The organism is Centipeda periodontii DSM 2778 (assembly GCF_000213975.1).
Classification (GTDB): Bacteria; Bacillota; Negativicutes; order Selenomonadales; family Selenomonadaceae; genus Centipeda; species Centipeda periodontii.
Genome location: NZ_GL892076.1, coordinates 1,713,196 through 1,766,070, shown reverse-complemented (window position 1 = coordinate 1,766,070; position 52,875 = coordinate 1,713,196). Strand labels below are relative to the sequence as shown.

The 52,875-nt window shown below is 54.4% G+C and carries 48 protein-coding genes; 44 read left to right on the top strand and 4 right to left on the bottom strand.

Translation table 11 applies throughout. From position 1 onward, the window contains the following. A partial coding sequence (locus HMPREF9081_RS07895) for a transposase (protein WP_245529864.1) occupies window positions 1-364 on the bottom strand: 364 nt, incomplete at its 3' end. A 249-nt stretch (window positions 365-613) separates the two neighbouring features. Between HMPREF9081_RS07895 and HMPREF9081_RS13290 the strand changes: the two genes are divergently transcribed. From HMPREF9081_RS13290 to HMPREF9081_RS07880, 4 genes are all read left to right on the top strand, one after another. After that, window positions 614-931, top strand: coding sequence for an ArsR/SmtB family transcription factor (locus tag HMPREF9081_RS13290; protein ID WP_009440323.1), 318 nt, complete (start codon window positions 614-616; stop codon window positions 929-931). An 81-nt stretch (window positions 932-1,012) separates the two neighbouring features. Continuing rightward, entirely contained in the window at window positions 1,013-2,026 is a 1,014-nt protein-coding gene (locus HMPREF9081_RS07890; RefSeq protein ID WP_006306615.1) for a permease, read from the top strand. Between the two features lie 224 nt (window positions 2,027-2,250). Then, window positions 2,251-2,622, top strand: a complete 372-nt coding sequence (locus tag HMPREF9081_RS13280) for a thioredoxin family protein (RefSeq protein WP_071530378.1) — start codon at window positions 2,251-2,253, stop codon at window positions 2,620-2,622. 143 nt (window positions 2,623-2,765) lie between these two features. Further along, window positions 2,766-3,089 carry a hypothetical protein gene (locus tag HMPREF9081_RS07880; protein WP_006306613.1) on the top strand — a complete coding sequence of 108 codons (324 nt, stop codon included), beginning with the start codon at window positions 2,766-2,768 and terminating at the stop codon, window positions 3,087-3,089. Between the two features lie 198 nt (window positions 3,090-3,287). Here HMPREF9081_RS07880 and HMPREF9081_RS07875 read toward each other — a convergent pair whose 3' ends face one another. Beyond that, a complete protein-coding gene (locus tag HMPREF9081_RS07875; RefSeq protein ID WP_006306612.1) occupies window positions 3,288-4,223 on the bottom strand; it encodes a LysR family transcriptional regulator in 936 nt (311 codons plus the stop codon). Window positions 4,224-4,345: 122 nt separating this feature from the next. On the opposite strand from HMPREF9081_RS07875, the gene HMPREF9081_RS07870 reads away from it, so the two are divergent. From HMPREF9081_RS07870 to HMPREF9081_RS07725, 30 genes are all read left to right on the top strand, one after another. After that, a complete protein-coding gene (locus HMPREF9081_RS07870) occupies window positions 4,346-5,158 on the top strand; it encodes an MBL fold metallo-hydrolase (protein WP_006306611.1) in 813 nt (270 codons plus the stop codon). A 152-nt stretch (window positions 5,159-5,310) separates the two neighbouring features. Further along, window positions 5,311-6,840 carry a YifB family Mg chelatase-like AAA ATPase gene (locus HMPREF9081_RS07865; RefSeq protein ID WP_006306610.1) on the top strand — a complete coding sequence of 510 codons (1,530 nt, stop codon included), beginning with the start codon at window positions 5,311-5,313 and terminating at the stop codon, window positions 6,838-6,840. A gap of 23 nt (window positions 6,841-6,863) precedes the next feature. Continuing rightward, complete coding sequence (cutA, locus tag HMPREF9081_RS07860) at window positions 6,864-7,190, top strand: divalent cation tolerance protein CutA (protein ID WP_040394830.1); 327 nt, start codon at window positions 6,864-6,866, stop codon at window positions 7,188-7,190. Between the two features lie 99 nt (window positions 7,191-7,289). Then, entirely contained in the window at window positions 7,290-8,225 is a 936-nt protein-coding gene (locus tag HMPREF9081_RS07855; RefSeq protein ID WP_006306608.1) for a hypothetical protein, read from the top strand. Between the two features lie 7 nt (window positions 8,226-8,232). Then, entirely contained in the window at window positions 8,233-8,919 is a 687-nt protein-coding gene (locus tag HMPREF9081_RS07850) for a glycosyltransferase family protein (protein ID WP_006306607.1), read from the top strand. A gap of 32 nt (window positions 8,920-8,951) precedes the next feature. Next, complete coding sequence (locus tag HMPREF9081_RS07845) at window positions 8,952-10,715, top strand: O-linked N-acetylglucosamine transferase, SPINDLY family protein (RefSeq protein ID WP_006306606.1); 1,764 nt, start codon at window positions 8,952-8,954, stop codon at window positions 10,713-10,715. Between the two features lie 32 nt (window positions 10,716-10,747). Continuing rightward, window positions 10,748-14,140 carry a DNA polymerase III subunit alpha gene (locus tag HMPREF9081_RS07840; RefSeq protein ID WP_006306605.1) on the top strand — a complete coding sequence of 1,131 codons (3,393 nt, stop codon included), beginning with the start codon at window positions 10,748-10,750 and terminating at the stop codon, window positions 14,138-14,140. Window positions 14,141-14,148: 8 nt separating this feature from the next. Continuing rightward, complete coding sequence (locus HMPREF9081_RS07835; RefSeq protein WP_006306604.1) at window positions 14,149-14,967, top strand: pseudouridine synthase; 819 nt, start codon at window positions 14,149-14,151, stop codon at window positions 14,965-14,967. Further along, the gene (locus tag HMPREF9081_RS07830; protein WP_040394827.1) at window positions 14,876-16,129 is read left to right on the top strand and encodes a BaiN/RdsA family NAD(P)/FAD-dependent oxidoreductase; all 1,254 of its coding nucleotides are present in this window, start codon (window positions 14,876-14,878) and stop codon (window positions 16,127-16,129) included. Before HMPREF9081_RS07835 ends, HMPREF9081_RS07830 begins: the two co-directional genes overlap by 92 nt. 5 nt (window positions 16,130-16,134) lie before the next feature. Next, a complete protein-coding gene (aroA, locus tag HMPREF9081_RS07825; protein WP_040394826.1) occupies window positions 16,135-17,442 on the top strand; it encodes a 3-phosphoshikimate 1-carboxyvinyltransferase in 1,308 nt (435 codons plus the stop codon). Window positions 17,443-17,454: 12 nt separating this feature from the next. Then, complete coding sequence (gene cmk, locus HMPREF9081_RS07820) at window positions 17,455-18,108, top strand: (d)CMP kinase (protein WP_006306601.1); 654 nt, start codon at window positions 17,455-17,457, stop codon at window positions 18,106-18,108. 12 nt (window positions 18,109-18,120) lie between these two features. Continuing rightward, window positions 18,121-18,723: a lysophospholipid acyltransferase family protein gene (locus HMPREF9081_RS07815; protein ID WP_006306600.1), complete on the top strand. Its 603-nt coding sequence runs from the start codon at window positions 18,121-18,123 to the stop codon at window positions 18,721-18,723. Between the two features lie 17 nt (window positions 18,724-18,740). Further along, window positions 18,741-20,159: a Wadjet anti-phage system protein JetA family protein gene (locus HMPREF9081_RS07810; protein ID WP_006306599.1), complete on the top strand. Its 1,419-nt coding sequence runs from the start codon at window positions 18,741-18,743 to the stop codon at window positions 20,157-20,159. Further along, complete coding sequence (locus HMPREF9081_RS07805; RefSeq protein WP_006306598.1) at window positions 20,156-20,755, top strand: DUF4194 domain-containing protein; 600 nt, start codon at window positions 20,156-20,158, stop codon at window positions 20,753-20,755. Before HMPREF9081_RS07810 ends, HMPREF9081_RS07805 begins: the two co-directional genes overlap by 4 nt. Further along, a complete protein-coding gene (locus HMPREF9081_RS07800) occupies window positions 20,724-24,044 on the top strand; it encodes an ATP-binding protein (protein WP_006306597.1) in 3,321 nt (1,106 codons plus the stop codon). Before HMPREF9081_RS07805 ends, HMPREF9081_RS07800 begins: the two co-directional genes overlap by 32 nt. After that, entirely contained in the window at window positions 24,013-25,239 is a 1,227-nt protein-coding gene (locus HMPREF9081_RS07795) for a Wadjet anti-phage system protein JetD domain-containing protein (RefSeq protein WP_006306596.1), read from the top strand. Before HMPREF9081_RS07800 ends, HMPREF9081_RS07795 begins: the two co-directional genes overlap by 32 nt. Before the next feature lie 75 nt (window positions 25,240-25,314). Continuing rightward, window positions 25,315-26,070: an MBL fold metallo-hydrolase gene (locus tag HMPREF9081_RS07790; protein WP_040394825.1), complete on the top strand. Its 756-nt coding sequence runs from the start codon at window positions 25,315-25,317 to the stop codon at window positions 26,068-26,070. A gap of 16 nt (window positions 26,071-26,086) precedes the next feature. Next, the gene (locus HMPREF9081_RS07785) at window positions 26,087-27,190 is read left to right on the top strand and encodes a S1C family serine protease (protein WP_006306594.1); all 1,104 of its coding nucleotides are present in this window, start codon (window positions 26,087-26,089) and stop codon (window positions 27,188-27,190) included. Then, entirely contained in the window at window positions 27,187-27,666 is a 480-nt protein-coding gene (rlmH, locus tag HMPREF9081_RS07780; protein WP_006306593.1) for a 23S rRNA (pseudouridine(1915)-N(3))-methyltransferase RlmH, read from the top strand. The genes HMPREF9081_RS07785 and rlmH overlap by 4 nt, the downstream gene beginning before the upstream one ends. Before the next feature lie 157 nt (window positions 27,667-27,823). Then, window positions 27,824-29,173 carry an NADP-specific glutamate dehydrogenase gene (gene gdhA, locus HMPREF9081_RS07775; protein WP_006306592.1) on the top strand — a complete coding sequence of 450 codons (1,350 nt, stop codon included), beginning with the start codon at window positions 27,824-27,826 and terminating at the stop codon, window positions 29,171-29,173. 136 nt (window positions 29,174-29,309) lie between these two features. After that, window positions 29,310-30,140, top strand: coding sequence for an undecaprenyl-diphosphate phosphatase (locus HMPREF9081_RS07770; protein WP_040394824.1), 831 nt, complete (start codon window positions 29,310-29,312; stop codon window positions 30,138-30,140). A 3-nt stretch (window positions 30,141-30,143) separates the two neighbouring features. Then, the gene (gene pth / locus HMPREF9081_RS07765) at window positions 30,144-30,782 is read left to right on the top strand and encodes an aminoacyl-tRNA hydrolase (RefSeq protein WP_006306590.1); all 639 of its coding nucleotides are present in this window, start codon (window positions 30,144-30,146) and stop codon (window positions 30,780-30,782) included. Continuing rightward, window positions 30,736-32,013 (top strand): radical SAM family protein, encoded by a 1,278-nt coding sequence (locus tag HMPREF9081_RS07760; protein WP_006306589.1) that lies wholly within the window; start codon window positions 30,736-30,738, stop codon window positions 32,011-32,013. Before pth ends, HMPREF9081_RS07760 begins: the two co-directional genes overlap by 47 nt. 275 nt (window positions 32,014-32,288) lie before the next feature. After that, a complete protein-coding gene (glmS, locus tag HMPREF9081_RS07755) occupies window positions 32,289-34,118 on the top strand; it encodes a glutamine--fructose-6-phosphate transaminase (isomerizing) (RefSeq protein WP_006306588.1) in 1,830 nt (609 codons plus the stop codon). A 148-nt stretch (window positions 34,119-34,266) separates the two neighbouring features. Then, a complete protein-coding gene (locus HMPREF9081_RS07750; protein ID WP_006306587.1) occupies window positions 34,267-35,547 on the top strand; it encodes a threonine/serine exporter family protein in 1,281 nt (426 codons plus the stop codon). 16 nt (window positions 35,548-35,563) lie between these two features. Beyond that, on the top strand, window positions 35,564-36,757 hold the full coding sequence (locus tag HMPREF9081_RS07745; protein WP_006306586.1) for a multidrug effflux MFS transporter: 1,194 nt from the start codon (window positions 35,564-35,566) through the stop codon (window positions 36,755-36,757). A 120-nt stretch (window positions 36,758-36,877) separates the two neighbouring features. Next, entirely contained in the window at window positions 36,878-37,555 is a 678-nt protein-coding gene (locus tag HMPREF9081_RS07740) for a response regulator transcription factor (protein WP_006306585.1), read from the top strand. Further along, complete coding sequence (locus tag HMPREF9081_RS07735) at window positions 37,552-38,853, top strand: sensor histidine kinase (RefSeq protein ID WP_040394822.1); 1,302 nt, start codon at window positions 37,552-37,554, stop codon at window positions 38,851-38,853. The genes HMPREF9081_RS07740 and HMPREF9081_RS07735 overlap by 4 nt, the downstream gene beginning before the upstream one ends. Window positions 38,854-38,857: 4 nt before the next feature. Then, window positions 38,858-39,709: an energy-coupling factor transporter ATPase gene (locus tag HMPREF9081_RS07730; protein ID WP_006306583.1), complete on the top strand. Its 852-nt coding sequence runs from the start codon at window positions 38,858-38,860 to the stop codon at window positions 39,707-39,709. Continuing rightward, entirely contained in the window at window positions 39,694-40,545 is an 852-nt protein-coding gene (locus tag HMPREF9081_RS07725) for an energy-coupling factor transporter ATPase (protein WP_006306582.1), read from the top strand. The genes HMPREF9081_RS07730 and HMPREF9081_RS07725 overlap by 16 nt, the downstream gene beginning before the upstream one ends. On the opposite strand, the gene HMPREF9081_RS14520 is transcribed toward HMPREF9081_RS07725, so the two are convergent. Further along, window positions 40,531-40,644 (bottom strand): secretion protein HlyD, encoded by a 114-nt coding sequence (locus HMPREF9081_RS14520; protein WP_071778226.1) that lies wholly within the window; start codon window positions 40,642-40,644, stop codon window positions 40,531-40,533. The two genes, HMPREF9081_RS07725 and HMPREF9081_RS14520, sit on opposite strands and share 15 nt — an antisense overlap. A gap of 119 nt (window positions 40,645-40,763) precedes the next feature. Beyond that, window positions 40,764-41,975, bottom strand: coding sequence for an HD-GYP domain-containing protein (locus HMPREF9081_RS07720; RefSeq protein WP_006306581.1), 1,212 nt, complete (start codon window positions 41,973-41,975; stop codon window positions 40,764-40,766). Window positions 41,976-42,247: 272 nt separating this feature from the next. On the opposite strand from HMPREF9081_RS07720, the gene HMPREF9081_RS07715 reads away from it, so the two are divergent. The 10 genes from HMPREF9081_RS07715 to HMPREF9081_RS14105 all read left to right on the top strand — a co-directional run. Next, complete coding sequence (locus HMPREF9081_RS07715; RefSeq protein WP_006306580.1) at window positions 42,248-43,690, top strand: LCP family protein; 1,443 nt, start codon at window positions 42,248-42,250, stop codon at window positions 43,688-43,690. Between the two features lies 1 nt (window position 43,691). After that, a complete protein-coding gene (locus HMPREF9081_RS07710; RefSeq protein WP_040394818.1) occupies window positions 43,692-45,614 on the top strand; it encodes an ABC-F family ATP-binding cassette domain-containing protein in 1,923 nt (640 codons plus the stop codon). A gap of 1 nt (window position 45,615) precedes the next feature. Continuing rightward, window positions 45,616-47,784: an SF1B family DNA helicase RecD2 gene (gene recD2, locus HMPREF9081_RS07705; protein WP_006306578.1), complete on the top strand. Its 2,169-nt coding sequence runs from the start codon at window positions 45,616-45,618 to the stop codon at window positions 47,782-47,784. A gap of 175 nt (window positions 47,785-47,959) precedes the next feature. After that, window positions 47,960-48,571, top strand: coding sequence for an Rpn family recombination-promoting nuclease/putative transposase (locus HMPREF9081_RS07700; RefSeq protein WP_280956283.1), 612 nt, complete (start codon window positions 47,960-47,962; stop codon window positions 48,569-48,571). 347 nt (window positions 48,572-48,918) lie between these two features. After that, on the top strand, window positions 48,919-49,233 hold the full coding sequence (locus HMPREF9081_RS12790; protein ID WP_006306576.1) for a hypothetical protein: 315 nt from the start codon (window positions 48,919-48,921) through the stop codon (window positions 49,231-49,233). Between the two features lie 13 nt (window positions 49,234-49,246). Then, entirely contained in the window at window positions 49,247-50,200 is a 954-nt protein-coding gene (locus tag HMPREF9081_RS07690; protein ID WP_006306575.1) for an Rpn family recombination-promoting nuclease/putative transposase, read from the top strand. 69 nt (window positions 50,201-50,269) lie between these two features. Next, entirely contained in the window at window positions 50,270-50,392 is a 123-nt protein-coding gene (locus tag HMPREF9081_RS14725; protein WP_280956276.1) for a hypothetical protein, read from the top strand. 63 nt (window positions 50,393-50,455) lie between these two features. Next, complete coding sequence (locus HMPREF9081_RS07685) at window positions 50,456-51,400, top strand: Rpn family recombination-promoting nuclease/putative transposase (RefSeq protein WP_006306573.1); 945 nt, start codon at window positions 50,456-50,458, stop codon at window positions 51,398-51,400. A gap of 103 nt (window positions 51,401-51,503) precedes the next feature. Then, the gene (locus HMPREF9081_RS07680) at window positions 51,504-52,424 is read left to right on the top strand and encodes an Rpn family recombination-promoting nuclease/putative transposase (protein ID WP_245529862.1); all 921 of its coding nucleotides are present in this window, start codon (window positions 51,504-51,506) and stop codon (window positions 52,422-52,424) included. A gap of 172 nt (window positions 52,425-52,596) precedes the next feature. Next, window positions 52,597-52,875: hypothetical protein (locus tag HMPREF9081_RS14105; protein ID WP_006306571.1), on the top strand; the 279-nt coding region annotated here is incomplete at its 3' end.

Sequence of the window (52,875 nt, the reverse complement as noted above, 5' to 3'; positions counted from 1 at the left end):
GAATGATGGTGGCGTCAACGATTGTACCGCCGTGCATGATGAGTCCTGCGGCGTCCAGCCGCTCTTTCACGTCATCGAACATCTTGCGGGTGATGTCATGCTTTTCCAGCAGGTGTCGAAACTGCAGGAGTGTCGTAGCATCCGGTGTCCGTTCGATGGAGAAGTCGATCTTCAGGAAGCGCTTCATGGCATAGCTGTCATAGATTGCATCCTCGATTCCCTCGTCCGAGAGACCGAACCAGTTCTGCATGAGATACATGCGCAGCATCGTTTCGAGCGGGATTAACTTTCTGCCACGCTCTTTCTGGACGTAGAACGGCGCAATGAGTTCCATCCATTCTTTCCAAGGGATGATGGATTCCATGGCATCCAGGAAGGCTTCACGCTTTGTTGTTCTGTTACGGTTTGCGTATTCCATGTCTGTAAATGTTTGCTGCACCATTTTTGTCTCTCCCTCATCGTTTATTGTCTTTCTCTATTGTAATCTTTCGAGGTAAAGTTGCGCAACATAAGAATTTATCAGTGTTTCCTTAGAAAAACTATAATTTCATATTGACTTTTTTCGATTTGAAGCATATGCTTAAATCAAGAAATTTGGATTTGAGGTGAGAGCATGGCAACTATTTATGAGGAAAGAGCAAAAATCTTTAAAGCTTTAAGTGATGAGCGTAGATTACGCATTTTAGAACTTTTGCGGAATGGAGAAAAGTGTACTTGCACTTTAACCGATGAAGTGAATATGCCTCAATCTTCGCTTTCCTATCACATGAAAATCCTATGTGAAGCAGGTATTGTGACAGGTCGTGAGGACGGTAAATGGACACATTACCAAATCAGCAAGCAAGGCAGTGAAAAGGTACTGGCTTTATTGAAAGATACGATTGCTATTGACGAAACAAATATGAGTTGTAATAAATGTTCAAACACCTAAAAGCCGTTCCAATATGGCAACGGTTTTTTTAGGAATATCAAATCGAAAATTCTTGATTTATTAAGAAAGAGAGGTTAGGATATGCAGGCACTAAAAAGTGTTTGGGATTTCTTTCAGAATGAAATCCTCGGTATGAAATGGCTAAACCAACTGATAGGAAATCTGTTAGAAGCGTGTGGTCTATCTACTGAAACTCGGTTCGGGGGAAGCGTTCAGTTTTTCATCTACGACACCATAAAAATTATGCTATTGCTGGGTGTTTTAATTTTGATAATTTTGTATATTCAAAGTTATTTCCCGCCGGAGAGAACCAAAAAGATATTAGGGAGATTTCGAGGAATAGGGGCAAATATGATAGCTGCCCTTTTGGGAACAGTTACGCCGTTTTGTTCTTGTTCGTCCATTCCAATATTTATCGGTTTTACCAGTGCCGGGCTGCCGCTGGGTGTTACGTTTTCTTTTTTAATTTCTTCTCCTATGGTAGACCTCGGCTCTCTTTTACTCCTTATGAGCATATTCGGCTGGAAAGTGGCAATCGTGTATGTTCTGCTCGGACTTATAATTGCTGTTGCAGGAGGGAGTTTAATCGAAAAACTACACCTTGAAAATGAAGTAGAGGAATACATTAAAAATGGAAAATCCGTTGATATTCCGCAGGAAGAATTGCACTTTAAGGATAGACTTCATTTTGCATGGGAACAGGATGTATCTACTGCGAAAAAGGTTGCACCTTATGTCTTGATCGGTGTAGGTATCGGGGCTATTATTCATAACTGGATACCGGAAGAAATCATTGTTAATATACTCGGAGCTAATAACCCATTTGGTGTAATTATCGCAACTATTGCCGGAGTACCCATGTATGCAGATATTTTTGGAACAATTCCGATTGCAGAAGCACTACTGGCAAAGGGAGCATTGTTGGGCGTTGTTTTATCTTTTATGATGGGCGTTACCACTTTGTCCCTGCCTTCAATGATTATGCTTCGTAAAGCTGTAAAACCTAAACTTTTATGGATTTTTATCGCAATCTGTACTGTCGGAATTATACTGGTTGGCTATTTCTTTAACGCCGTTCAGCCAATGCTAATTTGAAATGAGGTAGAAAAATACACTGCGAAAATGTAAAAGAATGTATTTGTCCTAAAATATCGTGCCAAAATCATGGGAGGTGTTGTGCTTGCGTCATAAAGCACCGTACAACGGATAGTTTGCCTTATTGCTTGTTCCCGGATAATGGCGGGGATAAAAGCAATCGAAATCATTATGAGGTTTTGAAAAAACGCTTTGAAAGCGAAAAATAAATGGAGGTATTCATTATGTCATTATTTAACAGAAAAAACAAAGAAGAAAAAACGCCTGCGTGTGCTTGTAATGCCGGCTGCCCGACAAGCGAGGCAACAGAAATCAAGCTGGAAAAAGAGTGTTACGGAAAAACAGTGGACGGAATTTGCTGTATTAAGGTTTTAGGTTCTGGTTGCAAAAGCTGTCGTGCACTGTTAGAAGCAACTCAGGAAGCGGTTCATTCAATGGGACTTACTATTGAGATTGAATATGTTACAGACATGGAAAAAATCATGCAGTATGGAGTAATGAGTATGCCAGCTCTTGTTGTAAATGAGCAGGTTGCTTCTATGGGAAAGGTGTTGAAATCAAAAGAAGTAGAAACACTTTTGAAAAAATTGATTTAGCAAATCCAGCCGAGCCGGTCAACGGCGAGTGAATGGACTGCGCCCACCGTTGACAGCCCCGTCTGTCCTTGCTGGTGGGTAATCAAGGGGCGACAGCAAAAAGTGCTGCCGCCCTTTCCCATAATCGAAGAAAAAGGGGGGTCATGACTGAACAGGAAGCCTATCAAGAGCATATCCACTATACCCATGATACCTACTGCCGGATTGTTATTAGCCATGCGTCCTTTGACGCTGCCCGTATGCTGGCGGCGAGGTGGAAACGGGAAATCTCCCTTGAATACTTGACCGAAGAAAAATTTGTCCCGTTAAGCACCGCAGACGAATATTTTCAAGTGCCGGACTATGGCGAAACTTATCCGTTCTCTGTCCGGGGGCAGACGATACTTTTAGATAGCTGCTCCCTTGCGGCGGCTCTTGCTCAACTGCTGGAACAGATGCAGGAGGAAATCTTTTTGTATTACTTCTAGCACTTGACGCAGAAAGAAATCGGAGAACAATGCTGCTGGACACGCGGCACAATCGGGCGGCATATCCAGCTTGCCTTGAAACTGCTGAAAGAGGAAATGGAGGTGTTGCCCCATGAGTGACCGACTTCTCCCCTATGAAACCATTGTAAAGGCACATGAGGGCGACCCCCATAGCAATAGAATGGTTCTGTTCATCAGTTACCATATGATACGATCCTTTCTCGTTTTTTTCAGCCAATCCAAGAGGAATTGACGGAATGTACGCGCCGCTTCGGTGAGGATGACGGTCTTGTTCTGTATGAGGCATACCTCCTGCCCCATATCTTTTCCGTCGCCAAGTTCTCGCATGACAATGTCTGGCTGTCTGTTCATGACGGCTGCGTAGTCGTAGCCGAGATTGATCGCAGGATTATGACGCAGCAGATCAACAATGAGGGATTCATCGGCAGTTTCGGCTAGAATCTCGATTTTGAGACCTAGCAGGAGGATGTGTTTGTCGATATTATGACGGAAACAGTGATAGGCGCGTCCTTTACTGATGATCATTTGTCCGTCGAGATCTGTGTAGGTGATACGGCTCTTTTCTGCCAAGGGATGATGCGCAGAGAGACGAGCACAGTAGCGGGAGAAAAAGAGTACGTCCCCTTGAAAGCGTGTCTGATCAAAAGGCGCGGTGACGATGGCAAAATGACATCGCTTTGTCAGAAGTCCCTCCATTGCATCGTCGTCCGTTGTATCGACAATGCTCAAAATAATGCTCGGATGGGCGGCATGAAAATCCTGTAGAAATTGCGCTCCGAGATAAGAAAAGACGTGATCCAGTGCAAAAATGGTAACGACACTTTTTGAATGAGTGGCGAGGGATTTCATGCTTTCGATGGATTGATATTCATCCAGCATACGTTGAACGTGGGGCAGTAGCGCTGCTGCATAATCGGTCGGAATAATTCCGCGTGGGGTACGGGTGAAAAGCGGCTGCCCAAGCTCCTCCTCGAGTGACCGCATCGCTCTGCTGAGACCTTGTCTTGCAACATAAAGATGATCTGCTGCCGTCTGGATATTGCCGCAGCGATAGACCTCAATAAAATACTCCATCTGTTTTCGATTCATCTTCATACCTCCCAGCTTTTTCATCGTTATCTATTTTACCGCAACAATATTGTTGCGGCAAGCACCGTTGTTTTTCTTGTTATCATTTGGGAAGTTCGATATACTGCTGAAACAGATCAACCAAATGATGAACAGGAGGAACACTTATGAAACTCACACAGATTCGCAATGCAACGAACCGTTTGGACTATGCAGGGAAAGTTTTTCTGATTGACCCGTGGCTTGCACCGAAACACCAGATGTCATTTGTCGATATTCCGGACATGCCGTTCCATGTCCCCGATCCGATGAAGGAGCATCTTCCGATGCCGTTCTATGATTTGCCGATGGATATGGGGCAGATTTTGAGCGGTGTCGACTACTACATCGTTACGCATCTGCATCCCGATCATATTGATATGACACCGGACGGGACGGTCGGTGCGCCGCTTGATAAGGCGGTTCCAGTCATCTGTCAGTCGGAGGAGGATGCCTCTGTTCTGCGGAGTTCCGGGTTTTCAGAGGTAATCGTCCTGCCGACAAGCGGTATGGAGTTCGGTGCGGCGAGACTGACCCGCGTCCCTGCCCTGCACGGTACCGTTGTTCCGTGCGGTGACGCGATGGGGATTGTGTTTGAGGCACCGGAGGAGAACACCTTCTATTTGGCAGGGGATACGGTCTGGTATTCCGGCATAGCTGAGACACTGCGGAACTATCAGCCTGAGGTGATTGCCTTGAACTGTTGTGCCGCAGAGACCGTGGAAAACGGACGCCTCATCATGAACGATGAAGATGTTCACTGCGTTGCAATGACTGCGCCTAACGCCCGTCTTTATCTAACGCACTTGGACAATGTCGCACATGCTGCGCTTACGAGGCATACACTGCGAGGTTGTTTGGCACGTCGCGGCGTGGTGAATTATGATATGCCGTCCGATGGTGCGTCGGTTGAATATAAAGCCGCAACAGCCAGAGCTTAATTCCTGTCATACGGTAAATTCCGCACACAAAAGAGATTCCATTCGCCCCACTTAGCGCCTGGAATCTCTTTTTTGTTGCAAAGAATCATTAGGCAACATACCCTATCCTGTGTTATAATTTTCTTATATTTGAAACGTAGGAGGGAAGGCCGTTGTTTGCAAAGACTTATGGTGCGACGACCCTCGGGATTGATGGACGGATTATCGACGTTGAGGTGGATGTGTCACCGGGGCTGCCGGGCTTTGAGTTGGTCGGGCTTCCCGATACGTCGGTGAAGGAGTCAAAGGAGCGGGTACGCACGGCGATTCGGAACTCCGGCATTCAGCTGCGGCAGGAGCGGGTGACGGTCAATCTTGCCCCCGCTGATGTACGAAAGGACAGCTCGGGACTTGATCTACCGATTGCCGTCGGACTCCTTGCGTCCTACGGTATGGTTCCCGAGACGGCAGTGCAGAATGCACTCTTCTCTGCGGAACTTTCTCTCGATGGAAACTGCCGTCCGATCAGCGGCATTCTCCCGATGGCGATTACGGCGCGGGAGCGCGGGCTAACGGAGTTCTACGTTGCACCGTCGAATGCAGACGAGGCACTCCTTATTGATGGACTGAAGGTCTATGCGGTTGAGAATTTGGCACAACTTGTGCGTCATTTGATGGGCACGGAGACGCTGACTCCTGCAACACCGAATCATATCGAAACACAAAAAGACGCCGCTTTCACCGATGACTTTGCGGACGTACAGGGGCAGTACCAGGCGAAACGTGCGCTTGAGATTGCAGCGGCAGGCGGGCATAATGTCCTGATGGTCGGTGTACCCGGTTCGGGCAAGACGATGTTGGCACGTCGGATGCCTTCAATCCTGCCGGAGCTGACGAAGGAAGAAGCCATTGAGATCACAAAGATCTACAGCATCTCGGGGCTGCTCGGCAAGGATACGGGGCTTGTGACGACGCGTCCATTTCGCAGTCCGCATCATACCTCCTCGACGGTGGCGATGATCGGAGGCGGGAGCATCCCGCGTCCGGGCGAGGTGACGCTTGCCCATCACGGCGTGCTATTTCTCGATGAGCTGTCGGAGTTCAGCAAGAAGACGCTTGAGGTGCTACGTGAGCCAATTGAGGATCGCCAGATTACGGTGTCGCGTGCGAACGCAACACTGACCTTTCCCTCTAGTATCATTTTGGTAGCGGCAATGAATCCATGCCCCTGTGGATTTTTTGGAGATAAGAGCCACGCCTGTGAATGTTCTGCGGGCGAGATCAAGAGATATACGCGCAAGCTGTCGGGGCCCTTGCTGGATCGCATCGATCTCCATATACGTGTATCGCGTGTGGAGTATTCAGATCTCCACGCAACGCGCAGGGCAGAGTCCTCAGCCTCGATTCGCCAGCGTGTGGTGGCGGCACGTACGATCGAATGGGAGCGACTGCATCGGCATGGGCTCTTTTGTAATGCTCAGATGAATCACAGCATGATCAAGAAGTATTGCCGGCTCGAGAGGGAGGCGGAGAGTTTGCTTGAGGCTGCGTTTCACAGAATCAATTTATCGGCACGCTCCCATGACCGCATTATCAAGGTGGCGCGAACGATTGCCGATTTGGCGCAAAGCCCTGCCATCACGGCAATACACATCGCGGAGGCGATACAGCTGCGCTCTGATGTTGGGCTGAACATTGAGTGAGATGACAAATGGGGGAACATATCATGTCTGAACAAACGAAGTCTGTAAAACTCGAAATCTTTATTCCGGAGACGCATCTCGCGCAGCTGCGGAATGCGCTGCGATCAGTGGATGCGGGACATCTTGGGAACTATGACAGCTGTCTTGCCTATTCGCGTGTGACGGGATCGTGGCGGCCGCTTGTGGGAGCTTCTCCGTATGAGGGAACCATCGGAGAACTGTGCGAGGCCGAGGAACTCAAGGTCGAACTGCGCGTGGAAGCGGATCGCTTGGATGAGACACTCTCTGCGGTCAGAGCTGTTCATCCCTATGAAACACCGGAGATCTTTGTCATTCCTCTCGTGTGCTAAAAAGAGGAGAGAGGACTACAGGCTCTTTACAGATTGTGATATAATAAAAGAAATCTGTGTCCCTCCGTGGGATCGTCTATCATAAATGGAGGGGCAAGCTTGGCTGAAAAAATACGACCTGAACTGCTTTCTTTTTTGCAGCCGAATGCTGCGCCGCTACGCATTTTGGTGGTTGAGAGTTTGTCCTATCTGCATGATCTGCGTGAGATGTTTCCGCAGGCGGAGCTCTATGCTGTTACGGCTGAGCTCGACGAGGTGGATATTCCGATGGATATCCATTGGCTGATTCTCGATTATCTTGCGATTCCACTCCCGTATACACGGGGATTCTTTGACTACATTATATCGGATCTTGCTTTAGAGCAGGCAGACAATCCGCAGGATATCGCTGCGGGTTTTTCCATGTTTCTGAAAGAAACCGGATCCTTCCTTACCAGTTTTCGTAATATTCGGCATTGGTCTGTTCTGCAAAATTTAATGGAAGGCCATTATTATAATATCGTTTCTCGACTCTATGCGAGAGCCGAGTTTGAAAATCTTCTCTACGCCTCGTTCTATAAAAGTGTACGAGTGGATCAACAGAAGCGTGAGGCTCCGGAGGGGCTGATTGAGCGGCTTACCGCCGCCGGGTTTGAGAATGAGCGTGACGATCTCGAAACAGAGTTTTATCTTGTGCGTGCGGATCGTTCCATGCCCGAGCTTGCGCTCCTCAAGTCCATGTATACGGCAAAGGAGCGTGCACAGATGGTGCGTTTCATCCACCGGATTGAGTACGATGTGGAACGTGCAGCGTCGGTCGATGAGCTGTGGAAGATGATAGATGATCTTCGTGTTTTTCCTGCATATCTTTCGTCACTTGTTCATGAGACTGTTGTTCATACAGCAGCGTTTTATCAATCCTTATCCATGCATTCGGATGGACGTGAGGTGTTTATTCATGAAATGCTGGATGTGAGCGTGTCGGAGAGTATTGATCCGATGGATCGCGCGTTGTATCAAAGATTGCAGAGAGAAGCTTTACATGGAAAGAGATAGAGGGATCATGGATCTGAACCGAAATAAAATTGCGTTTATTTCCTGTGTCAATGACGAGGATATGTATAGTGAATGTCTGCTGTATCTAAAATCACTACACATCCCGCATGGGATGTCAGTAGAATATATACCTGTACGTAATGCCGTTTCCATGTGTGCGGGATATAATGAGGGTGCGCGTGCGTCCAATGCAAAATACAATGTCTATCTGCATCAGGATGTGCTTGTCGTCAACAAAAATATCATTGCCGATCTGCTTTCCATCTTTGCGGATCCGACCGTTGGGCTTGTCGGTGTGATCGGCTGCCGCAGTCTGCCGCGTTCGGGAGTCTGGTGGGATGGTCTGCGTACTTACGGGCGTGTCCTTCATCATTGTGAGCCGGAGAGCGTGGTGGACTCGCACTGTATGGAGCCGGATGATGACTACATTGATGTCGAGGCTGTGGATGGGCTTTTTCTTGCGACACAGTACGGCATTCGGTGGCGCGAGGATCTCTTTACAGGCTGGCATCTCTATGACACGTCGATGTGTATGGAGATGCGGCGGCATGATTTTCGCGTTGTGGTTCCAAATCAGGAAGAGGATTTTTGGTGCATCCACTGCCCGCGTGAGAAGCCGCTTGCGCCGGAATACAAACGATATCAGAAGATTTTCCTGCATGAATACGGTGCGGAGCTCCATCCCGAGGTCTGAATACAATATATGCGGAAAGGAGGTTTTCATCTATGCAGGAACAGCCGCCAAAGGCTGAACATACGGCAGAGGAAAAGATCAACTGGCTGAGACTTGCTACAAAGTTCTCTGCTGATGGTGATTTGAAGGGCATGCGCGCCTGTGCCCAAGAGGTCGATCGATTGATGGCCGGGGATATTGACGCAACGGCGGTCAATGCTGAGGTGGCGCTCTATAGCGGGCGGATCGACGAGGCGGAGGAGCTTGCCGAAAAGGTATTGCGTGTGCAGCCGCGTCACCCGCGCGCACGCATGGTTCAGGCGGGACTTGCGGCGCTCGAATTTCGTCTGGATGATGAGATTCCACTCCTTGCCGATTTGATCGAAGAGCTGATGTATAAAGCGAAGATTCTAGGCGAGGAGGATCCCTCCTATGCCATCTATCATCAGATGATGCGGCGTGCACGGGGATGGCTTGCCGATGCGCTCTATCTTGCAGGGGAAGCGAAAGGGGCTGCACATGAGCTCCTCATGTCCAGCCGTCTTGCGGATGAGGCGGATGAGGCAGCCGAGCTCTACAGTAAATATCTCTTTATGCGGAACTATCGACACCTCGGCGCAAAGGAAGGGCGTATCAAGGCCAAGCACTATGATACACTGATGGATATCCAGCCATACACGCATGACAATGCCCTGCGAGCGCCCCATAAAAAGCTGCGCCTTGGATATATATCGCCAGACTTTCGAGAGCATTCGGTCGCATATTTTTTGATACCTCTGCTTCGTCATTTTGACGGCGAACAGTTCATGGTGTTTTGCTATGCGACAGGCAGGAGTGACGCCGTGACGGGACGCCTGCGCACGCGCCGTTTGACTTGGCGTGATCTGCGCGGACGATCACCGCGTGCAGCGGCACGATTGATCGCAGAGGATAAGATTGATATACTGGTCGATCTGTCTGGACACTCGCAGGACAATGCACTTCCAATTATGGCATATCGCCCTGCTCCTGTACAAGTTTCCGGTATTGGGTATACAAATACGACAGGGCTCCATGTGATCGACTATTTCCTCTCCGATGAGATCTGTGTTCCAAAAGGCGATCTTCATGCAGAGGCGGGCTTTACCGAACGCGTTCTGCGTCTCCCGCATTCACATCTTTGCTATGTACCGGAGGCAATCCGTACGATGCCGGACGCCGGATATGAGCCGCCTGTGCGCAGGAACGGCTACGTGACGTTTGGCAGCTTCAACAACTTTGCCAAGGTTACGGATGAAATTCTGCTCCTTTGGCGTGGAATATTGGAGTCCGTGCGCGGCTCTAAGCTCATCATCAAAGGGAAGATTGGGAGCATCGACTCCGGCATCAACTTCGCAAAGAAGCGTCTCTCCATGCTCAGCTATGATCTTGAGCGTGTCGAGTTTCGCCCGTACAGCCCGGACTATCTCGAGCAGTATCGGGATATTGACATTGCTTTAGATACGGCTCCCTACAACGGCGGACTGACAACCTGCGAGGCGCTTTACATGGGCGTACCGGTTATCTCTCTCCGTGGACGTACACATGGCTCTCGTTTTGGCGCCTCCATTCTGACGAATGCGGGGGTGCGTGAACTCATTGCAGAAAATGACATCAACTATGTGCGCCGCGCTGTCAAGCTTGCGCAAACACCGAAGCTCCTCGAGGCGTATCATATGGGGCTGCGTGCGAATATGAAGCGTTCCCCCCTGATGGATGCGCAGGGCTATATGGAGGAACTGGAAACGGCGTACCACGAGATTTGGGAGAATTTCTGCATGTCGAAACCTCTCCTGTGATGAGGATGAAATGAAGGGAAGGGAGGAACAGAATGGCCTTTGCCCATTTGCATGTGCATACCGAGTACAGTCTGCTGGACGGCGCGAGTCGGATCAAGGAGCTCATACGCCGCACAAAGGAACTGGGGATGGATTCGGTCGCCATCACCGATCACGGTGTTATGTATGGTGCTGTCCGGTTCTACAAAGAGGCAAAGGCACAGGGCATCCATCCCATCATCGGCTGCGAGGTTTATCTTGCTCCGGGGATGCGTCAGGAACGCGCAGAGGTCGACGGTACCCGCTACTATCATCTGATCCTCCTCGCTGAAAATGAAACGGGTTACCGCAATCTGGTTGAGCTGATATCCCTCGCAAATATCGAGGGATATTACTATAAGCCGCGCATTGATAAGGAGCTCCTGCGAAAATATCATGAGGGAATCATTGCGCTCTCTGCCTGTGTGGCAGGAGAGATACCGCAGGCGATCCTGCGCGGGAATAACGAGCAGGCAGAGACTTTGCTTCGTGAGTATGTCGAGATTTTTGGTCAGGAGAACTTCTTCCTCGAGATACAGGATCACGGGCTCCCCGAGGAAAAGACGGTCAACCGTACGCTCCGTGAGATGGCGGAACGTTATGATATTGGTCTGGTTGCAACGAATGATGTGCACTATGTCCATGCAAATGACAGTGAGTTTCATGACATCCTGCTCTGCGTGCAGACGGGGCGGACGATCAACGATCCCGACCGCATGCGCTTCTCCGGTCCCGATTACTATCTGAAATCGGAAGAGGAGATGGCGGCGCTCTTTGCAGACTATCCGGGTGCGCTTGAGAATACCGCCAAAATTGCCGCGCGCTGTCAGGTGGATTTCACCTTCGGCGAACTGCAGCTTCCGTTTTATCCGATCCCTGAGAATTATGAGAGCGACGACGCCTATCTGCGCGCTCTCTGTGAAGAGCGTATTCCCGCACGCTATCCGGATGTGACGGATGAGATTCACGCGCGTCTGGACTATGAGCTCGGCGTCATTCATGGCATGGGGTATGCCAGCTACTTTCTCATCGTGTGGGACTTTATTGTCTATGCGCGCGAGCACGGCGTTGCCGTCGGACCCGGGCGCGGTTCTGCAGCGGGCAGCATCGTTGCCTATCTGCTGGGGATTACGAATATTGATCCCCTTCAATACGCACTCCTCTTTGAACGATTCCTCAATCCCGAACGCGTGTCCATGCCGGATATTGATATTGACTTTGACGATATCAATCGCGGACGGGTGATTTCGTATGTCAAGGAGCGCTACGGCGAGGATCATGTCGCGCAGATCGCCACGTTTGGTACGATGGGGGCAAAGGGCGCGATTCGCGATGTCGGACGTGTGCTCGAGATGTCGTTCGGTGAGGTTTCGAGCATCACAAAGCTCGTTCCTGCGGAACTCAACATCACATTGGATCGCGCGCTTAAGGAATCGTCCGACTTTAGGAATATCTACGATGCAGATGAGAATGTCCGCAGGGTCATCGATCTCGCGCGCAAAATCGAAGGGTTGCCGCGCAATACATCCATCCATGCGGCCGGTGTTGTGATCGCAAAGAATCCGCTCGCAAGTCAGGTACCGGTCTGGGTCTCCGAGGGGACACTCGTTACGGAGTTCGACAAGGACGATGTGGAGGCATTGGGACTCCTCAAGATGGACTTTCTGGGACTGCGTACACTGACGATCATCGCGGATACGGTGCAGCACGTACATGCAACGTGTGGGATTGACGTGGATGTCGATGCAATTCCGCTGGTGGACGAGAAAACATCACAAATGCTGTGCGATGGCGATACAGGCGCTGTGTTTCAGATGGAGTCTACAGGCATGACGAATCTCGTCAAAGATCTCCAGCCGAAGGGCTTTGTCGATCTGATTCCGACGGTAGCACTCTATCGTCCGGGTCCTCTTGGGAGCGGTATGGTGACCGACTTCATCGACGGTCTGCACGGAAAAAAAGAGGTCGTCTATATGCATCCGATGCTCGAGCCGATTTTGAAGGAAACATTCGGCGTCGTACTCTATCAGGAGCAAGTCATGCAGATTGTGCAGGTACTCGCGGGGTTCAGTCTCGGGCAGGCGGACCTTCTGCGCCGTGCAATGGGGAAGAAGAAGCATGACCTGCTGATGGCACAGAAGGAAATTTTTCTGCAGGGCTGTGAGAAGAATGGGCTTGAGGCATCACTTGCCAATCATATCTTCGATCTGCTGACGCATTTCGCAGACTATGGCTTCAACAAGTCCCACAGTGCCGCCTATGGACTCCTCGCATGGCAGACGGCATACCTCAAGGCGCATTACCCCGTGGAGTTTATGGCGGGTGTACTGACGAGCATTATGGACAAGACGGAGAAGATTCCCGTCTACATCCAGCTTTGCCGCCGTATGGGGATCAGAATCCTGCCGCCCGATATAAATTCGAGTGCAGCGAGCTTTGGAATCGAAGGCGGTGCGATCCGCTTCGGGCTCGCTGCGGTACGCAACGTCGGTGAGAATGCGATTGTGAGCATGGAGCGCGTTCGTGCGGAGGGTGGGAAGTTCCGTTCGCTCGTGGATTTCTGCGCGCGCGTCGATATGCGCGCGGTCAACAAGCGCGCGATTGAGAGCCTCATCAAATGCGGAGCATTCGACAGCATCGGAGTGGAGCGCAATCAGCTGCTTGCCTCCCTTGATGCCGCAATGCAGGACGCGGCACGGCGCCAACGTGACCTCATGAGTGGACAGGGGGGGCTCTTTGCCGAGGAAACGATGGAGGAGGCTCAGCAGATCCGGGGCGCGGCGGATGTTCCACCAAGTACGGCGCGCGAGCGTCTGATGTGGGAAAAGGAGGCGACGGGCTTCTACATTACGGGGCATCCACTCGATGATTACCGCGATACACTCTCTGCGTTGCTGTCCATCGGTGAGATTCCGCATACCGTACATAAGGATCGGCAGCTCGTACGCATCGGCGGGATCCTTACGAACACGAAGCGCTTTACGACGAAGAAGGGCGACACGATGCTCTTTGCCGAGCTTGAGGATTTCAGCGGCAAGATCGAGGTCACCGTGTTCCCGCGCGTATTCTACGCACATGTTTCCGATTTGGAGTCGGATGCGGTCATCGTTATGGAGGGGCGTGTCGATACAACCGGCGAGGAACCGAAGCTGCTCGCCGATGAGATCTGGCGGATGAATGAGTATCGTGCTTCCTTCTACCTGATGCCGCCGACCGATGTTGACCGTCGTACGCTGTGGAGCGGGATGCAGGAACTCTTCGCCGCTCATGCGGGGGAGCATCCCGTCTACGTTCGCAGTGACGGGCGATGGCGGCGGCTGGATGAGTCCTATTGGATTGACGGCTCACCGGAGGTGCGGCAGGAACTTACGCAGCTTATGGGTGAAGGCTCTGTCAAGATGCGGTAGGAAACGAAATGGAAGAACGATTGCAGAAAATCCTCAGCAGTGCGGGCGTCGCGTCGCGCCGTGCGGCGGAGGAGATGATCCGTGCGGGACGTGTTGCGGTAGATGGTGTTGTGGTGACAGAACTCGGCTCGAAGTATGAGGCGATGCGGCATGTCATTACCGTTGACGGCAAACGCATTCAGGGACATGAAAAGCGATATTATATTCTCCTCAATAAGCCTCGCGGCTATCTCTCGACCGTGCGGGATGATCGTGGGCGCAAAACGGTGCTCGATCTCCTGCCCGATTTTCCCGTGCGGCTTTATCCCGTGGGACGGCTCGATGCCGATACGGAGGGCCTGCTCCTCATCACCAATGACGGCGCATTGACACAGGGACTGCTGCATCCGCGCTATGAGATCGACAAGGTCTACCATGCAGAGGTAATGGGAGAGGTTACGGCAGAGGGGCTGGAACAGCTGCGTCGTGGAATCCTGCTCGAAGACGGCAGAACCGCCCCCGCACGTCTGCGCGTATTGCGCGCAGAGGATGGGCGTACCGTGGTCGAGACAATCATCCATGAGGGGCGCAACCGACAGGTGCGCCGTATGTTCGCCGCGATCGGCTGTCGCGTTATGACGCTCCGGCGCGTCCGATTTGCGCAGCTGACCTTACGCGGGCTTTCCTGCGGTGCCTATCGGCATCTGACGGCAGAGGAGATTCAGAAACTACGTGTGGTTGCGGGGGTGCGGGAGAGTGAAGCGGATCATCGTGGCGGGCGCGGGACCGGCAGGCATGATGGCGGCGGCAGCAGCGGCAGAAAACGGGGGAAACGTTCTGCTCCTTGAGAAAATGCCGCGCGTCGGGCGCAAGATGATGATCACGGGAAAGGGGCGCTGCAACGTTACAAGCGCCGACGAGATTCCTGATATCATCAAAAATGTCGTGGGAAACGGCAGATTTCTCAACAGCAGTCTCCGTGCCTTTGACAATGCCGATGTAATCGCATTCTTTGAGGGGCTGTGCGTTCCGCTTAAGACGGAGCGTGGAAACCGCGTCTTTCCGCAGAGTGACCGTGCCCTCGATGTGGTGGACGCGATGCTGAAATATCTGCATGATCACAACGTGGAGATTCGTACGAATGCGACCGTGTGTGAACTTATCTTCGACGCCAATACCGTGCGTGGCGTCCGTCTTGCGGACGGAACGTGCATCGAGGCGGCAGCCGTAATTCTTGCAACGGGCGGCGCCTCCTATCCTGCGACGGGATCCACGGGGGACGGCTATGCGCTTGCACGCGCGGCAGGACACACGGTCACACCGATCTTTCCTGCGCTTGTTCCCCTTGTGACGCAGGAAACGTGGGTCAGGGATGTGCAGGGGCTGTCGCTGCGGAACGTGCGCGCGACACTGTATCATGCGGGAAAAAAAGAACAGGACTTTTTCGGAGAAATGCTCTTTACGCATTTCGGGGTGACGGGTCCGATCATCCTCCAGCTGAGCCGCCGCGCATCGGAACTTCTAACGGATGGGCAAAAGGACATCGAACTGCGGCTGAACCTCAAACCGGCGTTGACGCATGAAAAATTGCGGGAGCGTGTGGAGCGGGATTTTGCAGCATACGAGCAGAAACAGCTCCACAACGGCATGGTCGATCTCCTGCCAAAGCGTTTGATCGACATTGTGCTGAATGCGGCGGGGCTTGCACCCGAGCGCATCGTCGGACAGATTTCATCAAAGGAACGTGAACGCCTTGTGCATATCTTGCAGGCGCTCCCGCTGACGATCGTGGGGACGCGTCCCATCGCCGAGGCAATTGTGACGGCGGGAGGGGTCGCAACGCGTGAGATCAACCCGCGCACGATGGAATCGAAGATTGTGCGCAATCTATACTTTGCCGGAGAGTTGGTCGATGTCGACGCGTACACAGGCGGCTATAACTTGCAGGCGGCGTTTTCGATGGGGCATGCCGCAGGTGTCCACAGTGTATGGAACTTGGAAGGGGCTTGAACAGAATGGCGGAGCTGAGAATCGTAGAGGCGGCACAGTCCGGATGGCAGGGCGAACTGACGATTCCGGGGGACAAATCCATCTCACATCGCAGCGTTATGTTTGCGGGGCTTGGCGATACACCCGTGCATATCAAAAACTTTCTCCATGCAGAGGACTGCCTGTCAACCGTTGGCGTGATGCGTGCGCTTGGCACAGCAATCGAATTTTTGAATGAGAACGAACTGATTGTTACGGGAAAAGGTCTGCACGGGCTGTCCGAGCCGATGACCGTACTCGATGCGGGAAACTCGGGGACGACACTGCGCCTCATGATGGGGCTCCTTGCGCCGCAGCCGTTTCTCTCCGTGTTCAGCGGTGACGCTTCGCTGACGCGCCGCCCGATGGGGCGCGTGCTCCTGCCGCTCTCGCAGATGGGCGCGCGGATTTACGGGCGCAGCGGAAACAATAACCTCCCGCTCACCATCGTACCAACGGGGGAAAAGCTGCACGGCATTCATTACGAGAGCCCCGTTGCGAGCGCACAGGTCAAATCTGCGATCCTGCTCGCAGGACTCTATGGAGATGGACCGACGACCGTCACGGAGCCGTACGTTTCACGCGACCACACGGAGCAGATGCTTGCGGGCTTCGGCGTTCGCCTCGAGCGCAGCGGGACGAGTGTCACTGTTTTTCCTGTGGAGGACGGCGGCTATCGTGCGCCGGAGGAGATTACCGTACCCGGTGACATCAGCTCGGCGGCGTACTTCCTCGTTGCGGGCAGTATCATCGCGGGCAGCCGTTTGCTGCTCAAGAATGTCGGCATCAATCCGACGCGCACGGGGATTCTGGATGTGCTCACGGAGATGGGCGCGCATATCTCGGTGCAGAATGAGCGAACGAGCGGCGGTGAACGCGTTGCCGACCTCGCGGTCGAGGCAGCAGAGCTGCGCGGCACTTCCTTCGGTGCGGAGATTATGCCGCGCCTTATCGACGAGATTCCGATTCTCGCCGTCGCCGCACTCTTTGCCGAGGGAGATACGGTCATCACGGGTGCGGGCGAGCTTCGCGTCAAGGAGACCGACCGACTCCACGCCGTTGCAACGGAGTTCCAAAAACTTGCGCCCGGCAGCATCGAGGAGCGGGAGGACGGTCTCCTGATCCACGGGAAAGCGAAGCCGCAAAGGGCGCAGGTCAAAAGTTACGGCGATCATCGCATGGCGATGTCGCTTGCCGTACTCGGTGCAGCGGCAGAGGGCGTCTTAATTGAAGACCCGGACAGTGTGAATATTTCCTACCCGACATTTTTTTCCGAGATGGAACGGATGAGCTAGGAGGATTGTGATATGAAGCGTGTGATAGCGATTGATGGCCCTGCGGGTGCGGGCAAGAGTACCGTTGCAAAGATCGTTGCAGAGAAGTTGGGCTATACATACATCGACACGGGTGCAATGTACCGCGCTGTCGCGTGGAAGACGCTGCAGCAGTCGTCGGAGGCGACGGATGAGGCGATCCTGCGCGCTGTCGAGGGCATTGACGTGCGCCTTGCCTGCACGGACAGCGGCACACGCGTCACGGTCGACGGCACGGATGTGACGGGAGAGATCCGCACGCCTGAGGTCACACACATCGTCTCTCGTGTCGCTGCACTTGGTCCTGTGCGTGAGAAGATGGTGGAGCTGCAGCGCGCAATGGCGGCGGATGGTGCAGTCGTGATGGATGGGCGTGATATTGGGACGAATGTGCTGCCGAACGCCGATGTAAAGATCTTTCTTACGGCCTCCGTCGAGGAACGTGCGCGGCGTCGCTATGATGAGATGAAGGAAAAGGGCTATGCGGTGGACTTCGATGACCTGAAAAAGGAGATTGCATCGCGCGACAAGCAGGACAGTGAGCGTGCGATCTCACCGCTGCGTCAGGCAGAGGATGCCATTCTGCTCGACTCGACCGCGCTCTCCATCGACGCGGTTGTTGCCCGCATTATGGAACTTTCGGAATAGGCGGGGACGGTCATGCTGTACGGATTTTTACAGATTGTATTTCGGCTATTTTTCTATACGGTATTTCGCACGCGCGTCTACGGACGTGAGAACATCCCCGCAGAGGGCGCGGTGATCCTTGCGGCGAACCATGCGAGCAATATCGATCCGCCGCTGATGGCGAGTCTCATCGAGCGCCCCGTCAGCTATATGGCGAAGATCGAGCTGTTCGAGAATTCGATCTTCGGCGCGGCGATTCGCCGCTGTCATGCCTTTCCCGTGAAGCGCGGCGCGTCCGACCGCGGTGCCATCAAGGCGGCGGTCGCGGTACTCAAAGAGGGGCGTATCTTGGGACTCTTCCCCGAGGGGACACGCAGCAAGACGGGCGAGCTCCAAAAGGCGGAGGCGGGCGTCGCTCTCATTGCCGCCATGACGGGGGCGCCGATCGTGCCCGTCGCCATCCTGAACACGCACCGCATCTTTGCGAACGGCGGACTCATCCCGCAGCTGCGCATCATGTACGGCGAGCCGATCACATTTCACGGCGATCGTAAGAGCAAGGAGTCGCTCGATGCGTTCTCCGAGGAGATCATGGGACATATTGCGCGGATGAAGGAAGAACTTGCGCAAAAATAAGAGAGTGAGACGGGATCATGGAACTGTTTGATGTTTTGCCGGAACGTTTCTTTGGGCTCCTGGCGGGGAAATGTCGGCGGATCTATGCGGAGGCAGGTCTTTGTCTCTATGAGCAGTATCGCCTTGCCCAATTTGGGATCGAGCAGGAGATTCTGCGCGATAAATTTCAGGAGCTCATCGAGAGCTGGGCAGATGCCGGCGTTGCGTATGAGGACGAGGACTTTTCGGGGCAGGATGCAGCCGTGGAGGAGTCGCGTGCCAAGGCAAATCATATGATTCGCCGCATGAAGGAATTCGGCTGGCTGGACTATGAGCAGCGCGAGAACTTCAAGATATTTATTTTGCTCCCACATTACAGCAGCCGCTTGTGGGGGCTTTTTGCAAATTTATGCGAGGGGCGGGCGGTCGAGTATCAGCGCTTTGCCTTTACGACCTATCAGGTGCTCTCGGGGGAGGCAGCAAAGGTGCAGCCGAGCATGGCGGTGCTCGAGGCGGAGCGGCTCGCCGAAGAGTTCGTCGAGGAACTGCGGATTCTCTTGAACAACATCAAGAACAAGATGGAGCAGGTGTCCGCGCAGACAAGCCTGCAGGAAGTGCTCTCCCACCATTTTGTCGAATATCGGGCGGATATTGTAGATCGCAGCTACCATCGCCTCAAGACATCGGATCATGTCTCGCGCTATCGCATCCGCATCCTGCAGGAGGTACAGGAGATCCGGCAGAATAAAGAGCGCCTGCGTGCACTTTGCGAGGACGCTGTACGCCGTCAGCTTGCCGACTCGATGGAGGCGGCGGAATACCGCATGAACGCATCGCTCCATGCCATCGAGGAGATCTATCGGGGGCTCGATGATATGTTCGCACAGATTGACCGCCGTCACAATCAGTATGTAAGAGCCTCCTATGAGCGCGCACTCTATTTGCAGCAGGCGGGGAGTGCGCGCACGGAAAGCATGATCGCAGGTACGCTCCTCGCCATTTCCGAGGCGCGCGAGCAGGGGCAGGAAATAGAGGGACTGCCGCGTCTCTTTCATCTGCAGACGATGAATATGCTTCTGCCGTCATCGCGCTATGTACCGCGCAAAAAGCGCGTTTTGGAGCCAAGCGCGGGCACGCCTGTGCGTGAGGTTGACGAAATGATGCGAGAGCGCGTACGGCGTGAAAGTGCGGAGCGTGTTGCACGCGGCATCTCACGGCAGAAGATAGAGGCATGGATTTTGGACGTGCTGGGGCAGCGCAGCTCGATGGAGATTCGTGAACTGTTGTCTCGCCTCAGAGAGGAGGAGAATCCCGACCTCTTGCAATTACTCTATGTCTATCTCTACGGACATGATGATTTGGCAAAGTATCGGCTGGGCAAGGACAAGGACATCGAGGAGATGGATACACTCCGGTACAGCAACCGCGTGGTCAGACGCAGGGAGAAGAGAAAATGAAACTGGAACTGTTAAACGAGCAGGAGCGTGAGCGGATTCGGAGTGTCATACAGTCCCTGTTGGCGTGTAATTTTTTGACGCGTGAACACGATGCGGAACTCTACATTGCGGCACGGCGATATCGGGAGGAAATTGCCGAGTACTTTCAGGTGATCGGCTGGGAGTTTCGCGTGGATGAGCGCTATGAGATCGTGTGGTTGCTCAGTGCGGGGATGGCACACAGGCGTGCGCTGACCTTGGAGGAGAGTATCTGGCTGCTTGTGCTACGCCTCCTCTATGAGGAAAAGCGCACGGGTCTCAACCTGAGCGCGTTTCCCATGACGACACTTGCCGAGATCCGTGCCAAGTATCTGGCGCTGCATCTGCCCGATCTCAAGAAAACCGCGATTCAGCGACTGACACAGCTATCGAAACAGTACCGTCTTGCTGACGTATTGGATCGTGATCTCTCCGAAGAGGCGCGCATTCGCCTCTTCCATACACTCTCCCTTGCCGTGGATGGAGAGGAACTTTCGGATCTGCACCGTAAACTGGAGATTTACCGACAGAGAAAGGAGGAAGACGATGAAGAAACTGCGGAAAATGAAGGTAATTAACTGGCATTATTTTGATGAAGATGAGATTTCTTTTGGCTCCGCAACGATGCTGTCCGGACACAGCGGCGCGGGCAAGTCCACGCTGCTCGACGCGCTGCAGTATCTCTTCATTGGCAGTCAAACGCAGACGCGCTTCAACGCCGCCGCGACACAGGAGGCGCGGAGAACGCTCATCCACTATCTGCGCGGCAAGATCAAGGCAGAGGGCGTGCAGTATCTGCGCACGGATGAGTTTACCTCTTACATCGCTCTCGAATTCTATGACGATGCCAAGAAAAATTCTTTTATTGTCGGCTATGTGGTCGATGTCTTTCGCGATGACAGCTTGCAGGAGGAGTTCTTTCTCCTCGATCAGCGTACACTCTCAGACGTTGAATTCCGTAATGCGGATGGCGTATTGTACACACGGGAGGCATTTCATCGAAGGTATGCGCACGGGAGCAGCGTGTTTGAGACGGGGAAGAAGCAGTGGCAAAGGCGCTTGATGAACCGTCTTGGGCAGCTCTCTGCACGTTTCCTGCCGGCGTTCTCGCGGGCGCTTGCCTTTCGCCCCATCGACCAAGTGCGCGATTTTATCTACGAATACATCCTGCTCCCACGCGATCTGAAACTGGACGTTCTGCGAGAAGTATTCTATTCCTATCAGAAGTTCGAGCGTGACCTGCAGGGGCTGCGCGCGCAGAAGCGCCAACTTGAATCGCTGCAGGAGAACTACGATTCCTACTGCAAATGGCGGGATACGGCGTGCGAGCAGGAATTTGTTCTGCTGTCCTTCCGTCACAGGAACGATGAGGAGAAGCTGGAGGCGGGGCGGCAACAGAAAGAGATGTGCCATGATCGATTGAAGGCTTTGCAGGTGAAACTGCGCGAACAGGAGCACCTGTCCGAACGCAGGAATCTGGAACAGCAGGAGGCGTATGCCGCATGGCAGGGAAATGACACAAAGCGCAGGCGCGATGCCCTGCTTGAAAAACAAGCGGCATGTGAAGAAAAACGGCGTGCGCTCACAGATGCGCATCGGCGCATGCAAAAGGAGCTTTTGCGTGAATCCGAAGGAGCGCGCGCTCTCTCTGCCTATCCGGCAGGGACTTTCTTTGCCCTGCCCGATGGGATGGATGCGGCACTCACAGAACTTGCGGCGACACTTGCCTATGTGGGCGGGGATTCGATTGCGGCGTCAGAGATCGAGCCGATACAGGAAAAGCTGCGTGCAGGTGGCGCAATGCTCGCTGAGATCGCCGGGACATGGCAGCGCAGCAGTCTTCTTTTGGAACAGGAGCAGAGTGCGATCGCACAGCGGCAGGAGGAACTGCGTGCGGAGATCGATGGTCTGAAGCGACGACAGCGCAAATACCGTCCTGAGATGATGCGGCTCAAGGCTTTATTGGAGCAGCGTCTTGCAGGTCGATCCAAGGTCTATGTGCTCTGTGAGGAGCTTGAGATTCTGGATGAGGCATGGCGCGATACGCTCGAAGGCTATCTGAACACGCAGCGCTTTGATCTCCTCGTAGAGCAGGAAACGTTTCGTGAGGCGCTGCATATCTACGAAACGGAGAAGAAGGAACGGCATTTTGACGGCGTTGGGCTCGTCAATACAGAGGCGGAGAAAAAGTATCTGAATCGCCGAGAAAACGGATCGCTCGCAAACCTCCTGCAGGCGAAGAACCCGCTCGCACAGGCGCGCATCGACCATCTGCTTGGAACGGTCATGCAGGCGCAGGATGAGCAGGAGATGCTTGCGTATCAGAGTGCAGCGACGAAAACCTGTATGTCGTACAAGGGCTTGGTCGCACGTCAGATTCCGCGCCGTTTCTATGAGATTCCATACATCGGCGCAGGTGCCATTGAGCGGCAGCTGGAGATTCGGCAGAGAGAACTTATGGAGGTGCAGCAGCGCCTTGCCGGACTTGCCGAGGAAGCCGAGCGTATGAAGCGGATTGCCCCTATTCTTCGTGAGCCTCTGCACAGATATGTGAACTTTGCTGAAAAGATGACCGTTCTCTCCGAGCTCGATACTTGTCTGGCAGAGGGGAAGCGCATCGAGAGTGAACTGGCTGCGATGGATCTCAGTGAGACAGAGCGTCTGAAATCTGTCTATGAGGAATCCAGGCGGCAGGCTGAGGAGGCAGCACGTGCCTGCACAGCAACGACGAGAGAGCTGGCACGCAGCGAGTCTGCACTCGATCAGGCAGAGCGTGTGCTGCCCCTCCTCACGCGTGCTGCAGATGAGGCGGCAGCGGCGGTTCGGGCGTGGCGGGAGACCTATCCGGGACTCTGTGCGAGTGCCGAGTCACGTTTCTCCTCCCTCGTGCAGGAGACGCGTGACGAGCGTACGACGGAAGAGCGCCTGCACAGCTATGAGAGCAGCAAGCGGGGGAACGAAACACGGCGGGACAATATGTGGCAGCAGCTCCTTGTTGCCCGTGAGCGCTATGGGCTCGAGCATGGAGATACGGGGCATGTCTACGATCCCGATCACAGCTATTATGCACAGATTCTTGATCGGCTTGCCGCGACGGACATTCCTTCCTTCGAGGAGAAGGCAAAGGAGGCTCTGGCACAATCGGAGATGGAGTTCAAGGCACATTTCATTTTCAGTATGCGTGAGGCAATCGAAAGTGCACGTCATGAATTCCGTGAGCTGAATTATTCTCTGGATCAATTTCAATTTCACAAGGATAAGTACAGTTTTATTATCACGCCGAGTGCGAAGTACAAACCGTTTTACGATGCTGTGATGACGGCGGATTGGGAGATGGCGGGCGGACTTTTTGCCGAGACGGACACGGCCGCAAATGAGCAGGCAATGGAACTCTTTGACAAATTGGTCAAAGGCACACCGGAGGAGCAGGAGGAGTTTTCGGACTACCGCCGCTATCTGGACTACGACATCCGCATCACGGATACGGCAGGTCAGACCTATCTGTATTCGCGCGTGCTCCGGCAGACTTCGGGCGGAGAAACGCAGACGCCGTTTTACATTGCAATTCTCGCGGCATTTCAACAGATCTATAGCGATAAGACGATACGCCTGACGGTCTTTGATGAGGCATTTAATAAGATGGACGAGGAGCGCATCAAATCCTGCATCGAACTCATCAAGCGCATGAAGATGCAGCTGATTGTCGCCGTTCCGGATGAGAAGCTGGCGGCAATTGCGCCTCTGATGGATCAGTCGATCATTGTAACGAATGCCGGGAATCATTGCTTTACCGATGAGCTGGGGGACGTGGCGACATGGGAGAAGGGAATGACGCATGGATCGGACACGGCTGCAAAAGCGTTATGAGGAGAAGATTCTGACCATCCTGTTGGAAAAATATGAAAACAGCAAAGCCGCCGTCGGAGAGAAGGGGCGTCGCCCACAGTTCCGTCTGTTGAAATCCTCCCTTGCCCCGGACTATACAGATGAACTCGATGTCGATAAACGCGAAGCGCTCCATGCAGCAGCGCAGGAACTTGAGCGACAAGGGATGATCTCAATTGTCTGGGAGCGTCACGGCACGGGACATATGGAGCGTATTCTGCTCGCTGCGGACGTTGCAGAGCTTTATGCGCGCATGAGGCGTACGCTGCCGCTTGCACGCGTGGAGGAGTATTGCGCCGAACTCGCGGCACTGTCGGAGGCAAAGACACTGTGGATTCAGCGTCTTTGCCGTGAGACGGGCGAAATGCTCTCAGAGAAGAAGATTCCCGCATATCTGCCCAAGGAGAAAGTGCTTCGCGCCCACCTGATCCGCGCGATTCTTGCACTTCCACATGCAGGAGAGAATTCCATACCGAAACGCGTATTCAGTCAGCGCATCTTTGGCAACAGCAAGTATTTTGAGCAGTTCGTAGAGGCTCCATTGCTCGTCCTTCTGCGGCGATTCACAGAGGAACCGTGTGAGTCGGACGCAGAGTATCTCGATATGTCTGGGATTGCCGGGCATCAGGGCAAGGTGTGGATTGCGGGCAGCATGGCGTTTTTACTCCATGGCAGAAGATATTCACTCGCTGATTTTTCCGGTGGGATGGGGCTGACGTATGAAACAATCACAGAGATGTTGATTGATACATTGCCGCACGCTGTCCTGACGGTGGAGAATCTGACGAATGCGGAGCTGCTTGCACGGGACGGCGGAGAGGATCGTCTTCTGATCTATACGGCGGGATTTCCGAATCGTACCCTACAGGCATTCCTTCGAAAAATCGCCGCAATGCAGCCTGTCCTCGTGCAGCACTGGGGGGATCTGGACTATGGCGGAATTTGCATCTTTGAGTACCTGCGCAGTCATTTCTTTCCAAAACTCGCCCCGTATCGTATGGATACAGAGTCTTTTCGTGCCTATTTGCCGTACGCGCAGGAACTGAAACCCACGCAGCGTAAACGGCTTGGCAGTCTTCTCGAACGCGAGGAGTTTTCGGCGTGGCATGAACTCATCCGCATTATGTTGGATGAGGGGAAGTGGGTGGAGCAGGAAGTCATGCTCTGGGCAAGATAATGTTCTCCATAAGAATTATGCAGGAAATTTACAGATACCTAGAATATGATGTGGGAGAAGAGAGGGGGCTGTTCGTTGCAGGTATCCATATTGGCGAGCGGCAGCAAGGGAAATTCGGTTTATGTGGAGATGGACGGCACGCGACTCTTGATCGATGCGGGCATCAGTGCAGCGCGCATCACGAAGAGTCTGCGCGCGCGCGGCATCGAGCCGCAGAGTCTGGACGCCGTGCTCATCACCCATGAGCACATCGACCATGTGCGCGGACTAAAGACGCTGGCAAAGCAGTACCATCTGCCGATCCTTGCGACGCGGGGAACGCTTGCGGGGATTGACGGCGGCGCGGCGTTCGAGGACGATATGCGGGGCATTGCGGACGATTTCAAAATCGGTGAAGTGACGGTGCGTCCGTTTGCCATCTCGCATGACGCGGCAGAACCATGCGGTTTTCGCATCGAGGGCTCGCATTGCTGCACACTTGCGACCGACCTTGGCGTTGTGACCGAAACGGTGCAGGAGGCAATGGAGGGGGCAGATGTGCTTGTCCTCGAAGCGAATCACAATGCCGACCTCCTGCGTCAGGGAAGCTATCCGTGGCCGCTCAAGCGACGCATCCTATCCAATCGGGGACATCTTGCCAACGGGGAGGCGGCATGGGCACTCACGCGCATGAAAAAACATCCGCGCAAGGTCTATCTCGCACATCTTTCGGAAGAAAATAACCGTCCATCGCTCGCGCGGGAAACGGTGCAGGATATCCTTGCCTCACGCGGCATGGTGCTCGATATTGAGAGCTGTCTGCCCGAGGGTGGGGCAGAGATTATTATGTAAATAAGGAGATGTTTTTATGAATATCCAATGCAAGAAACGCAAGGGGCTTGCCCTTACGGCGGTTGCCGTTTTTGCATCCTTTGTGATCTTCGGCGGCTGCTCCATGGGAACGGCTGCGGACAACACGGTCGGGGGACTGAAACCGGCGCAGTCGGTCGATGTCTCGGGGCTGTCTGAGGCGCGCAATACGCCCGTCGTCCGTGCGGCCAAGGCGGTGGGGCCTGCCGTCGTCGGCATTACGAACAAGGCGGTTGCGCGTGACTGGTTCAACAATCCCGTCGAAACAGAGGGCGTCGGCTCCGGTGTGATCTTCCGCAGCGATGGCTACATCGTGACGAACAACCACGTTATCAGCGGAGCAAAGGAGATCATTGTATCGCTCTCCGACGGGCGCAGCCTCAAGGGGAAGCTCATCGGACAGGATGAGTTCACCGATCTTGCCGTCGTGAAGGTCGACGAGAACAATCTGCCGACGGCGACCTTTGGCAATTCGGATACGGTCGTGGTTGGTGAGCCTGCCATCGCGATCGGCAATCCGCTCGGGCTCGAGTTTCAAGGAAGCGTCACAGTGGGTGTCATCAGTGCGCTGAACCGCACACTCGATCTCAGTGACAAACGCGTGAAACTGCTCCAGACCGACGCGGCGATCAGTCCGGGCAACTCGGGCGGTGCGCTTGTGAATGCGGACGGCGAGGTCATCGGCATCAACAGTGCGAAGGTTTCGGCGGCTGCAGTCGAGGGGATGGGCTTTTCCATTCCGATCAATACGGTGCAGACCATCGTCAACGAGCTGATCGAAAAGGGCTACGTCGCTCGTCCGTATCTTGGCGTCTCCGTCTTTGACCCGATGACGGCGGCACGCTACGGCTATCAGCTGAACATCGACAAGGGCGTCTACATCTTCCGCCTGACGCTCGACGGTCCCTGCGGCAAGGCAGGCTTCCAGCGCGGCGACATCATCCTCGCGATCGACGGTGAGGAGGTCAACAGCGTTGCGGAACTGCGCGCGAAGATTGCCTCGTACAAGGTCGGCGACAAGGTGACGGTCACCTATGACCGCAACGACACAAAGCGCAAAGCGGAGGTCGTGCTCGAAGAGATGCCGCAGGAGGATCGTTGAAGATCACAATCGTCTGCGCAGGAAAGATAAAGGAAAAGTATCTGCGCGATGGGATCGCAGAGTATGAGAAGCGCCTGCGTCCCTATGCCGACCTGCGTACGATCGAGATCGTTGAGGAGCGCATGAAGGATAAGCCCTCTGCAGCGGAAAAGGCAGAGACCATTCGCCGAGAGGGGGAGCGCCTTGCAGCGCAGGTGCCGCAGGATGCCTATCTCATCGTGCTCGATGTGGGCGGTGCGGAGATGTCCTCCGAGGCGCTCGCAGAAAAGATTGACTTCCTCGCACTCGAGGGACGAAGCCATATTGCATTTCTCATTGGCGGTGCCTTTGGTCTTTCGGATGAAGTGCGTCAGTGTGCCGACCTTCGCCTTTCCTTCTCACACTTTACGTTCCCACATCAACTGATCCGGCTCTTTCTGATGGAGCAAATCTATCGGGCTTTCAAAATCAGCAGGAGAGAGCCATATCATCTGTAGAACGAGAGGTTTCTGCAAAAATGCAGGAACCTCTTTTTTGTATTTGCAGTGCATATTGTATTCATGCCCATAATCCCTATACAAAACTCCGTGCTATATGCTATACTCAGTCACGTTCCGTTGAACAGTCATCGGGTAAACAGAGGGAGGAATTATAATGTCTGATATGAAACAGTATGTCGATGATATTCTCGATCTGGTATCGAAGCGCGATCCCGATCAAACGCATTTCAAGAACACGGTTGCCGAGGTTCTGAAATCCGTCATTCCCCTTTTGGAGAAGCATCCCGAGTACAAGCAGCACAAGATCCTCGAGCGCATGATCGAACCGGATCGCATCATCACGTTCCGCGTGCCGTGGGTGGATGACAAGGGTGAGATTCAGGTCAACCGCGGCTACCGCGTGCAGATGTCCAGTGTGATCGGTCCCTACAAAGGCGGTCTGCGGTTCCATCCGAGCGTCACGCTCGACATTCTGAAATTCCTTGCCTTTGAGCAGGTCTTCAAGAACGCGCTGACGGGGCTTCCGATCGGCGGCGGTAAGGGTGGATCAGACTTTGACCCGCACGGCCGCAGCGACAACGAAGTCATGAATTTCTGCCAGAGCTTTATGACAGAGCTCTATCGTCACATTGGTCCGAACGTGGATGTTCCGGCGGGCGATATCGGCGTCGGCGGACGCGAGATCGGCTATCTCTTCGGTCAGTACAAGCGCATCCGTGATTCCTATGATGCGGGCGTCCTGACGGGCAAGCGTACGGATTACTGGGGCAGCCTTGCGCGTACGGAGGCAACGGGGTACGGACTCCTCTACTTCGTGCAGGATATGCTCGATGCAAAGGGTATCGACATTGCAGGCAAGACGGTTGTCGTCTCCGGTGCCGGCAACGTCGCTACTTATGCCATTGAAAAAGCGCAGGAGTTCGGCGCAAAAGTTGTGACCTGCTCCGACTCGAACGGCTATATCTATGATCCGGACGGCATTGATCTCGCGGCGGTCAAGGACATCAAGGAAGTGCGCCGCGCACGCATCAAGGAGTATGCGGCGACGCATCCGAACGCCGAGTACCACGAGGGCTGCAAGGGTGTATGGTCGGTGAAGTGCGACATTGCACTTCCCTGCGCGACGCAGAGCGAGATCGATCTTGAGTCTGCAAAGCTGCTCGTCGCAAACGGCGTACAGGCGGTTGGTGAGGGCGCGAACATGCCCTCCACGCTCGACGCCATCGCATACTTCCAGAGCCACAAGGTTCTCTTCGCGCCGGCAAAGGCTGCGAACGCCGGCGGTGTTGCGACATCCGCGCTCGAGATGTCACAGAACTCCGAGCGCCGTCAGTGGACATTCGAGAAGGTAGATAAGCGCCTCCGTAAGATCATGAGCCGCATCTACCGCGACGCGAAGAAAAATGCAGAACTCTACGCCGACCCCGACGATCTCGTTGCAGGCGCGAACATCACCGCATTTGCTAAGGTTGCGGATGTCATGCTCGCACATGGTCTGGTGTAATCGAATATTGTTTGAACATGGGCTGCTTCGGCAGCCTTTTTTCTTTGAACAATCGTGCAGAAATGCAGGAACTATGCTATAATAGGCGGGATTTTATTGACAGGGGAGGAGTATATTTACTGTGGATATTTCATTGATGGAATTGGTGAAGGTCGTCATTCTTGGCATTGTGGAGGGGCTGACGGAGTGGCTGCCGGTTTCGAGCACGGGGCATATGATTCTCGTCGATGAGTTCATCCGTCTTGATGTATCGACGGCGTTCATGGATATGTTCCTTGTCGTGATCCAACTCGGAGCAATTCTCGCCGTCGTCGTACTGAATCTCGAAAAACTCAACCCGTTCCTAAAGAGCAAATCCAAGGCGGAGCGGCGCGAGACGCTTGACCTCTGGGGCAAGGTCATCGTTGCCTGCCTGCCCGCCGCCGTGATCGGGCTGGCGTTCAATAAATATATGGAAGAGCATTTTATGAATGCGCCCGTTGTCGCCGCCATGCTGATTCTCTACGGCATTCTCTTCATCGTCGTGGAACGCTGGAACAAGCGGCGCACACCCCGCGTGGATGATCTTGCGGCTCTGGACTACCGTACGGCATTCATCATCGGTATGTTTCAGGTGCTTTCGCTCGTGCCGGGTACGAGCCGTTCGGGCGCGACGATTCTCGGCGGCATTATCTTCGGAGCAAGTCGCTATGTGGCGACGGAGTTCACGTTCTTTCTCGCCATTCCCGTCATGTTCGGCGCATCCTTCCTGAAGCTTGTGAAATTCGGATGGAACTATACCGGAACGGAGCTTGTGATCCTCGGCGTCGGCATGGTGACAGCATTTATCGTGTCGATCCTGTCGATCCAGTTTCTCCTGCGCTACATCAAGCGCAATGACTTCACGGCGTTCGGATGGTACCGCATCGCACTCGGTATTGTCGTGCTCGCGTACCTTTTCATGGTCGGGGATCCGACGAAGGAGTAAGACATGAAAATCATCGCAGGGCTTGGCAACCCGGGAGCCGACTATGCACATACGAAGCATAATGTCGGCTTTATGCTCGCAGACGCATTGGCAGATCGATGGAATGCGCCCGCATGGAAGGAAGACTTTTTCTCCTCTGTCACGGAAGTACGCATTGGCGGGGAGAAAGTCTTTCTCGTAAAGCCGCTCACCTATATGAACAACAGCGGCGAGGCGCTCGGTCCTATGCTTTCGTACTATAAAATGGATGTGGATGATCTGACTGTCGTTCACGATGACATGGATATCCCCTCAGGGACGGTGCGCATTCGCAGGAAGGGCAGCTCGGGCGGACACAACGGCATCAAGTCCATCATCGCCCATGTGGGCAGTGAGGACTTTGCGCGCGTGCGCATTGGTATCGGGCGCCCGCCCGCAGGATGGACGGTCATCAATCACGTTCTCGCACCGTTCTCCGCAGAGGACGCGCCAAAGATTCGCGGGGCGATCGACTATCTCCTCCCTGCGGTGGAGTGCATTGTAACAAACGGTGTGGATTTCGCGATGAATCATTATAACCCACACAAGAAAAAGGCGAAGAAGCAAGAGGGGAGTCATGAAGCCCAAGAAGAAAATAATACGCCCGCATACCCAGAGGGATGAGGTGACGGCGGTCTATGCCGACCGAAACGGGAATATCCGTGAGGCGGACGGCGTGCGTGCCCTCGGACGTATAGGTGTCCGCAATGTTGTACTCTCTCCCGAGGATCTGATTCCTCTGCCGGAGAGCGCCGATCTTATGTTTATGCCTGATCATATGGCAGTGGGGCATAGAACAGATGGCACAGAGGAGCGCATTGCGGGGACAGCGGTCGCCGCGATCCTGCCGCAGGGCTATACACGCACGCATCTCCCTGCCTTTCATCGCTCCGATGGTGCCGCGCCTCTGCCGCTTTACGGTTATACCGCTGTCGTTTCCTATTGTGGAGAGCTTCATGTTACAGCTGTGTATACGGATGAAAACGAAAAATGGGATCCTGCCAACTATAACGGGAAGGAGCTCAAGAAACTCGTGCGGCGCACGATGAAGGAACTGCCGAACAACCGCATTGTCGAGCAGGTGGGAAACTGTTCGCTGAACTATCATTGCCTGACGGCGCAGAATCTTTTTTACAGACGTTGGGAGTGCGGTGTGCCGACATCACCCGTCTGCAATGCGAATTGTCTTGGCTGCATCTCATTGCAGAGCTCAGAGTGCTGTCCCTCGCCGCAGGAGCGCATTACATTTTCCCCGACGGCGGAGGAGATCGCCGAGGTTGGGATCTATCATCTCTCGATCGCACCGGACGGCATTATCAGCTTCGGGCAGGGCTGTGAGGGCGAGCCGTCGCTTGCGGCGGACAGAATCGCGGAGGGAATCCGTAAGATTCGCGCTGTGACCGCGCGCGGGCAGATCAATATGAACTCCAACGCCGGATTTCCTGCGGGAATGAGGAAGATCGTGGACGCGGGGCTGGACTCGCTGCGCGTATCAATCATCAGTGCACGCGATGAGAGTTATGATGCATACTATCGAGCAAGCTATCCGCTGGCGAGCGTAAAGGAATCACTGCGCTACGCCCTCGACCACGGTGTCTATGTATCGCTCAATCTCCTGCACTTCCCGGGGTTTACGGATCGTGCGGAGGAGCTTGCTGCGTGGCAGGAATTTTTTCGTGCGCTGCCCGTGCAGATGATACAGATGCGGAATCTGAACATCGATCCGACGCTCTTCCTGCGCACGATGCCGGACGAGAAGGGGGCGCCTGTCGGAACGCGCGCATTTATGGGTGAACTGCATGCGGAATTTCCGCAGCTTGTGATCGGCAGTTTCAGTCACTATGTCGCGATGTAACTAATTGACTTCTCGCGCAATATCGGATAGAATGACCCCATGCACTGTTGGTGCATGGGGATTTCATATTATTGAAAAGAGTTTTCTTAGCGCTGGCTCTGAAACATGACATGTTTCAGAGGACGAGGAGAAGGTTGTCGAGCCGTCAGCGGATGCCTTCCGGCACGCTCTGTCGAGAGTCTGTGGTCAAAGCGCAGGGGTGACCCTGTGGACAAAGCTGCAGATGGAGCGAAATCCCTGAGCGATTTATTTATTATCGGTCAGGAGGTATTTTTATGTGTGGAATCGTTGGTTATGTTGGGGATCGTCAGGCGGCGGAGTTCCTGCTGGACGGGCTGTCGAGGCTCGAGTATCGCGGCTATGACTCGGCGGGAATTGCCGTCTACGACGGTGAGAATATCCGCGTCGCCAAGAGTGTCGGACGCCTTGCGGCGCTGCGCGACAAGATCAAGGGGAATGTGCCTGTGGGCAGCCTCGGTATCGGTCATACGCGCTGGGCGACGCACGGGCGCCCGTCGGATGTCAACTCACATCCGCATACGGACTGCCACGGTGACTTTGCCATCGTGCACAACGGCATCATCGAGAACTATCTTTCGCTGAAGGAAGAGCTCATCGCAAAGGGGCATGTCTTTAAGTCCGAGACGGATACGGAAGTGGTCGTGCACCTCTTGGAGGATGTCTACACGGGGGATTTTGTCGCCGCCGTGCGTGCGGTTCTGGCGCGGATCGAGGGATCCTATGCGCTCGTCTTTATGAGCCGCAGGCATCCGGATATGCTCATCTGTACAAAGCAGGACAACCCGCTTATCATTGGGCTCGGTGAGGGAGAGAACTTTATCGCTTCGGACATTCCGGCGATTATTTCCAAGACACGCCGTACCTATATTCTCAGCGACGGAGAGGTCGCCGTTGTCCGCAAGGATGCAGTCGAGGTGACGAATCATCTGGGCGCACCCGTCCCGAAGAAAGTGTTTGAGGTCACATGGAATGCCGAGGCTGCGGAAAAGGGCGGCTACGAACACTTTATGCTCAAGGAGATCCACGATCAGCCGAAGGCGGTGCGCGACACGATGAGCCAGCGCATTACGGCGGATAAGAAGGCGATTTCGTTTGAAGAGCTCGCATGGGATGCGGACTATCTGAACTCGTTCGACAAGATCTACATTGTTGCCTGCGGTACGGCATATCATGCGGGGCTTGTGGGCAAGTACTACATTGAGAAACTCGCGCGCGTGCTCGTCGAGGTGGATGTCGCTTCCGAGTTCCGCTATCGCGATCCGATTGTCGATGAACACACGCTTCTGATTGTGGTTTCTCAGTCGGGTGAGACGAGCGATACGCTGGCTGCACTCAAGGAATCGAAGCGGCGCGGGGCAAAGACGCTTGCGATCACGAATGTGGTCGGTTCCTCCATTGCACGCGAAGCAGATCAGGTTGTCTATACATGGGCGGGCCCCGAGATCGCAGTTGCATCGACGAAAGCATATACGACGCAGCTTGTCCTTTTCTTTATGCTTGCACTCTATATGGCGGAGATCAAGGGCTCGATCTCTACAGAGCGTACGGCTGAGCTCGTGGCACAGCTGCATGAGATTCCGGCACAGGTTTCGGAGATCCTGTCCGATGTCGACCCGATCAAAACCTTTGCGAAGCAGTACGGCTTTAATGAGGATGTATTCTACATCGGGCGCGGACTGGACTATGCCGTATCGCTCGAGGGCGCATTGAAACTCAAGGAAATCTCCTATATCCACGCCGAGGCATATGCGGCGGGTGAGCTCAAGCACGGTACACTGGCTCTCATCGTCGAGGGCGTGCCCGTCATTGCACTTGCGACGCAGCGTAATGTCTATGAAAAGACGCTCTCCAATATCAAGGAGGTCAAGGCGCGCGACGCTGTCGTTATCGGCATTGCCGCGGAAGGCGATATAGAGCTTAAGAAATACGTCGATCATGTCATGCATGTGCCGGCGTCGGATGAATTCATCATGCCGATCCTCTCCGTCATCCCGTTGCAGCTGCTTGCCTACTATGCGGCAATTACGCGCGGCTGCGATGTGGATAAGCCGCGTAATCTCGCGAAGTCCGTCACCGTCGAATAATCCTCCAAGTCTGCCCCGCTGAAGCGGGGCAGGAGAACCGCTTGCGGTGGAAGGGCGCTTGGACTGCTGTGCGAAGTAACTTTTACTTCGCACGGCAGTCCTTTTTCTCTGAAAAGACGTGACAAAGGCTGCGTAGTCTGCTATAACTATGTTCATTATGATCAATGAAACAGCACGAATCAACATCAACAACATCCTCGAGCGTGCGATCGACATCGGTCAGCGCATGCTCGTAACAGGTGCCGAGGTCAGCCGCGTGGAGCGCACGATCAACTTCATCTGCCGCGCCTATGGGGTACGGCATGTGGACGTGATGGTAATTACGACGAGCATCATTGTGACTCTGCGTGGAAATGATATCGGGGTGCTCACACAGATGCGGCGCGTGCCGGGACAGAATTTCGACTTTCAGCGGCTCAAGGCACTGAACCAACTCTCGCGCGAGATTTGCGCAAATCCCATGTCATCCGACGAAATCAAGGCGCGCATTCATGCGATTGATACGATGGAGACGATCTCGCTCAAGGCGTCCCTGTTCTACTGGGCACTGATCGCGGGGAGCTTCTCCGCGTTCTTCGGCGGGCGGTTGGAGGATGCCATCTGCGCGGGCATTGTGGGGGCGTTGCTGCGCCTTTTGCAATATCTTCTTGGTCAGACAAAACTCAATCCATATTTTGCGCTTGTCCTGCTCAGCTTCGTCGGAGGGATACTTGCAAACTCATTCATGTGGTTTGGTATGGACATTCATCCCGCCGCAATCAATATGGGCAATATCATGCCCGTGATTCCGGGGCTTGCGCTCATGAACTCGATCCGCGATATGTTCAGTCAGGAGACGATTTCGGGGCTGCTCAAAAGTGCCGAGGCGTTTATTCTGAGCCTCCTCATTGCGACGGGTTTTGCATTCAGTGCGACGGGGACACTCATAGCCTTTGAGACGACGGGATGGGTCTATCTCCTGACCTCATTTGTCGGCGGCTTCTGCTTCCATCTGCTCTGGCACGGACACAGCAAGGACGCCGTCATGGGGGCGGTGGTCTGCATGGGCGCATGGGGGTTCACGATGCTCTTTGTTGCAATGGGATGGAACGAGTTTGCAGGATACTTTGCGGGGGCGATTTTTGCGACGATTGCGGCGGAGATTCTGGCACGCGTCTATAAATGTCCCGCGACGATCTTCCTCATCATCGGCGTGATTGCGATGGTACCGGGCGGCTCGCTCTACCGCACGATGTTCTACGCCGTCGCTGCCGACTGGGAGAAATTCGGAACGCAGGGGATCAAAACATTTCTCTATGCCGTGTCGATTGCAGCGGGGATTGTCATTGCCACGGCGATTTGGGAGACGGTAAAGGCATGGCTGATGGCGCGGAAGAAAAAAGAAGATCCACTTGGGAAGGAGCCTTGCTGCACACGGAGCGGACGATGATGGAAGGAAAACGGCAATGGCAATGAACGAGCGCAGACGCCTTTGGCTGACAGTCTTTCTCGGTGTCATGACGGCGATTGCACCGCTCTCGACGGATATGTATCTGCCGGCACTGCCCGAGGTGCAGTCGGATTTCGCGGTGTCTACCTCGCTTGTGCAGCTGACACTGACGATGACGACACTCGGTATGGCGCTCGGACAGATTCTCGCGGGCCCTTTGAGTGACCTCCACGGGCGGCGGATGCCTCTTTTCATCGGGATGCTCGTGTTCATTGGTGCGACGCTCGGCTGCGTGCTTGCGGAGGATATCTATCTCTTCCTCTTCTTCCGCTTCTGTGCGGGCTTTGCAGGAGCGAGCGGCATCGTCATTGCGCGTGCGATCGCGCGCGATGTTTGCGAGGGGACGGAGCTGACGCGCTTCTTTGCCGTACTGATGATGGTGAACGGATTTGCGCCGATCATCGCGCCCGTCATCGGCGGGCAGATTCTGCTCTTTGCCGACTGGCGTGCGACGTTTGTGTTGCTCACAGGCATCGGCGTGTTCCTCGCAACTGCGACCCTCATCTATCAGGAAACGCTGCCGAAGGAACGGCGCAGTGCGAATATGACGGATTCACTGAAGAAGATTCCGGCGCTCCTGCGCGATCGTTACTTTCTTGGACACTGCCTTCTGCAGTGCTTCGTATTTGGGGCATTCTTTTCTTATCTTTCGGGCTCTTCGTTCATCTTTCAAAACATCTATGTCGTCTCGCCGCAGGGATACAGTATGATCTTTGCCGTGATCGGCGCGGGACTGCTGCTCTCAGGGGTTTTGCCTGCACGCCTTGCGGGGCGGGTACCGGATATCACGATGCTGAAATACTCCGTGCTCGTGCCGTTCATTGGGAGCGCCTTACTGCTTGTTGGGTTTTGCTTTGAAGCTCCGCTTGCCGTTATTTTTATTCTGCTGTTTTTCACGGTTGTCCCGCTTTCGGTGATGGGCGCGGCAAGTTTTTCCCTCGCGCTCTCGCGGCAGGGCAGGAATGCGGGCAGCGCCTCGGCACTCATCGGCTGCTTTTCCATGCTACTCGGCGCGTGTATGATGCCCGTGGTCGGAATTGCGGGGGATCATACGGCACTTCCCATGGGGATTGTCATGCTGTCCTGCTATGGTCTTGGCACTGCTGTTTTCTATGGGATGATCGCCGCAGAGCATCGCACAATGCGCTGATGCTCTGCAGAAAACTCCATGCAGAGGGAAGATGTCCGTGGGGGATCCGCACAGTTTTCAGCTATCTTTCACCCCATTTGCATATAATTTTCGAAGAATAGACAACGGGGAGATGATACGATGCGCGTGCTTCTGGCAGAGGATGACCTGCGGCTTGGGAAGCTCATTCAATATATGCTCGAACAGAACGATATCTCTGTCGAGTGGGTGACGGACGGCAGTGACATCTATGAATATGCGACCTATGCGGAGTACGATATCCTGATTCTGGACTGGATGATGCCCGGGGAGACCGGCGTTGAGGCGTGCGCACGCCTGCGCCGAAACGGCTATGACCGCGCGATTCTCATGCTGACGGCGCGGGACTCGGTGGAGGATCGCGTGACGGGGCTCGATGCGGGGGCAGATGACTATCTCGTGAAGCCGTTCGAGTTCTCGGAGTTGCTCGCGCGTCTACGTGCCCTCGGGCGCAGAGCCTCGCAGAGGATTCAGCACGAGGTGGACGAGATCGGAGGATTCAAACTGAACCGCACGGCGAACATCATCGAGAAGAACGGCAAGATGATTCAGCTCTCGCCGCGTGAGTTCCAGCTGTTTGATCTCCTCGCGCAGAATATCGGCATCGTCGTACCGCGTGACATCATCCTCGACCGCATCTGGGGACTTGAGGCGGATGTCAGCTCCAACAATATCGACTCCTATATGAAGATGCTGCGCAAAAAGCTCGATGCGGCCGGGGAGGGCGATGCCATCAAGACGATCCGTGGTGTCGGCTACAAGTTGGAGACGCCGGATTGAACGAGCAGAATGTATTCGGGCGCAGCCGTCTGCGCCTTATGTTACGCTATGCCCTTGTTATGGGAGGACTGGTCATCGTCCTCCTATTTGCTATGCATAAGACGATGGAGTGGGCGATTACGTCCGAGCAGGCACGCGAGCTCCTGGACACGGCGGACAGCGTTGCGGATGCACAGGCATACGCCGTGCTTCACCCGGGAATGGATACCGACGAAGCACGGTTCTATCGCAGCACAAATGATCGACTCTTCTACTATGTATTCGACGGAGAGGGACGTCTTGTGAGTTTCTCTCGCGCCTCCTTCCGCATCGAGTCCTTTGTGCTCGACATTATGACCGCATGGGACGCGCCGGACGGCGAGGTGCGCGTCTTTACCGAGACGAATGAGCGCGGGGCACCGACGAAGGTGATGATGACCACGCAGAGGATATTCAGCCCGCCGCTCCCCCTCCAGACAGTCTACGTCGGCAAGGATGTCACTGCCATGTATAACGGTATGGAAAAGGCAACGTGGGCGCTTGCGGTGCTCGGTGGGGTAGCACTCGTCTTTGCTGCCGGCATCGGCTATGTGCTCTCCGGTGGTGCGATGAAACCCGTGCGTGAGGCATATGAAAAGCAGCGGCAGTTTGCTGCCGACGCCTCGCATGAGCTGCGCACACCACTCGCCGTCGTACTCGCTTCGGCAGATCTCCTGCGAAGCGACCCTTCCATTACCTCGCCGTTTTTGAAGCAGGTCATCGAGGATGTGCGCGATGAGGTAAAGAAGATGACGAAGCTCGTCAGTGACCTCCTCACCGTGGCGCGAACCGATGGAAAGGCGAACCAAATGAGGCTTGTGCGCATGGATCTCGTTTCTGCTGTCCAGCAGACCGTGCGCATTATGCGTCCCTTTGCGGAGAAGAAAGACATCGTCATTGATGAAGAACTTCCAAAACGTGTGGAGATTCATGCGGACGAGCAAAAGATCCGGCAGCTGATCCTGATCCTCGTCGATAACGCAGTCAAATACACGCCGGAGCATGGACGCATCTCGGTGTGTGTGCAGGAGGATAGGGGGAGTGTGAAACTCTCCGTTTCAGATACCGGTATCGGAATTGCACCGGAACATCAGGAGCGCATCTTCGAGCGGTTCTATCGTGTGGATAAGGCACGTTCGCGCCGCATGGGCGGGAATGGCCTCGGACTTGCCATTGCGCGTGAGATTGTTGAGGCGCACGGGGGCAGTATCGCCGTGGAGAGCGAGCCGGGCAAGGGGACGACGTTCCACATCCGGCTGAAGGCACGTGCGAAGAATTAGTGAGATGATCGAAATGACACATACCGATCTGTTTTTTGAACTTGAGAATGTCACCCATATCTATCAGAGTGGGGAAGCTGAGGGACATGAGGCGCTGCGCGGCATCACGCTTTCCATCACTGCGGGGGAATTCGTTGCGGTACTCGGAGCGAACGGCTCTGGGAAATCAACACTCGCACGTCATCTGAATGCGCTTCTCCTTCCGACAGAGGGAACGTGCCTTGTGCGCGGTTGGGATACGAAGGATGAAGAGCGACGGTGGGACATCCGCCAAGAGGTCAGCATGGTGTTCCAGAATCCGGACAATCAGCTTATTGCGGCTGTTGTGGCGGATGATGTGGCGTTCGGTCCCGAAAACCTCGGCGTTCCGCCAGAGGAGATCCGCGCGCGTGTGCAGAATGCACTTGCGCTCGTGGGGATGGAATCGTATGCGCAGGCAGCACCGCATCTGCTCTCGGGCGGACAGAAGCAGCGCATTGCCATCGCGGGGGCGATTGCCATGCAGACGCATTGCCTCGTCCTCGATGAGCCGACAGCAATGCTCGACCCGCGCGGCAGGGCAGAGGTTCTGAGCGCAGTCGAAAAACTCCATGACGAGCAGGGCATGACCATTGTCTATATTACGCACTTCATGGAAGAGGCGATTGCGGCAGACCGTATTGTCCTCATGGATGCGGGGCGCATCGTCATGGATGGGACGCCGCGCGAAATCTTTGCGCAGCCCGAGCGTGTGCGTGCGCTCGGGCTCGATGTACCGCTTGCTGCCGACCTTGCGGAACGCCTCAGGCGGGGTGGTCGTGATCTCCCGCAGGATATATTAACGGATGAGGAGCTGCTGCATTGTCTATCGAGATAGAATCGCTTTCCTACACCTATATGGAGGATACGCCGCTTTCGTATACGGCGCTGCACGATGTTTCGCTGACGATTGCAGAGGGCTCTTTTACGGCGATCGCAGGCGAAACGGGCGCGGGCAAATCCACGCTTATGCAGTTGATCGGCGGACTTCTCGTGCCGACGGCGGGACGGGTATCGGTGGACGGCGTGCGTCTTCACGGGAAGAGCAAAAGAGAAAAGGAAGAGGCACGTACGGCACGCTTTCGCGTCGGCATGGTCTTTCAGTATCCGGAGCATCAGCTGTTCGAGGAGACGGTCTATGAGGACATCGCATTTGGCCCGCGCAATCAGGGACTGACGGACGAGAACGTTGCAGCCCGTGTCAAGGAGGCGATGGAGCTTGTGCATCTGCCCGACGGCTACCGTGACCGCTCGCCGTTCGCGCTGTCGGGCGGGGAACGCAGACGCGTTGCGATCGCAGGCGTTCTCGCACTTGCCCCGCGCTATCTTGTGCTCGATGAGCCGGCGGCAGGACTCGACCCGCGCGGGCGCGAGGCACTGCTTGCCATGCTCACGATGCTCCATCGCGAGCGGGGTGTCACCATTGTGCTCGTGTCGCACAGCATGGAGGATATCTTGCGTGTTGCTGATCACATGGTCATTCTCGCAGGGGGGCGTGTGATCGGAGAGGGGGAGCCGCGCGTCCTGTTTCAGCAGGATGATCTCCTCGCGCGTGCCGCTCTCGCCGCACCGCATCTCCTCCGGCTCGGGCGAAAACTCGAAGCCGTGGGCTATCCTGTCGAGGGTTCTGTGACTGTGGAGGATATGGCGCAAAAGATTTTAGGGAAGCACTGATAAATTCAGCCACGCCATCTTAGCGCATCTTTTTTGTCCGCTTTTCGTTAGCAAATCCTCCACATAGCTTTGGCTATGCGTTCGGTTTGCTGCCTCAATCGGACGAAAAAATCTGCGCCAATCTGAGGGTCTATTTTATCAGTGATTCCCTAGAGAAAAGCAGATAATGCGCACAAAAAAGCCGGACGATATCGTCCGGTTTTTTTGCAGTGATTATTTTACCTCATGTGCATACGCGGTGCAGTGGGTACGCCCGAGGATGTTTTTCCGGCCGCTCGATCCTTCGCACGCTCTTCCTCGAGGTAGTACGTGGGATCGACGCCAAGCTCATGGATGAAATGATAGAGGTCGTTGCCCGTCGGAACGACCTGTATGGAGGCGGCACCGTCCTTCTCCTCGGAGAGGTCGATGAGCCTTCGTTCACTCAGCAGTTTGCCGTTGCCATCGGCAAAGAGGATGATGATGGGGGTTGTCGTGCGCCCAAATTTGCTTTCCTTCACGACGGCAAAGCCGAAGGTGGTTTTGAGCACGGCTCCCTCCGGATAGAGCGCAACATTGTTGAAGAAGAGCTCCAAAAGCTTCGGATCGAACTGCCCCTTGCTGATGTTGTGCATGATGTTGTAAGCGATGTTTGGCATATATGCCTTCTTGTAGGGACGCTCGCTCGTCAGCGCATCGTAGACATCCGCAATTGCCGCGATCTTCGCGAAGCGGTGTATCTCATCGCCCTTGAGCCCGCGCGGGTAACCTGTGCCGTCGATGTGTTCGTGGTGCTGACCTGCAATCGCCGCTAATATGCTCGACTTTGGAAGCCCCTTCATCTTGAGGATGCGCCGCGCACCGTCGGCAGGATGCTTCTTCATGATGTCGAACTCGCTGTTGCTCAGACTGCGGTTCTTGTTGAGAATCTCTGTGTTCACCTCGATTTTCCCGAGATCGTGCAGGAGACCGCCGAGTGTAATCAGAGACAGATCTTCTTTCGGTAAGTGACAGAGCATGCCCATCATTGCCGAGAGTACAGCGACGTTGACGCTGTGTGCAAAGGTGTAGGCGTCATGCGTGCGAATGTCCGTGAGCTGGACAAGGTTTTCATGGTTGTCAAAGAGACCGAAAACGATCGAGTCGGTCACCTTTTGCAGCGCCGGTATATCGAGAGTTCCGTTTTCCTCGATGGACTGAAATGTGTTGTAGACGGCACTGATCGCATTGACGCGCGTCTTCTCCTCGATCACATCCGGCGGCGGCGCGAGCTTGTGCTTCGGATCCATAGAGGTCACGGTAACCGATTGGATGCCAAGCTGCTGCATGCGGCGGATATAGTCAATCGTAACCGGCTGTCCCTTGACGAGATAGCTTCCCCCTGCGGTATTGAACAGACTCTGCCCAAGTACCATGCCATCCTTTAACTTCGAGACAGGAAGTCGTAGCATCGTTTCCCCCCTTGCTCTCTTAGGTATACGCCGCATACTGTCCGCAAGAACAGCTTCCCTGATTGCGATCGTCTGCCTATATAATATCCGTTTTCAGTTTACATGAAATACCTTGTTTTGTAAAGAGTAATACGTCTTTATGGAGAAGTTTGCGGGCTTTGTATTTGCGTGGAACTTTTGTTTCTGTTATACTGTAAAGAAATCATCGGGAGAGGGCGTTACACGGAGTGTCACAGAAAACATCAAAGCATTCGCCGGATGGGCAGGATCGCATGTTTATCAAATATGCGGGGGCTGTGTTTGCAGTTTCCTTTCTATTCGTCTGCGCGATTTACTATTTCGGCAGCTATTTCATGTCCGGATCGCTGCGCAGCATGAACGGATTTGCCGATCTGCCCGAGAACGATCTGGGGTATGTCCTCCTCATGGGCGTTGACCGTCGGGCGGGTGATGTCGGGCGCAGCGATACGCTCATGCTCGCTGCCGTTGATGAGGAGGATGGACGGGCGACACTGCTCTCCATCCCGCGTGATACGCGTATCGAGGTCGGCAGCTACGGCTACGACAAGATCAACCATGCCTATGCATTCGGCGGACACGAGATGACGCTCGCTGCCGTCGAGAAACTCGTAGGGGTTCCCGTCACGCATTACATCCTGATCGACACGTCGGCGTTTGAGCGGATCGTCGATGCCGTGGGCGGCGTTGATATTGACGTGGAAAAGCGGATGCATTATGAGGATCCGTGGGACGATGACGGCGGGCTCGTCATTGATCTCCAGCCCGGCATGCAGCATATGAACGGGGCACAGGCGATCCAGTACGTGCGCTATCGCGACGGCGAAGGAGACATCGGACGCATTGCGCGTCAGCAGCATTTCATGCGGGCACTTCTCACGCAGATCCTTTCTCCGCAGGTCCTCCCGCGTATAGCGGCGGTCATCGATGAGGTCAAGAATGCGGTCGAAACAGACCTGACGACACGGCAACTGCTGACGCTCGCAAATCGGCTCAAGGATATCGAACGGGGCGGCGTGTCCATGCAGATGGTTGCGGGAGTACCCGCGTATCTCGGAGACATCAGCTATTGGATCCCCGATCTCATCGAAACACGAAGGGCGCTCTTTGCAGGCGTTGGTAAGCAGCTCCCGGAGCGCATGCAGGAGGCGGCGGAGCGCGATGCGACTGCCTATCACGCGAATATGCCGGAGCGCCTGCGCGTGATGACGAAAACAGATGAGCGGGAGCTCCTGCCCTCATCCGAGGAACTGCTCGCCGAGGGAGACCGTGCCATCAATGCGCAGCGTGCAGAGCGCAGCGCAGCGGAGAAGAAGCAGGCAGGGGAAAAGCAAGAGAAGCAGCAGCCGTTGGAGGAAAAGAACAGCGAACAGACGAAGGTGCAGGAGCGCACAGAGGATCGTGCGGATGACATCACTGTTATGATTATCAATGCGAGCGGGATCGACGGAGCGGGGGCGAAGATTGCCGATACCCTGCGTGCGAAGGGATTTCGCATCTCGAGCGTGGAGACTGGCAGTGTCTCAGATCGCCCCAAGACCGCCGTGATGACGGCAGAGTCGCATGTGAATCTGTTCTATGGCATGCCGTTCCCCTGTGTGATCATGCCCGTTGATGGGGCGGGCGAGCGGCAGGCGATCGTGATCGTCGGGCGCGACTACCGCCCGGATGCCGTGCATGGGGGTGGAGAAGAGTAATATGGGAAGTTTGAAGGTGATCGGACTCGAAAAGGCGTACGGCATACGTACACTGTTTTCCAACGTGAACTTCGAGGTTATGCGCGGGGACAAGGTGGGGCTTGTCGGTGCGAACGGCACGGGCAAGACGACGCTGATGCGCATCCTGCTCGGACGCGAAGAAAACGACGGTGGTCAGGTGGTGATGGATCGTGCCGATACCGTCGGCTATGTCGAGCAGCAGGCGACGTTTACCCATGATACGCTCTATGAGGAACTGCGCAGTGCATTCTCCGATCTCATCGCACTGCGCGATGAAAAGGAGCAGATGGAGCATGCGATTGCTGCGGGGGAGGCTGGTGCGGAGGAACTTGCCGCATACGGGAATCTCGTCACACGCTTTGAGGCGATGGATGGCTACGACTTTGAGAGCCGCATTCGCCGCGTCGCATTCGGGCTCGGCTTCTCCGAGGCGGAGCTCATGAAGGATGTCCGTCATTTTTCGGGCGGGCAGACCACACGCATCTGCCTCGCAAAGGCCCTCCTGCGCGAGCCGGACTTTCTTTTTCTCGACGAGCCGACGAATCATCTGGACATTGGGATGATCGAGTGGCTCGAAAAGTTTCTACAGTCCTATCGCGGCGGCGTTCTCCTGATCTCGCATGACCGCTACTTCCTCGACCGCGTTGCGACGCGCATTCTGGAGCTCGATCACGCAGAGGTCACGGCGTACACGGGCAACTACACGCATTATATGCGTGTGAAGAACGACCGCCGCGCGGCTCTCCTGAGCGCCTATGAGAAGCAGCAATCACATATCAAGAAAACTGAGGAGTACATTGCGCGCTACAAGGCGGGCATCAAGGCGAAGCAGGCACGCGGGCGGCAGAGCCAGCTGAATCGTCTCGAGCGGATCGTGCTGCCGCCCGAGGCGGCGCGCTTCAAGTATTTCGCGTTTGTGAAACCGACGGAGTGCGCACAGCGTGTGGCGGAGCTCGAGGACATCAGCTTTGCCTATCCGGGTGGGCAGCGCATCCTCGATCACATCTCCCTGCTCATCCGTAAAGGTGACGGTGTGGCACTTATCGGTGAGAACGGTGTCGGCAAGACAACCCTCCTGCAAATCCTCGTTGGGGAGCTTGAGGCGACGGGGCGGCTTAAGATTGGCAGTCGCGTCAAGATCGGTTACTTCTCCCAACAGCATGAGGGACTGGATCCGAGCAAGACCGTACTCAATGAGATCTGCTATACCTACGGACTGGATGAGGAAACAGCGCGCGGATATCTCGGAGCGTTTCTCTTTCACGGCGACGATGTCCTACGCCTGATCGGTGCACTTTCGGGCGGGGAACAGGCACGCGTCGCATTTTTGAAACTCATGCTGACGGGCGCGAACTTCCTCGTGCTGGACGAGCCGACGAACCACCTTGACATCCCTGCACGCGAAGCAGTGGAGGAGGCGCTGATGGCGTTTCCGGGCACCTTTATCGCTGTTTCTCATGATCGTTATTTTCTTGATAAGACGGCGAACTGCACACTTGAGTTGAAAGACGGCAGGATCACGGAGTATCTCGGCAACTACGGCTACTATCTTATGAAGAAAGCGGCGGAAGCCGAACTCGCAGAGGAAGCGCGCCCCGCAGAGAAGCAGCAGCAGAATCCACCGTCCGCGCAGGCGGAAAAAGAGCGTGCAGAAAAATCTGCGACACCGAAGACGGCAGTACACAGTGCCATCCCTGCCGCACGTCGGCAGGAGATGATCGAGCGCACGGAGGCGGAGATCGCGATGGCAGAGGCGGAGCTCAAGGGACTTGAGTACGAGATGAACCGACCGGAGACGCAGGCGGATCCGGAGCGCAGTCATGCCATTGCCGAGGCATATGCGGCAAAGGAGATCGAGATCATGCAGCGCTATGAAAAATGGGAACAGCTGACGGAGGCGTGATATGGAGCTCCAACAGAACCTCGGCTTTCGTGCTGCAGAGGAAGAGCTTGCGGGCGTTGTCGATCATATCATCTTCGCCGCCGGCGACGGAGCGTTCTCCGTCTTTCGCATGCGCATGGACGGGCAGGGGAAATGTACGGCGACGGTAAAGGGAGTGGCCCCTCTCGTCGGGCAGGAAGTGCATCTTGTGGGCAGCTGGGTCACGCATCCGCGTTTTGGGCGCCAGTTTCAGGCGGCGCGCATGCACGTCAGTGCCCCCACGAGTGCGGGCGGCATTGAGCGCTTTCTTGCCTCCGGCACGATCAACGGCATCGGTCCCGCGATGGCGCGGCGCATTGTGGAACGATTCGGGGCAGAGTCACTCGCAATCATTGAGCGCGCACCGAGCCGCCTCAAGGAAATTTCGGGCATCGGCCCAAAAACAGTGGAGAAGATCGTCGCCTCCTATATGCGTCAGTCCGAGCTGCGGGACATCATGCTCTGGCTTGAGGAGCACGGGGTAAGCGGCACCTATGCGGCACGCATCTTTAAGGCATATGGCTCACTTGCGGTCGAGGTGATGGAGAAATCCCCCTACCGTCTTGCGCAGGAGATCGACGGCATCGGCTTCATCACAGCGGACACCATTGCCATTGCCGCAGGTTGGGAGAAGAACTCCACTGCGCGCATCGCAGCGGGGCTTTCCTATGAGCTCACACAGATCTCTTCGGGCGGTCATTGCTGCATCCCGGAAGGTATGCTCGCAGATCGTGCGGCGCAGCGACTTGGCGTCATGCGGAGCGAGGTCATGGAGGTGATCGGGCGCGAGGTTAAGATGAGCCGCCTTTATGCGGTCGATGAGATGGGAGAGCGTCTCATCTATTCCCCCCAGCTTTACAAGGCGGAGGAGGAGACGGCACGCCTCCTGCGTATGCTACAGCGAAAGGCGGAGCATATCCATGTCGATGAGGCAGGTATGCTTGTCTCTGCGTGGGAGGCGGAGCATAATGTCAACCTTGCTGCCGCTCAACGCGAGGCGGTCATCGCTTCTCTGGAACACGGTGTCCTCGTTTTGACAGGGGGACCAGGAACAGGCAAGACAACCGTCGTGCGCAGCATCATCGATATTCTCGGCGCACAGGGCCTTGAGATCATGCTTGCGGCACCGACGGGACGCGCAGCAAAACGGCTTGCAGAGGCAACGGGCTATCCTGCTGCAACCGTGCACCGCATGCTCGAGGCACAGGGCAGGGAGGACGGCGAGATGCGCTTTGCGCGTGATGCCGAAACGCAGCTTGAGGCAGATGTCATCATTGTTGACGAAGTATCTATGATGGATATTGTGCTGATGCAGCACCTTCTTACCGCAGTATTGCCGGGTGCGCACGTCATTCTCGTCGGCGACGTGGATCAGCTTCCGGCGGTCGGTCCGGGCTCCGTGCTCAAGGACATCCTGCGCTCCGGCGTCATCCCGAGTGTCCGCCTGACCGAAATCTTTCGCCAGAATAATACGGGCACCATCGTACTCAACGCGCACGCCATCAATGCCGGGCGTGTACCCTCGTTTACAGAGGCGGATTTTTCCTTTGCAACGGCAGTATCGAGCGAGGATGCCGCTGCGCAGATCGTCACCATATGCACACGACTCCTCCGAGCAGGGACAGACCTCATGGATATGCAGGTGCTCTCACCCATGCGGCGTGAGGCATGCGGCGTGGATATGCTGAACCGAAGTCTGCAGGCGGCGCTGAACCCGCCTGCGTCAGATAAGCCCGAGGCGGTCGGCTTTCGCCTCGGCGACAAGGTCATGCAGACGAGAAACGACTACACGAAGAATGTGTTCAACGGTGACATCGGACGCATTCGTTGGATCGACACAGAGCATCTCGTTGTCGCATTCGCAGAGGATATGGAGGTTTCCTATACGCGCGACGAGTTCGGGGCACTCACCCTCGCCTATGCAATGAGCGTTCATAAAAGTCAGGGCAGCGAGTACGACATCATCATCCTCCCGCTCGTTCGCGCGCATCACATCATGCTCCAGCGCAACCTCCTCTATACGGCTGTGACGCGTGCAAAGAAGGGGGTCATTATCGTTGGTGACCGTACGGCGCTGTTCACGGCGGTAAGCAACGACCGCACGCGGCGGCGTTATACACTGCTTGCGGAACGGTTGGCAGAGAGACTTTAGTGAAAGTGAGGTTATAGAGCTGCTTCGTGCCGCGTGTTCTTTTATTTGACCATAAACTCTGAATTTCTTATAATAGAGATAAGATTGATTCATCATGGAAATGGGGGTCACTTAATGGAGAAAGAATGGGAAGCCGAGGCGTTAGAGGCATGGAAAAGAAGGACATGACGGAGAACTGGCACGGCGGACGCGTTACTATCAGGGAATGATCGATATGGATCTCCTTAGAAAGGGCGTATACTATGATGACCTGCGCCAAACGTACATCATATTCATCTGCACCTTTGATCTTTTTGGTATGGATGAACGAATCTATACGTTTCGAAATCAGTGTATGGAACAGCCGGAGCTCGAACTTGGGGATGGGACAACGAAGATATTCTTGAATGCGAAGGGGCTCAAGGGGCGTGTAGATGAGGATCTGGAGGATTTCCTGCAATATGTCGATGGTAAGCCTGCGCGAAGCAGATTCACACAGGAAATGGCACAGGAAGTCGAGAGTGTCAAGCGACAAGATGAAATGAGGCGAGAATTCGTGACACTTTATATGGAATATCAAAAACAACGACGTGAAGGAGCTGCAGAGGGCTTTGAACGAGGGCGTCGCGAGGGACGAGAAGAAGGTATTGCTGAGGGACGTACCGAGGGGCGTATGATTGGTACAATGCGTACAGCATTGAAATTTATGAATGCAGGAACGCCTCTGAAAACCGCTGCAAAAATAGCAGATGTGCCAGAGGAAGAATTGCGTGATTTCGCAAAAAGAAATGGAGTCTCTATTTTGTAACATAACTCAAACTTCGCAGATAAATAATGTGCTGTAACCATTGAAATAGCTAGGGAATCGCTGATAAAATGAAGTCCGTCAGATTGGCGTAGATTTTTTCGTCCGATTGAGGAGGCAAACCGGACGCATAGCCAAAACTATGTGGAGGATTTGCCGACAAAAAGCGGGCAAAAAAGATGCGCTAAGATGGCGGTGCTGAATTTATCAGTGCTTCCCTAGCTTTCAGGCAAATAAAATAGCTTTTCACATTGATGCAAAAAATAAAGATGATGGAAATGCCAGAATCGGCGATATTAAAACTGGCAAAAGATAATGGGCTCAGCATACAAGGATAGTGAGCGATTGTGATGAGCGAGGCGGCAATCAACACGGCATGGGACAAGATCGAGGCGTTCATGCGCGACGCAGGACAGCGGCGCAAATATGAACAGCGTGAGAAGTTCGAGCACGACTATGTGAGCGATATGGAAGGCTCGTGGAAGGAGGGGAGAGAGGCGGGAGTAAAACAGGGACGCCGTGAAGGACGTCAGCTTGGCATCGCGCATATCGCCATGAACATGCTTCGTGCGGGAACGCCGATTGCGATAGTGGCTCAGATGGCAGAACTGCCGGAGGCGGTCATACAAAAAATGGCGGAGGAGCATGGAATTCAGGTTACATAGTGGGGGGACTTTTATGTCGACGAAAGAGTATGATTGCGGAGAAATCGATCAGCAAAAATTTAACCCCATGAACGATGTGGCGTTTAAGTTCATATTCGGTAAGGAAGAACGCAAACAGATTACCATCGATTTCCTAAACACCGTCCTGCACAAATCCCTCGCGCATGAGATTAGGGACATCACATTTCGTCAGACAGAGATGATACCAGACGGAGATGATGGAAAGATGTCGCGTTTGGACATCGCGTGTGAGCTGGATACGGGAGAACTCGTTGACGTAGAGGTGCAGGTCATCAACTACCGCAATATGCAGCGCCGTACACTCTTTTATTGGGCACGGCTGTACCTCCTTTCTCTGACACGCGGAGAGGGATACAACCTTCTGCGTCCTGCGATCACGATCAACCTCCTCGCATTTGAGCTGCTGCCGCAGCCGGAACCCGTTGCGATGTATAGCGTCTACAACATCGCGACCGGGGATCGGCTGAACAGCGATATGGAACTGCATTTTATTGAAATCCCAAAGTACATCAAAGCCCCACATAAGACGATACGCGAATCATCGAAGATGGAGCGGTGGCTCGCGTACTTTGCCAATAGACTGACCAAGGAGGAAAAGGAGGAATTGGCGATGAGTGAACCAGCGATCAGAGATGCGATGGAAGCGGAGAAGATCTTTATGAGCAGTCCGGACGATTACCTCCGCTACGTCAACCGACAGATCGCGCTGATGGACTATCGCTCCGGATTGCAGGCTGCCATGTTAGAAGGCGAAAAGCGCGGTGAAAAGCGCGGTGAAAAGCGCGGTGAAAAGCGCGGTGAAAAGCGTGGTGAAAAACGCGGTGAGAGCCGCGTGACACGCCTGATGTCCTTGCTTCTTGAAGAGGGGAAAGTGGAAGAGGCACGAGAGGCAAGTAAAAGCGAGGAAATCCGAAAAAAACTTTTTTTGAAGTACGGCATCGAGTGATCATGTTAGACATCGTGCATATAGGATGAATATGCTGCGTGCCGGACACCGCTTTCGACAGTGGCACAGATGGCAGAACTGCCGGAGGCGGTTTACGGAAGATGGCAGAGGAGCATGGGGTTGATGTTTCGTCGTGATCGATATGTAATCGAAGATGATAAGCCGCTCGTGATTGGGCGGCTTTTTGTTTGACGGAACTGCCTGAAAACTTTATAATAAGGACAAAGGAAGCGTTGACAGAGAAAGGATTCCGTTATGCGAACGAGAGATTTTAACGCACTGAACGATCTGCTGTTTAAATTCCTCTTTGGACATAAAGAAAATAAGGAAATCACGCTCTCGTTTATCAATGCAGTACTTGAACTAGAGGGAGAAAAGGCGTTTGTTGATCTGCGTTTTGCGGATCGAGAACTCGATCCGGAGGAGGAGAACGGAAAGGCATCTGCGCTTGATATCCTGTGTATGACGAATGATGAAACACAGGTCAATATCGAAGTGCAAGTGCAGAAGCGACAGAACATGGGACAACGCAGTCTGTACTACTGGGCAAAACTGTATCAGAGCACGCTGGGGCGGGGCGAGAACTACGATAATTTGCGGCGGACGGTCGCGATCAATTTGCTCGGCTATGAATATCTGCCGCTATCGGGATTCCACCATATGTATGGACTCTATGACGAAACAGGCGTGCATCGGCTGACCGAGGATCTTGAGATACACTTTTTGGAGCTACCGAAAGTAACGCGGAAGGATATCCGCAGCATGCGGACACTGGACAAGTGGATGGCTTTTATCAGCAACAAACTCAGTGATGAGGAAATGGAGGCGATTGCGATGAGCGAGGCGGCAATCAACACGGCATGGGACAAGATCGAGGCGTTCATGCGCGATGCGGGGCAGCGGCGTAAATATGAACAGCGTGAGAAGTATGAGCATGACTATGTGAGCGATATGGAGGGATCGTGGAAGGAGGGGCGAGCAGCGGGGGTAGAGCAAGGAATAAAGCAAGGTATGAAGCAAGGCATGAAGCAAGGCATGAAAAAAGGTATTAGTCAAGGACGTCAGCTTGGCATTGCCCATATCGCCATGAACATGCTTCGTGCCGGAACACCGCTTTCGACAGTGGCGCAGATGGCAGAACTGCCGGAGGCGGTCATACGGAAGATGGCAGAGGAGCATGGGGTTGAGGTTTCGTCGTGATCGATATGTAATCGAAGATGATAAGCCGCTCGTGATCGGGCGGCTTTTTGTTTGACGGAACTGCCTGAAAACTTTATAATAAGGATAAATGGAGGCGATCGCGATGAGCAAGATGGAAATATTCAACCCAATGAATGACGTTGCGTTCAAGTTCATTTTCGGTAAGGATGAGCGCAAACAGATCACCATTGATTTTCTCAACACCGTACTCCATAAATCCCTCGCGCATGAAATCAAAGACATCACCTTTCGTCAGACGGAGATGCCTCCCGACAGTGACGAGGGGAAGCTGTCACGTCTGGACATCGCGTGTGAGCTGGATACGGGAGAACTCGTTGACGTAGAGGTTCAGGTCATCAACTACCGCAATATGCAGCGCCGCACACTCTTTTATTGGGCACGGCTGTACCTCCTTTCTCTGACACGCGGAGAGGGATACAACCTTCTGCGTCCTGCGATCACGATCAACCTTCTCGCGTTCGAAATTCTGCCGCAGACGGAACCCGTTGCGATGTACAGCATCTACAACATCGAGACCGGGGATCGACTGAATAATGATATGGAACTGCACTTTATTGAACTGCCAAAGTACATAAAAGCCCCGCACAAGACGATTCGCGAATCATCGAAGATGGAACGGTGGCTCGCATACTTTGCAAACAGAATGACCAAAGAGGAAAAGGAGGAATTGGCGATGAGTGAACCTGCAATCAAAGAGGCGATGGAGGCGGAGAAGATATTTATGAGCGATCCGGACGCGTATCTGCGCTATGTCAACCGACAGATGGCACTGATGGATTACCGCTCCGGACTGGAGGGTGCCACCCAGGAAGGGATTGCGCAGGGAATCGTCCAGGGGCGGCGTGAGGGACGCCGTGAAGGTCGTCAGCTTGGCATCGCGCATATCGCCATGAACATGCTTCGTGCCGGAACACCGGTTGCGACAGTGGCGCAGATGGCAGAGCTGCCGGAGGCAGCCATTCGGAAGATGGCAGAGGAGCATGGGGTTGAGGTTTCGTCGTGATCGATATGTAATCGAAGATGATAAGCCGCTCGTGATCGGGCGGCTTTTTTTGTGCGGCAGAGATTTGTATTCCTAAAACGGGATTGACAACAGATGAGAGAGATAGTATATTTAGGACAATAGAACTATCGGATATTATGGGTGGAATATAATCACATAGGGGGAACACATCATGTTTCAGGGAATGAAATCTAGCCGTCAGCTGTCTCTTCTCATCGCGTTGGCTCTGTCCGTGGGGGGGACAGCTGTTTTTAATCATGTACACGCTGCTGATGTAACTGGTGGAGATGTGCTCGTTGATGCGGGGCATCCGGCACCGACTCCGACAGCCGCCGGTAATGCACATGATATTCCCGGAGTGACGGATAATCGCAATGTCACAGGGAATAAGCTGACGGTTAATGGAATATTATTGGGAAGAGATGTCATTGGTGGGTATACATTTGGGAAC

What these genes read in the sequence shown, in the direction of transcription:
- HMPREF9081_RS13290 (WP_009440323.1), top strand. Translation starts at nt 614, where the DNA reads ATGGCAACTATTTATGAGGAAAGAGCAAAAATCTTTAAAGCTTTAAGT.
- HMPREF9081_RS07890 (WP_006306615.1), top strand. Translation starts at nt 1,013, where the DNA reads ATGCAGGCACTAAAAAGTGTTTGGGATTTCTTTCAGAATGAAATCCTC.
- HMPREF9081_RS13280 (WP_071530378.1), top strand. Translation starts at nt 2,251, where the DNA reads ATGTCATTATTTAACAGAAAAAACAAAGAAGAAAAAACGCCTGCGTGT.
- HMPREF9081_RS07880 (WP_006306613.1), top strand. Translation starts at nt 2,766, where the DNA reads ATGACTGAACAGGAAGCCTATCAAGAGCATATCCACTATACCCATGAT.
- HMPREF9081_RS07875 (WP_006306612.1), bottom strand. Translation starts at nt 4,223, where the DNA reads ATGAAAAAGCTGGGAGGTATGAAGATGAATCGAAAACAGATGGAGTAT.
- HMPREF9081_RS07870 (WP_006306611.1), top strand. Translation starts at nt 4,346, where the DNA reads ATGAAACTCACACAGATTCGCAATGCAACGAACCGTTTGGACTATGCA.
- cutA (WP_040394830.1), top strand. Translation starts at nt 6,864, where the DNA reads ATGTCTGAACAAACGAAGTCTGTAAAACTCGAAATCTTTATTCCGGAG.
- HMPREF9081_RS07850 (WP_006306607.1), top strand. Translation starts at nt 8,233, where the DNA reads ATGGATCTGAACCGAAATAAAATTGCGTTTATTTCCTGTGTCAATGAC.
- HMPREF9081_RS07845 (WP_006306606.1), top strand. Translation starts at nt 8,952, where the DNA reads ATGCAGGAACAGCCGCCAAAGGCTGAACATACGGCAGAGGAAAAGATC.
- HMPREF9081_RS07840 (WP_006306605.1), top strand. Translation starts at nt 10,748, where the DNA reads ATGGCCTTTGCCCATTTGCATGTGCATACCGAGTACAGTCTGCTGGAC.
- HMPREF9081_RS07835 (WP_006306604.1), top strand. Translation starts at nt 14,149, where the DNA reads ATGGAAGAACGATTGCAGAAAATCCTCAGCAGTGCGGGCGTCGCGTCG.
- aroA (WP_040394826.1), top strand. Translation starts at nt 16,135, where the DNA reads ATGGCGGAGCTGAGAATCGTAGAGGCGGCACAGTCCGGATGGCAGGGC.
- cmk (WP_006306601.1), top strand. Translation starts at nt 17,455, where the DNA reads ATGAAGCGTGTGATAGCGATTGATGGCCCTGCGGGTGCGGGCAAGAGT.
- HMPREF9081_RS07815 (WP_006306600.1), top strand. Translation starts at nt 18,121, where the DNA reads ATGCTGTACGGATTTTTACAGATTGTATTTCGGCTATTTTTCTATACG.
- HMPREF9081_RS07810 (WP_006306599.1), top strand. Translation starts at nt 18,741, where the DNA reads ATGGAACTGTTTGATGTTTTGCCGGAACGTTTCTTTGGGCTCCTGGCG.
- HMPREF9081_RS07805 (WP_006306598.1), top strand. Translation starts at nt 20,156, where the DNA reads ATGAAACTGGAACTGTTAAACGAGCAGGAGCGTGAGCGGATTCGGAGT.
- HMPREF9081_RS07800 (WP_006306597.1), top strand. Translation starts at nt 20,724, where the DNA reads ATGAAGAAACTGCGGAAAATGAAGGTAATTAACTGGCATTATTTTGAT.
- HMPREF9081_RS07795 (WP_006306596.1), top strand. Translation starts at nt 24,013, where the DNA reads ATGGATCGGACACGGCTGCAAAAGCGTTATGAGGAGAAGATTCTGACC.
- HMPREF9081_RS07785 (WP_006306594.1), top strand. Translation starts at nt 26,087, where the DNA reads ATGAATATCCAATGCAAGAAACGCAAGGGGCTTGCCCTTACGGCGGTT.
- gdhA (WP_006306592.1), top strand. Translation starts at nt 27,824, where the DNA reads ATGTCTGATATGAAACAGTATGTCGATGATATTCTCGATCTGGTATCG.
- HMPREF9081_RS07770 (WP_040394824.1), top strand. Translation starts at nt 29,310, where the DNA reads ATGGAATTGGTGAAGGTCGTCATTCTTGGCATTGTGGAGGGGCTGACG.
- pth (WP_006306590.1), top strand. Translation starts at nt 30,144, where the DNA reads ATGAAAATCATCGCAGGGCTTGGCAACCCGGGAGCCGACTATGCACAT.
- HMPREF9081_RS07760 (WP_006306589.1), top strand. Translation starts at nt 30,736, where the DNA reads ATGAAGCCCAAGAAGAAAATAATACGCCCGCATACCCAGAGGGATGAG.
- glmS (WP_006306588.1), top strand. Translation starts at nt 32,289, where the DNA reads ATGTGTGGAATCGTTGGTTATGTTGGGGATCGTCAGGCGGCGGAGTTC.
- HMPREF9081_RS07750 (WP_006306587.1), top strand. Translation starts at nt 34,267, where the DNA reads ATGTTCATTATGATCAATGAAACAGCACGAATCAACATCAACAACATC.
- HMPREF9081_RS07745 (WP_006306586.1), top strand. Translation starts at nt 35,564, where the DNA reads ATGGCAATGAACGAGCGCAGACGCCTTTGGCTGACAGTCTTTCTCGGT.
- HMPREF9081_RS07740 (WP_006306585.1), top strand. Translation starts at nt 36,878, where the DNA reads ATGCGCGTGCTTCTGGCAGAGGATGACCTGCGGCTTGGGAAGCTCATT.
- HMPREF9081_RS07730 (WP_006306583.1), top strand. Translation starts at nt 38,858, where the DNA reads ATGATCGAAATGACACATACCGATCTGTTTTTTGAACTTGAGAATGTC.
- HMPREF9081_RS07720 (WP_006306581.1), bottom strand. Translation starts at nt 41,975, where the DNA reads ATGCTACGACTTCCTGTCTCGAAGTTAAAGGATGGCATGGTACTTGGG.
- HMPREF9081_RS07715 (WP_006306580.1), top strand. Translation starts at nt 42,248, where the DNA reads ATGTTTATCAAATATGCGGGGGCTGTGTTTGCAGTTTCCTTTCTATTC.
- HMPREF9081_RS07710 (WP_040394818.1), top strand. Translation starts at nt 43,692, where the DNA reads ATGGGAAGTTTGAAGGTGATCGGACTCGAAAAGGCGTACGGCATACGT.
- recD2 (WP_006306578.1), top strand. Translation starts at nt 45,616, where the DNA reads ATGGAGCTCCAACAGAACCTCGGCTTTCGTGCTGCAGAGGAAGAGCTT.
- HMPREF9081_RS12790 (WP_006306576.1), top strand. Translation starts at nt 48,919, where the DNA reads ATGAGCGAGGCGGCAATCAACACGGCATGGGACAAGATCGAGGCGTTC.
- HMPREF9081_RS07690 (WP_006306575.1), top strand. Translation starts at nt 49,247, where the DNA reads ATGTCGACGAAAGAGTATGATTGCGGAGAAATCGATCAGCAAAAATTT.
- HMPREF9081_RS14725 (WP_280956276.1), top strand. Translation starts at nt 50,270, where the DNA reads ATGGCAGAACTGCCGGAGGCGGTTTACGGAAGATGGCAGAGGAGCATG.
- HMPREF9081_RS07685 (WP_006306573.1), top strand. Translation starts at nt 50,456, where the DNA reads ATGCGAACGAGAGATTTTAACGCACTGAACGATCTGCTGTTTAAATTC.
- HMPREF9081_RS07680 (WP_245529862.1), top strand. Translation starts at nt 51,504, where the DNA reads ATGAGCAAGATGGAAATATTCAACCCAATGAATGACGTTGCGTTCAAG.